The organism is Mesorhizobium sp. M0106 (assembly GCF_040322715.1).
Classification (GTDB): Bacteria; Pseudomonadota; Alphaproteobacteria; order Rhizobiales; family Rhizobiaceae; genus Mesorhizobium.
In genome coordinates, this window is sequence record NZ_JAMYUA010000008.1 from 1 (window position 1) to 56,416 (window position 56,416).

Annotated in this window: 55 protein-coding genes and 1 pseudogene; 21 read left to right on the forward strand and 35 right to left on the reverse strand. The window is 62.8% G+C overall.

Annotation, left to right across the window (positions count from 1 at the left end; genetic code table 11):
* Positions 1–116, forward strand: a pseudogene (locus NKJ55_RS10195) (IS630 family transposase); the annotation flags it as partial.
* Here the strand turns inward: NKJ55_RS10195 and NKJ55_RS10200 are convergent.
* Entirely contained in the window at positions 95–481 is a 387-nt protein-coding gene (locus NKJ55_RS10200) for a DoxX family protein (RefSeq protein ID WP_352449790.1), read from the reverse strand. The pseudogene NKJ55_RS10195 and the gene NKJ55_RS10200 sit on opposite strands and share 22 nt — an antisense overlap.
* Complete coding sequence (locus NKJ55_RS10205; RefSeq protein WP_352449949.1) at positions 478–843, reverse strand: VOC family protein; 366 nt, start codon at positions 841–843, stop codon at positions 478–480. The genes NKJ55_RS10200 and NKJ55_RS10205 overlap by 4 nt, the downstream gene beginning before the upstream one ends.
* A gap of 383 nt (positions 844–1,226) precedes the next feature.
* On the opposite strand from NKJ55_RS10205, the gene NKJ55_RS10210 reads away from it, so the two are divergent.
* Together NKJ55_RS10210 and NKJ55_RS10215 are read left to right on the forward strand one after the other, a co-directional pair.
* On the forward strand, positions 1,227–1,898 hold the full coding sequence (locus NKJ55_RS10210; protein ID WP_352449791.1) for an AraC family transcriptional regulator: 672 nt from the start codon (positions 1,227–1,229) through the stop codon (positions 1,896–1,898).
* A 92-nt stretch (positions 1,899–1,990) separates the two neighbouring features.
* On the forward strand, positions 1,991–2,422 hold the full coding sequence (locus NKJ55_RS10215; protein ID WP_352449792.1) for a VOC family protein: 432 nt from the start codon (positions 1,991–1,993) through the stop codon (positions 2,420–2,422).
* 144 nt (positions 2,423–2,566) lie between these two features.
* Here NKJ55_RS10215 and NKJ55_RS10220 read toward each other — a convergent pair whose 3' ends face one another.
* The 5 genes from NKJ55_RS10220 to ehuB are packed head-to-tail and all read right to left on the reverse strand — an operon-like array spanning position 2,567 to position 6,379.
* Positions 2,567–3,298, reverse strand: coding sequence for a GntR family transcriptional regulator (locus NKJ55_RS10220; protein WP_023674261.1), 732 nt, complete (start codon positions 3,296–3,298; stop codon positions 2,567–2,569).
* Positions 3,295–4,074: an ectoine/hydroxyectoine ABC transporter ATP-binding protein EhuA gene (ehuA, locus tag NKJ55_RS10225; RefSeq protein ID WP_023717024.1), complete on the reverse strand. Its 780-nt coding sequence runs from the start codon at positions 4,072–4,074 to the stop codon at positions 3,295–3,297. The genes NKJ55_RS10220 and ehuA overlap by 4 nt, the downstream gene beginning before the upstream one ends.
* The gene (gene ehuD / locus NKJ55_RS10230; RefSeq protein WP_352449793.1) at positions 4,071–4,730 is read right to left on the reverse strand and encodes an ectoine/hydroxyectoine ABC transporter permease subunit EhuD; all 660 of its coding nucleotides are present in this window, start codon (positions 4,728–4,730) and stop codon (positions 4,071–4,073) included. The genes ehuA and ehuD overlap by 4 nt, the downstream gene beginning before the upstream one ends.
* The gene (gene ehuC, locus NKJ55_RS10235; protein ID WP_352449794.1) at positions 4,727–5,455 is read right to left on the reverse strand and encodes an ectoine/hydroxyectoine ABC transporter permease subunit EhuC; all 729 of its coding nucleotides are present in this window, start codon (positions 5,453–5,455) and stop codon (positions 4,727–4,729) included. Before ehuC ends, ehuD begins: the two co-directional genes overlap by 4 nt.
* 54 nt (positions 5,456–5,509) lie before the next feature.
* Positions 5,510–6,379, reverse strand: coding sequence for an ectoine/hydroxyectoine ABC transporter substrate-binding protein EhuB (ehuB, locus tag NKJ55_RS10240; protein WP_352449795.1), 870 nt, complete (start codon positions 6,377–6,379; stop codon positions 5,510–5,512).
* Positions 6,380–6,616: 237 nt separating this feature from the next.
* Here ehuB and NKJ55_RS10245 point away from each other — a divergent pair, with 237 nt between their 5' ends.
* The 6 genes from NKJ55_RS10245 to NKJ55_RS10270 all read left to right on the forward strand — a co-directional run bounded on the left by NKJ55_RS10245 (position 6,617) and on the right by NKJ55_RS10270 (position 14,054).
* Entirely contained in the window at positions 6,617–7,807 is a 1,191-nt protein-coding gene (locus NKJ55_RS10245) for a M24 family metallopeptidase (RefSeq protein ID WP_352449796.1), read from the forward strand.
* Positions 7,808–7,881: 74 nt separating this feature from the next.
* Complete coding sequence (locus NKJ55_RS10250) at positions 7,882–9,030, forward strand: M24 family metallopeptidase (protein WP_352449797.1); 1,149 nt, start codon at positions 7,882–7,884, stop codon at positions 9,028–9,030.
* A gap of 10 nt (positions 9,031–9,040) precedes the next feature.
* A complete protein-coding gene (locus tag NKJ55_RS10255) occupies positions 9,041–10,297 on the forward strand; it encodes a sarcosine oxidase subunit beta family protein (protein ID WP_352449798.1) in 1,257 nt (418 codons plus the stop codon).
* A gap of 13 nt (positions 10,298–10,310) precedes the next feature.
* Positions 10,311–10,607: a sarcosine oxidase subunit delta gene (locus NKJ55_RS10260; RefSeq protein WP_352449799.1), complete on the forward strand. Its 297-nt coding sequence runs from the start codon at positions 10,311–10,313 to the stop codon at positions 10,605–10,607.
* Entirely contained in the window at positions 10,604–13,558 is a 2,955-nt protein-coding gene (locus tag NKJ55_RS10265) for a sarcosine oxidase subunit alpha family protein (RefSeq protein WP_352449800.1), read from the forward strand. Before NKJ55_RS10260 ends, NKJ55_RS10265 begins: the two co-directional genes overlap by 4 nt.
* A complete protein-coding gene (locus NKJ55_RS10270; protein WP_352449801.1) occupies positions 13,551–14,054 on the forward strand; it encodes a sarcosine oxidase subunit gamma family protein in 504 nt (167 codons plus the stop codon). Before NKJ55_RS10265 ends, NKJ55_RS10270 begins: the two co-directional genes overlap by 8 nt.
* A gap of 65 nt (positions 14,055–14,119) precedes the next feature.
* On the opposite strand, the gene NKJ55_RS10275 is transcribed toward NKJ55_RS10270, so the two are convergent.
* From NKJ55_RS10275 to NKJ55_RS10375, 21 genes are all read right to left on the reverse strand, one after another.
* On the reverse strand, positions 14,120–14,584 hold the full coding sequence (locus NKJ55_RS10275) for a cupin domain-containing protein (protein WP_352449802.1): 465 nt from the start codon (positions 14,582–14,584) through the stop codon (positions 14,120–14,122).
* Positions 14,585–14,787: 203 nt separating this feature from the next.
* Positions 14,788–15,663 carry an aldose 1-epimerase gene (locus NKJ55_RS10280; protein WP_352449803.1) on the reverse strand — a complete coding sequence of 292 codons (876 nt, stop codon included), beginning with the start codon at positions 15,661–15,663 and terminating at the stop codon, positions 14,788–14,790.
* A 5-nt stretch (positions 15,664–15,668) separates the two neighbouring features.
* Positions 15,669–16,469: a FadR/GntR family transcriptional regulator gene (locus NKJ55_RS10285; protein WP_245274602.1), complete on the reverse strand. Its 801-nt coding sequence runs from the start codon at positions 16,467–16,469 to the stop codon at positions 15,669–15,671.
* A gap of 2 nt (positions 16,470–16,471) precedes the next feature.
* Positions 16,472–17,473, reverse strand: a complete 1,002-nt coding sequence (locus NKJ55_RS10290) for an ABC transporter permease (RefSeq protein WP_352449804.1) — start codon at positions 17,471–17,473, stop codon at positions 16,472–16,474.
* A complete protein-coding gene (locus tag NKJ55_RS10295; RefSeq protein ID WP_352449805.1) occupies positions 17,470–18,990 on the reverse strand; it encodes a sugar ABC transporter ATP-binding protein in 1,521 nt (506 codons plus the stop codon). The genes NKJ55_RS10290 and NKJ55_RS10295 overlap by 4 nt, the downstream gene beginning before the upstream one ends.
* A 97-nt stretch (positions 18,991–19,087) precedes the next feature.
* On the reverse strand, positions 19,088–20,071 hold the full coding sequence (locus tag NKJ55_RS10300) for a substrate-binding domain-containing protein (protein ID WP_352449806.1): 984 nt from the start codon (positions 20,069–20,071) through the stop codon (positions 19,088–19,090).
* 30 nt (positions 20,072–20,101) lie between these two features.
* Positions 20,102–20,878 carry an SDR family oxidoreductase gene (locus NKJ55_RS10305; protein ID WP_352449807.1) on the reverse strand — a complete coding sequence of 259 codons (777 nt, stop codon included), beginning with the start codon at positions 20,876–20,878 and terminating at the stop codon, positions 20,102–20,104.
* 5 nt (positions 20,879–20,883) lie between these two features.
* Positions 20,884–22,056, reverse strand: coding sequence for a galactonate dehydratase (gene dgoD, locus NKJ55_RS10310; RefSeq protein WP_352449808.1), 1,173 nt, complete (start codon positions 22,054–22,056; stop codon positions 20,884–20,886).
* A 208-nt stretch (positions 22,057–22,264) separates the two neighbouring features.
* On the reverse strand, positions 22,265–23,770 hold the full coding sequence (locus NKJ55_RS10315; RefSeq protein WP_352449809.1) for an aldehyde dehydrogenase family protein: 1,506 nt from the start codon (positions 23,768–23,770) through the stop codon (positions 22,265–22,267).
* Positions 23,767–24,255, reverse strand: a complete 489-nt coding sequence (locus NKJ55_RS10320; RefSeq protein ID WP_352449810.1) for a (2Fe-2S)-binding protein — start codon at positions 24,253–24,255, stop codon at positions 23,767–23,769. Before NKJ55_RS10320 ends, NKJ55_RS10315 begins: the two co-directional genes overlap by 4 nt.
* Positions 24,252–27,401: a molybdopterin cofactor-binding domain-containing protein gene (locus tag NKJ55_RS10325; protein WP_352449811.1), complete on the reverse strand. Its 3,150-nt coding sequence runs from the start codon at positions 27,399–27,401 to the stop codon at positions 24,252–24,254. The genes NKJ55_RS10320 and NKJ55_RS10325 overlap by 4 nt, the downstream gene beginning before the upstream one ends.
* On the reverse strand, positions 27,398–28,264 hold the full coding sequence (locus NKJ55_RS10330) for an aromatic ring-hydroxylating dioxygenase subunit alpha (RefSeq protein WP_352449812.1): 867 nt from the start codon (positions 28,262–28,264) through the stop codon (positions 27,398–27,400). Before NKJ55_RS10330 ends, NKJ55_RS10325 begins: the two co-directional genes overlap by 4 nt.
* A gap of 14 nt (positions 28,265–28,278) precedes the next feature.
* The gene (locus NKJ55_RS10335; protein ID WP_352449813.1) at positions 28,279–29,652 is read right to left on the reverse strand and encodes an amidohydrolase family protein; all 1,374 of its coding nucleotides are present in this window, start codon (positions 29,650–29,652) and stop codon (positions 28,279–28,281) included.
* A gap of 39 nt (positions 29,653–29,691) precedes the next feature.
* The gene (locus NKJ55_RS10340) at positions 29,692–31,257 is read right to left on the reverse strand and encodes a GMC family oxidoreductase (RefSeq protein WP_352449814.1); all 1,566 of its coding nucleotides are present in this window, start codon (positions 31,255–31,257) and stop codon (positions 29,692–29,694) included.
* A 7-nt stretch (positions 31,258–31,264) separates the two neighbouring features.
* Entirely contained in the window at positions 31,265–31,873 is a 609-nt protein-coding gene (locus tag NKJ55_RS10345) for a thiamine pyrophosphate-dependent enzyme (RefSeq protein WP_352449815.1), read from the reverse strand.
* A complete protein-coding gene (locus NKJ55_RS10350) occupies positions 31,870–32,370 on the reverse strand; it encodes a thiamine pyrophosphate-binding protein (protein WP_023674235.1) in 501 nt (166 codons plus the stop codon). The genes NKJ55_RS10345 and NKJ55_RS10350 overlap by 4 nt, the downstream gene beginning before the upstream one ends.
* Before the next feature lie 90 nt (positions 32,371–32,460).
* The gene (locus NKJ55_RS10355) at positions 32,461–33,381 is read right to left on the reverse strand and encodes a LysR family transcriptional regulator (RefSeq protein ID WP_352449816.1); all 921 of its coding nucleotides are present in this window, start codon (positions 33,379–33,381) and stop codon (positions 32,461–32,463) included.
* Entirely contained in the window at positions 33,382–35,184 is a 1,803-nt protein-coding gene (locus NKJ55_RS10360; RefSeq protein ID WP_352449817.1) for an adenine deaminase, read from the reverse strand.
* A 32-nt stretch (positions 35,185–35,216) separates the two neighbouring features.
* On the reverse strand, positions 35,217–35,852 hold the full coding sequence (locus tag NKJ55_RS10365; protein ID WP_352449818.1) for a glutathione S-transferase family protein: 636 nt from the start codon (positions 35,850–35,852) through the stop codon (positions 35,217–35,219).
* Positions 35,849–36,571: a Rieske 2Fe-2S domain-containing protein gene (locus tag NKJ55_RS10370; RefSeq protein ID WP_352449819.1), complete on the reverse strand. Its 723-nt coding sequence runs from the start codon at positions 36,569–36,571 to the stop codon at positions 35,849–35,851. The genes NKJ55_RS10365 and NKJ55_RS10370 overlap by 4 nt, the downstream gene beginning before the upstream one ends.
* A complete protein-coding gene (locus NKJ55_RS10375; RefSeq protein WP_352449820.1) occupies positions 36,568–36,870 on the reverse strand; it encodes a hypothetical protein in 303 nt (100 codons plus the stop codon). The genes NKJ55_RS10370 and NKJ55_RS10375 overlap by 4 nt, the downstream gene beginning before the upstream one ends.
* Positions 36,871–37,093: 223 nt before the next feature.
* On the opposite strand from NKJ55_RS10375, the gene add reads away from it, so the two are divergent.
* The 8 genes from add to guaD all read left to right on the forward strand — a co-directional run bounded on the left by add (position 37,094) and on the right by guaD (position 46,767).
* Positions 37,094–38,134: an adenosine deaminase gene (gene add / locus NKJ55_RS10380; protein WP_352449821.1), complete on the forward strand. Its 1,041-nt coding sequence runs from the start codon at positions 37,094–37,096 to the stop codon at positions 38,132–38,134.
* A gap of 27 nt (positions 38,135–38,161) precedes the next feature.
* The gene (locus tag NKJ55_RS10385; protein WP_352449822.1) at positions 38,162–39,283 is read left to right on the forward strand and encodes a BMP family ABC transporter substrate-binding protein; all 1,122 of its coding nucleotides are present in this window, start codon (positions 38,162–38,164) and stop codon (positions 39,281–39,283) included.
* A gap of 115 nt (positions 39,284–39,398) precedes the next feature.
* On the forward strand, positions 39,399–41,003 hold the full coding sequence (locus NKJ55_RS10390; RefSeq protein ID WP_352449950.1) for an ABC transporter ATP-binding protein: 1,605 nt from the start codon (positions 39,399–39,401) through the stop codon (positions 41,001–41,003).
* A gap of 2 nt (positions 41,004–41,005) precedes the next feature.
* Positions 41,006–42,058, forward strand: coding sequence for an ABC transporter permease (locus tag NKJ55_RS10395; protein ID WP_502904472.1), 1,053 nt, complete (start codon positions 41,006–41,008; stop codon positions 42,056–42,058).
* 10 nt (positions 42,059–42,068) lie between these two features.
* On the forward strand, positions 42,069–43,004 hold the full coding sequence (locus NKJ55_RS10400; protein WP_023674225.1) for an ABC transporter permease: 936 nt from the start codon (positions 42,069–42,071) through the stop codon (positions 43,002–43,004).
* 7 nt (positions 43,005–43,011) lie between these two features.
* Positions 43,012–44,412 (forward strand): 8-oxoguanine deaminase, encoded by a 1,401-nt coding sequence (locus tag NKJ55_RS10405; RefSeq protein ID WP_352449823.1) that lies wholly within the window; start codon positions 43,012–43,014, stop codon positions 44,410–44,412.
* A gap of 23 nt (positions 44,413–44,435) precedes the next feature.
* Positions 44,436–45,299, forward strand: a complete 864-nt coding sequence (locus NKJ55_RS10410; RefSeq protein ID WP_352449824.1) for an aromatic ring-hydroxylating dioxygenase subunit alpha — start codon at positions 44,436–44,438, stop codon at positions 45,297–45,299.
* Positions 45,300–45,399: 100 nt separating this feature from the next.
* Positions 45,400–46,767: a guanine deaminase gene (guaD, locus tag NKJ55_RS10415; protein ID WP_352449825.1), complete on the forward strand. Its 1,368-nt coding sequence runs from the start codon at positions 45,400–45,402 to the stop codon at positions 46,765–46,767.
* A gap of 78 nt (positions 46,768–46,845) precedes the next feature.
* On the opposite strand, the gene NKJ55_RS10420 is transcribed toward guaD, so the two are convergent.
* Both NKJ55_RS10420 and NKJ55_RS10425 read right to left on the reverse strand, forming a co-directional pair.
* Positions 46,846–47,901: an alpha/beta fold hydrolase gene (locus NKJ55_RS10420; RefSeq protein WP_352449826.1), complete on the reverse strand. Its 1,056-nt coding sequence runs from the start codon at positions 47,899–47,901 to the stop codon at positions 46,846–46,848.
* A gap of 345 nt (positions 47,902–48,246) precedes the next feature.
* Positions 48,247–48,831: a glutathione binding-like protein gene (locus NKJ55_RS10425; RefSeq protein WP_352449827.1), complete on the reverse strand. Its 585-nt coding sequence runs from the start codon at positions 48,829–48,831 to the stop codon at positions 48,247–48,249.
* Between the two features lie 359 nt (positions 48,832–49,190).
* On the opposite strand from NKJ55_RS10425, the gene petA reads away from it, so the two are divergent.
* The 4 genes from petA to NKJ55_RS10445 all read left to right on the forward strand — a co-directional run bounded on the left by petA (position 49,191) and on the right by NKJ55_RS10445 (position 53,564).
* Complete coding sequence (gene petA, locus NKJ55_RS10430) at positions 49,191–49,772, forward strand: ubiquinol-cytochrome c reductase iron-sulfur subunit (RefSeq protein ID WP_502895671.1); 582 nt, start codon at positions 49,191–49,193, stop codon at positions 49,770–49,772.
* Positions 49,773–49,788: 16 nt separating this feature from the next.
* Complete coding sequence (locus NKJ55_RS10435; protein ID WP_352449828.1) at positions 49,789–51,111, forward strand: cytochrome b; 1,323 nt, start codon at positions 49,789–49,791, stop codon at positions 51,109–51,111.
* Positions 51,108–52,625, forward strand: a complete 1,518-nt coding sequence (locus NKJ55_RS10440; RefSeq protein WP_352449829.1) for a mechanosensitive ion channel family protein — start codon at positions 51,108–51,110, stop codon at positions 52,623–52,625. Before NKJ55_RS10435 ends, NKJ55_RS10440 begins: the two co-directional genes overlap by 4 nt.
* Before the next feature lie 141 nt (positions 52,626–52,766).
* Positions 52,767–53,564: a pirin family protein gene (locus NKJ55_RS10445; RefSeq protein ID WP_352449830.1), complete on the forward strand. Its 798-nt coding sequence runs from the start codon at positions 52,767–52,769 to the stop codon at positions 53,562–53,564.
* 67 nt (positions 53,565–53,631) lie between these two features.
* Here NKJ55_RS10445 and NKJ55_RS10450 read toward each other — a convergent pair whose 3' ends face one another.
* The 5 genes from NKJ55_RS10450 to NKJ55_RS10470 form a co-directional block, all read right to left on the reverse strand.
* On the reverse strand, positions 53,632–54,063 hold the full coding sequence (locus NKJ55_RS10450) for a DUF1810 domain-containing protein (RefSeq protein WP_352449831.1): 432 nt from the start codon (positions 54,061–54,063) through the stop codon (positions 53,632–53,634).
* A 42-nt stretch (positions 54,064–54,105) separates the two neighbouring features.
* Positions 54,106–54,387 (reverse strand): GNAT family N-acetyltransferase, encoded by a 282-nt coding sequence (locus NKJ55_RS10455; protein ID WP_352449832.1) that lies wholly within the window; start codon positions 54,385–54,387, stop codon positions 54,106–54,108.
* Between the two features lie 54 nt (positions 54,388–54,441).
* Positions 54,442–55,176 (reverse strand): sensor histidine kinase, encoded by a 735-nt coding sequence (locus NKJ55_RS10460; RefSeq protein ID WP_352449833.1) that lies wholly within the window; start codon positions 55,174–55,176, stop codon positions 54,442–54,444.
* Positions 55,177–55,303: 127 nt separating this feature from the next.
* Entirely contained in the window at positions 55,304–55,699 is a 396-nt protein-coding gene (locus NKJ55_RS10465) for a CBS domain-containing protein (RefSeq protein WP_352449834.1), read from the reverse strand.
* Between the two features lie 179 nt (positions 55,700–55,878).
* Complete coding sequence (locus tag NKJ55_RS10470) at positions 55,879–56,400, reverse strand: carboxymuconolactone decarboxylase family protein (RefSeq protein WP_352449835.1); 522 nt, start codon at positions 56,398–56,400, stop codon at positions 55,879–55,881.
* Positions 56,401–56,416 lie beyond the last annotated feature (16 nt).

A 56,416-nucleotide genomic window follows, 5' to 3' on the forward strand; every position in this document is an offset into this window, starting at 1 on the left:
AGAAACGTACCGTCGAGGACACTTGGCGCCACATCGGCCACCTCGTTGAAACGATCGAGGCAACCGAATGCAACAACTACTTCGCAAACGCCGGCTACGCTTCCATCAAAACGTGAAAGGCTCTAGTGGTCGCGGCGACAATCAACCCGCCCAAGACGGCGACATTGATGGTGAAGCCGGTACGAAGCGCTTCGCGTTCATCGCCGCTGTAGCGCCAGAAGTTGAGCGCCATGAACGACGCCGCAATGGTGAATACGGCCAAGGTCGCGGCGGGAAAGGGTCCACCAAGGCCCGCTGCTAGGCAAAAGCCGCCTGCGATCTCCAGCACCGATCCGGCCGCGAGAAGAGGCCTGGGAGCAGGAAAGCCCCGCTCGGCCAGGGACGCTGTAACTGCCCGGAACCTGAGGAAATGCTCGGCGCCCGCCCAGATAAAGACGCCGCCGAGCAAAACCAATCCAAGGTGGTGGAGGAACGCGATCATTCCTTGCTGCCGTCCTCGGTGTAAACCGCTAGCTCGTAACCATCCGGATCCGCGAAATGAAAGCGCCGGCCGCCGGGGAACCCATAAATCGGCCTGACGATCGTGCCTCCCGCTTCCTCGACCCGCTTGACCGTTGCCGGCAAATCATCGGCATAGAGAATGACGAACGGGCCTCCTCCGGACCTCGCTGGCCCAGCGGCGAAGCCACCTGACAAGCGCCCGTCGTTGAACTCGCAATATTGCGGGCCGTAGTCAGTGAAGGTCCAGCCGAAGGCCTTTCCGTAGAAGTCGCGTGACCGCTGAATGTCTTTCACGTTGAATTCGACGTAGTCGATCCGTTGATCGTTGTTGTTGCTCATGATGCATACCTCTCGTGTGATGTACGACGGCGAAAGATAAGCACGCATCTCGCCTGCCGGATTGAACAAAACGGCCATCGACCTATGGCTTCACACGGCGCTGCCGAGGCGATGCATCTGACATGATTGTTCACCTGCCCTCTTCCTTCCTGCCGGAAGAAACAACCGATTCTTGCAACCGTTCTCGATTGGCAGACGTTGTCGGTCGTGCAGATTGTTGTCTCGAGCGACGGCGGGCGCAGCCACTGCGTCGTAGGTTCACCGCCGGTAATCCGAAGAGGAGCGAGATGAGCGATCCCGTCCCAGCGCAGGCAACGGGTTCATTTCAGCAACGTCCAGCGTCGGCGCGGCTTCACGGGAGCTTTGCTTCGGTGTGGGCGCATCGAATGGACCCGGCGGGCGCACCGCCAATCGTCGTCATGCCCGATGCAACGATCGACCTGCAATGGATCGGAGGCAGCTTCCGAATTGCCGGCCCCGACAAGGAGCCGCAGACCGAGGTCCTGGAGGCAGACGAGATCGTGATCGGCTTGCGCTTTCATCCTGCCACGGCGGCGGCATGGCTCGGCGTGCCACAAATCGAGCTTGTCGGCCAGAGGCTGTTGCTCGACGATTTATGGGGAGCGCGAGCCCGGCGCCTCGCCAGCCGCGTGCGCGCTGGCGACAATTTCGAAGATCTGGCCTGTTCGCTCGAACAGGTCGTCGCCGAGGAGGCGGCCTCCCGCGCGCCAGACGCTCCCATGCAGGCGGCATATCGATTGATCGAGCGCGGGCCGCCACCCGACGCGCCGCTCGTCCCTTGGTTGATGCGCGCACTCGAGATGAGCGAAAGGACGTTGCGCCGGCGCTTCGACGAGAGCTTCGGCTATGGCCCCAAAACGCTTGACCGTATCCTCCGCTACCAGCGCTTTCTGCGGCTTTGGAGCCAATCGAACAGCGCTACGGCCATCCTGGCAGCCGAGGCGGGCTATTCCGACCAGGCGCATCTTGTCCGCGAGAGCCGACGCCTGACAGGAAGCACCCCGCGACAGATTCATCACCTGCTGCAGAACGGATGAAACGACGTCGCGCTCTTCATTGGCCGTTTTGTTCAAGTCTTCACTATCGCCCGACTTTATCCTGGTATCTCCGACAACCAGAGGAGACTGCCATGAAACCGCGCATTTCGGTTTTTACCATCGCTGTCGCCGACCTTGAGAGTTCTCTCGCGTTCTACCGCGATGGTCTCGGCTTGCCGACGGAAGGGATCATCGGCCGCGAGTTCGAGCATGGCGCCGTCGCGTTCTTCACGCTGTCCGGCGGGTTGAAGCTCGCGATCTGGGCGCAGGACGACCTCGCCTACGACACCGGCCTGCCCAAGGCGCCGATCAGCTCGACCTCGTTCACAGTCGGACACAATGTTGTGCGCCGCGAAGAAGTCGATCAAGTGATGGATGAGGCCGCCCGCGCCGGAGCCGAGATCATCAAGCCTGCCCGGGACACATTCTTTGGCGGGTACGCCGGATATTTCCGCGACCCGAACGGACACCTGTGGGAGGTCGTCTGGAATCCCGCCAACATACCGAGTGAGAATCCTCTTTAAGGGCGGCGCGGGCCTGTAGTATCGGGCCGTTCTAGTCATTCCCGGTCCTGGCAAATTCTGTCGGGATCGGGGCGGGCGGCCTGCTTTCCCTGGCAAACGAAGCCAGTTCGACGGCAGTCCACCAGCACAATCTTAGGGGGCTGATTATGTAGCTCTATCCAGATTCGCCTCGCCTGCATGGCGCATCATGCGGCGGAAGCTCATTGAGATATGCGCCCGCCTTATGTGCCCGATGGACTCCCAGTCGCCGATTTCGGCGGCGGCAAGGACCTCTTCCATTTCGCGGCGGAATGCGGTGAATTCCTCGACGAGGCCCAATTGCGGCATCAGCTTCAGGACGACGCGCGCGACCTGAAAATACAGGCGCTCGCTGATCTCGCGCAGTGGCTGGTTGCCGGTCATCGCCGTGAGCTCGTAGAAAAAATCCATGTTGAGGCGCAGGAAAGCGCGCTGGTCGGGATTGAGTATGTCGGAGTCGCAGCGCGCGATGAGCGCCCGTATCCGGTCAAGATCGTCCGCCGTGCGCGGAATCGGCGAAAGCTTGCCGACGAGGAGCGCCAGCTCGAGGCGCAGATGATAGACCTGCTGCAATTCCTCGATGTCGACGTCGGTGACGATCGTGCCGACGCCGTGGACGGATTGAACCAGACCCTCGGATTCAAGGCGCGCCAGCACGCGCCGGACCGGCGTGCGGCTGATCTCGAATTCCTGGGCAAGTTCTTCCTCGGAAAGGTGGCTTCCCGGCGCATAATCGAGCAGGCAGATGCGGTCGCGCAATATCCGGTAGATGCGCTCGAACCGCTCCCGCGCGGAGAGCGGGCGCGGCGGCGCGGCGGTCACCGTCGTGGGCGGCTTGGCCTCTGTCTCGATCGTCACCCAGCCTCCAGGACAGCGTGCAGGAATTGCCGTGTCCGCTCGTTCTTGGGAGCACCAAACAGTTCGCTTGGCGGCCCCTGCTCGCAGATCTTGCCTTGATAGAAGAAACAAACGCGGTCGGAAAACTCCTTGGCGAAGCCCATCTGATGGGTGACCATCAGCATGGTGAGATCATGCTCGCGCCCGATCTGCCTTATCACCTGTAGCACTTCGCCGACAAGCTCCGGGTCGAGCGCCGACGTTACCTCGTCGAACAGCATGATCTTGGGCCGCATTGCCAGCGCCCTGGCGATGGCGACGCGCTGCTGTTGGCCACCAGAAAGCTGTGACGGATAGTGGTCCTTCTTCTGGGCCAGACCGACCAGCTCCAGCAGCTCGGCCGCTCGTGCCTCGGCGTCCGCCCGCTTCATTCCGAGCACCGTTATCGGCGCCTCGATGCAGTTCTGCATCGCCGTCATATGCGGAAACAGGTTGAACGACTGGAACACCATGCCGATCTTGGCGCGGATCTTGCGGATGTGGGCGAGATCGGCGGGAACAAGCTTGCCGTTCCTCTCCATATGGGTCAGCGGCTCGCCTTCGACCCAGATGACGCCGTCATTGATCGTCTCCAGCGTCATCAGCATGCGCAGCACCGTCGTCTTGCCCGAACCCGACGGACCGATGACCGAGACTTTTTCGCCGCGCGCTATTTCGAGATTGAGCCCGTCGAGAACGGTTAACGTGCCGTAGCGTTTCGATACATTGTCGAAGCGGACCATCGGTTGTTCCGTCATCGGGTGGTCCTCCGGTTGAGCAGCCCTTCGAGGGAGCGGATGAGCGCCGCCGAAACCAGGCTCATGGCAAGGAAAAACAGGCCGACCAGCGTGATCGGCTCGGTGTAGCGGAACGTTTCGGAGCCGATGATCTTGGCGGTCTGCATCAGTTCCATCACGGCGATTGCGGAAAGCAACGGCGTTTCCTTGAACAAGGCCACCAGATAATTGCCGAGCGCCGGAACGATCGGCGGGATCGCCTGCGGAATGATGATGTCGCGGAACGTCGTCCAGGACGAGAGATTGAGCGCGATCGAAGCTTCCCACTGGCCGCGATGGATGTTGTCGAAACCGGCGCGATAGACCTCGGAGCAATAGGCGGCGTAGTGGATGCCGATGGCCAGCACCCCGGCGGTGAAAGCGTCGAGCACGACACCGAATTTCGGAAAGACGAAATAGAGAAAGAATATCTGGATGAGCAGCGGGGTCGAGCGGATCAGCTCGACCAGCACCGAAATCGTCCAGCTGGTCCATGGCACGGCGATGCGGACGACCGCCAGCACCAGGCCGAGCGAGGCGGCAAGCACAAAGCCGATCAGCGTCGCTTCGATGGAAACGATGGCGGCGCGGGCGAGCACCGGCAGGATTTCCAGGGCAAATGCCCAATCCCAGATCATGCCGCCTTCCCCCGCGCCAGTCCGAGCGAAGCTCGCCTTTCGAGAAGCCGCATGCCGATGGTCACAACCAGCGACATTGCCAGGTACATCAAAAGGACGAGGGTGAAGATCGGAATGGTCTTGAACGTGTTCTGGTTCATTTGCTGCGCCTTGAAGGCGAGGTCCGAGAGCGTGATCAGCGAGACAAGCGCTGTCGATTTCAGAAGCTCGATGAACAGATTGCCCCAGGGCGGGATCATGGCAACAAAGGCCTGCGGCAGAATGATCCGGCGCAGCATCTGCGGGCGGCTCATGTTCAATGCCGTGCACGCTTCCCACTGGCCGCGGGCGACGGACTGGATCGCGCCGCGCACGCACTCCGATCCGTAGGCGCCGACATTCAGGCCGAGCGCGAGCACCGCCACAACGAATGCGTTGATCGTGACGCCGAATTGCGGGAGCACGAAAAACAGCCAGAACAATTGCACCAGTGCCGACGTTCCGCGGAAGATCTCGACGTAAACCGTGGCCAGCCATCTGAGCGGCGTCGGGCCATACATCCTTGCAAGTGCTGCAAGCACGCCCATGACAATTGCCAGCAGGCTGCCGAGGACGGCGATCTCGATTGTCAGGACCGCGCCTTGCAGCAGCCCCGGCATAAACACTTGATATGATTCCTGTGTTGCCAAGGCACCGATCACGACAAGCGCGATGATCAGCATGGCAACGAGCGTACGGATACCCATGCGATTCCCCCAAGGAAAAAGGGCGGCGCTTTCGCGCCGCCAGCAGTTGGGAACCTATTTGCCCGCGCAGAGCTCTGCGGTGGTCTTGTTGGGGAGATAGTCCTTGCCGAAGCCGAGTGGCTCGACCAGCGCGATATGCTCCGGCGAACCGAGGAACTTCTTCAGTTCGGCGTTGAACGCCTCCTGCAGGTCGGTGTCTTCCTTGCGGAAGCCGAAGCCGCCATGGCCTTTCACCGACTTGCCGGCAACCTCGCCGAAGGGCTTGGTCGATTCGACACCGTCGGCTTTCTTGGCCATGTCGGCGATCGAAAGAGCGGTCAGCGCGGCAGCGTCGGCGCGGCCCGACTGGACGGCGGCGACCAGGCTGGACTGGTCAGGCAAGGAGACGATCTGCCCATCGGCAACGCCCGCTTCCTTGGCGAAGCCGCCTTCAACGGCGCCGGCCATCACGGCAAGCTTGAGATCCGGATTGTCCTTGATGCTGGAAAAATCCTTGATGCCTTTCGGATTGCCTTTTGCCACCAGCATCGCCTCGCCGATGCCGTAGGACGGCTCGGAGTAGTTGATCTCGGCGCAGCGCTTCGGAGTGATGAACATGCCGGCGGCGATGATGTCGAAGCGGCCGGCCTTGAGACCCGGAATGAGCGAGCCGAATTCGGTCAAAACACCGTCGACCTGCGGTATGCCCATCTTGGCGAGCACCGCCTTAGCGACTTCAGGGGCCTCGCCGGTCAGCTTGCCGTCTGGCGTGGCGTAACCGAACGGCGCCTCGTTGGCGAAACCGACGCGGATGTAGCCGTCCTTCTTGGCCCGTTCGAGGGTGGTTTCCGCGTGAGCGGACAACGACGTCAATGACGTCGCGGCGAGCGCGATGCAGGCAGCCGCCTTCACGACCATACGGCGCGATATCGATGATTTGAGCATGCTTTTCTCCCATTGGACAACTGTGGACGGTTCCCAGGGCGCGGCCTTCTTCGAGGTCGACGCCTGCTTGATCAGACGTATACAACTGCCCTAGACATTTCGCAAGCAGAGATATAGAAACCATGAAAATTCGGCGATAATTCGCAGTTAGCCGGCAAATTGACGTCGAGTTGTGCACAATTTGGCCTAGTTGCCACTTACAAAAGGCAAACGGCGTACCTGGAAGGCAGGATTTCGGTGGCGACCGCGAACGGCTTCGGGACATTCACGCAAGCGGAGTATGGGCAGCGCCTCGCCGGCGTGAAGACACGCATGCAAAAAGCCGGCTTCGATCTCATCGTTTGTCAGGATCCCGCCAACATGTGCTGGCTGACCGGCTATGATGGATGGTCGTTCTACGTTCCGCAGTGCGTGCTCGTCCATCTGGAGGAAGACCGGCCGATCTGGTTCGGCAGGGCACAGGATGCCAAGAGCGCACGCCTGACCACCGGCCTGCCGGAGACAAACATCGTGCCGTTCTCGGAACGGCTGGTGCAGCAGCCCGTCGAACACCCCTATGACGAACTCGCCCGACTGATCCGGTCGCGCGGCTGGGGAAAAGCCCGCATCGGCGTCGAGATGGACGCGCATTATTACACTGCGCGCTGCCACGCCCACCTTGTCGAGGGGCTGCCCGACGCGCACTTCGCCAACAACCACGATCTCGTCAACTGGGCGCGGCTGGTCAAATCCGAAGCCGAGCTGGTGCTGATCCGCGAGGCGGGTGCGATCTGCACGCATGCCATGAACCGTGCCATCGAGAAAATGCGGCCCGGTGTGCCTCAGAACCATGTCATTGCGGAAATCTATCACGCGCAGATCATGGGCGTGCCCGGAGCGGGCGGCGACTATGCCGCGATCTGTCCGCTGATGCCCGTTGGCGAGGGCACCAGCACGCCGCATCTGACGTGGTCCGACGCGCCGCTGCCGGACAGCGGCCTCGCCATTCTGGAGATCGCCGGCGTGCGGCGCCGCTATCATGCGGCGCTGACCCGGACGGTACATTTCGGCAAGCCGCCACAAGCCATCCTCGACATGGCCAAGGCGATCGTCGAGGGCGTCGACGCTGGCCTCGAGAAGGCGCGCCCCGGCAACACCGCCGAACAGGTGGAAGCCGCCTGGCAGGCAGTGTTGAGGAAGAACGGGCTGAAGAAGGAAAGCCGCGTCGGCTATCCGGTCGGGCTCGCCTATCCGCCCGATTGGGGTGAACGCACCGCAAGCCTTCGTCCCGGCGACACCACCGAGATGCAGCCCGGGATGTGCTTCCATTTCATGGCCGGCGTCTGGCTCGACGATTTCGGCATCGCCATCTCGGAATCGTTCGTCGTCACGGATCGCGGCGGCGAACGCCTCTGCGACGTGGCGCGCGAACTCGTCGTCATCGACTGACATGGCGGCCGGGAAACCGGCTGCCGAAAAGACCATGCCCGCCAGCAAGCCGGCAACAAGCACGAGGACGCCCGATGGACCGCAATCCGTTTTCCGAAGCCGAAATTGCCGGCCGCCTTGCCAAGGTCCGTGCTGCACTGGCCGAGCGCGACCTCGACGCGGCGGTCTTCGCCTCGCCGGAGAACGTCTTCTATCTCACCGGGCTCGATCATTGGGGGTATTTTGCCCCTCACCTGCTGATCGTCCCGCTCCAGGGACAACCTGTCCTGGTCACCCGCTCGATGGAAATGGTGACGATCGAGAAGCAGGTAAAGGCAGCGGAATTCCGTGGTCACTCCGACAGCGAAACGGCGGCCGACCTTGCCGCGCGGGTGCTTGCGGAGCTCGGCCTGTCGGGCAAGCGGATCGGCCTCGAATACTGGACGGCTGGCCTCAGCCATGGGCTTGCCGTTGCGCTCCAGACGCAGGCGGACGCCAAATGGAGCGATGTCTCCGGTCTGGTCGACAAGATGCGGCGGGTGAAGAGCGCCGAGGAACAGGCGCTGATGCGTCGAGCCGCCAAGGTGACGGACGCCGCCGCCGGTGCCGCGATCGCCGCGATCTCGGATGGCGCTTCCGAACAGGAGGTCGCCGCCCAATGTGTTGCGGCAATGATCCGCGCCGGCGGTCATGCGCCGGGCTTCGGACCGTTCATCCGCCCGGCCGCGCGCTTGGGTGAAGAGCACACGACCTGGGGCGACGGGATCTACCGCAAGGGCGAGCCGGTCTTTGTCGAACTGTCCGGGTGCATCTCGCGCTACCACGCCCCGCTCGGCCGGCTCGTTCGCATCGGCCACATCAGCGACGAAGACGCCGCAATGGCGGAATTGACCGCCAAGGCGTTCAACGCGGTCATCGAGGCGTTGCGGCCGGGCGCCAAGGCGCGCGATGTCTACGCCGCCTGGCAGGCTGTCGCCGACGAGGCCGGTCTTTCCCACTATCGCCGCCATCACTGCGGTTATCTTGTCGGCGCCGGCCAGCCGCCGTCATGGACCGGCGGCAATTCGGTGACCGGCTTGAGGCACGATTCCGACCTCGAGATCGAGACCGGGATGAGCTTCCACATCCTGTCATGGCTGATGGGCACCGGTCGCGGCGATGACTTCGTCTCCAACACGGTGCTTTTGACCGATGCGGGCGCTGAAGTGCTCACCCGCACCCCGGCCGGCCCGATCGTTCGATAGGCCCGCACGCATGGCGCGCTACTCGGCACTCTCGATTTTCCGCAACGCGCTGTCCGGCCAGAAGAATTGGCAGCGCGCCTGGCGTGCGGCGGAGCCAAAACCGTCCTATGATGTGATCGTCATCGGCGGCGGTGGACACGGCCTCGCTACCGCCTTCTACCTTGCCGAGAACCACGGCATCCGCAACGTCGCGGTGCTCGAAAAGGGCTATGTCGGCGGCGGCAATGTCGGCCGCAACACTACCGTCATCCGCTCCAACTACCTGCTCGATGGCAACACCCAGTTCTACGAATTCTCGATGAAGCTTTGGGAGGGCATGTCGCGGGCGCTGAATTTCAACGTCATGTTCTCGCAGCGCGGCCAGCTCGTCACGGCGCATTCGGCCGATCAGCTCGACGGCTTCAGCCACCGCGCCAATGTCATGCGGCTGAACGGCATCGATGCCGATATCCTCGACCGGGAAGACGTGCGCCGGCTGGTGCCTTATCTCGACTTTTCCGACACCGCCCGCTTCCCGATCCATGGCGCTATCTTCCAGGGCCGGGCGGGCACGGCGCGCCACGATGCCGTCGCTTGGGGGTATGCGCGCGCTGCCGACGGCCATGGCGTCGACATCATCCAGAACTGCGAAGTGACAGGCTTTGTCCGCGACGGCGACAGTATCGTCGGCGTCGAAACGACGAAAGGCCGCATCGGCGCCGGCAAGGTCGGCCTCGCGGTCGCTGGCCACACGTCCGTGCTCGGCGCCAAGGCCGGCCTTGAACTGCCGATCGAAAGCCATGTGCTGCAAGCTTTCGTCACCGAGCCGCTGAAGCCGTTGGTAGATCACGTCGTCGCTTACGGTGCCGACCATTTCTACGTCAGCCAGTCCGACAAGGGCGGACTGGTCTTCGGCGGCAATCTCGACGGCTACAATTCATACGCCCAGCGCGGCAATCTCGGCGTCGTGCGCGAGGTGGCGGAGGCGGCGATTGCATTGATGCCGTGCATTTCGCGCGTCCGGCTGCTGCGCCACTGGGGCGGCGTCATGGACATGACTCCCGATGCCAGCCCGATCATCTGCCCGACGCCGATCGACGGCCTCTATCTCAACGGCGGCTGGTGCTATGGCGGCTTCAAGGCGACGCCGGCGTCCGGCTGGTGCTTCGCCCACACGATCGCCACCGGCAAGCCGCATCCCTTGATCGCGGCCTACGAGCTCGATCGTTTCCGCACCGGCCACACGCTCGATGAGGCCGGTGTCGGCCCTTCCGCCTGGCTGCAATAGGAGGCGGGACAAAATGCTGCGCATCGAATGCCCCTGCTGCGGCCCGCGCGACCATGACGAGTTCCGCTATGGCGGCGATGCCTCGGTCACGCGTCCGGCCCATGACGATCCCGATCCGGAGGCCTGGTACCGCTACGTCTATATCAGGACAAACCCGGCCGGCCCGCACCGTGAATTCTGGCAGCACGTGACCGGTTGCCGGCAATGGCTGGTGGTCGAACGCGACACCCGCAACCATGCCGTCGCATCCGTCGACTTCGCCAGAAAATTGCGGGCCAGGAAATCAACTCTAAGGAAATCCCCGGCATGAGTTCGAACCGCAAACGGCTGTCGTTAGGTAGCCGCATCGACCGCGAGCAGCCGGTCGAGTTTACCTTCGACGCCCGCAAGCTGGCTGGATATCGCGGTGACACGCTTGCCTCTGCGCTGCTCGCCAATGGCGTCACGCTGGTCGGTCGCAGCTTCAAATATCATCGCCCGCGCGGCATTTTTTCCGCCGGGCCCGAAGAGCCGAATGCGCTGGTTACGCTCGGGAGCGCCGGCAGGCGCGAGCCGAACCTGCCGGCGACGACACTGGAACTCGCCGACGGCATGGTCGTGGAGAGTCAAAACCGCTGGCCATCGCTTGCCTTCGACGTACAAAGCGTCAATGGGCTGTTGGCGCCGTTTCTGTCCGCCGGCTTCTACTACAAGACCTTCATGGGCCCGACGCGCCGCGCCTGGATGTTCTACGAACATTTCATCCGCAAGGCGGCCGGCCTGGGTAGAGCCGGCACCGGCCCGGATCCCGACCGCTATGAGGTTCGTCATGCCTTTGCCGATGTCGCCATTGTCGGCGGCGGCCCGGCGGGATTGTCGGCGGCGCGGGCAGCGGCCGCGGCCGGGGCGCGGGTTGCGCTGATCGAGCAGGATTTCCTGCTTGGCGGCCAGCTTTTGGCGGAACCGTCCGACAGCGCAGCCGCCGCATGGCTGAGGCAGGCCGAGGCCGAGTTGGAGGACTTCGAAACCGTCGCGCTGATGAAGCGGACGACCGCTTTCGGCAGCTATGACGGCAATGTCCTTGGACTGGTCGAACAGCGCGATCCAACCGATCCGCAGCCGAATGGCGAGACACGCCAAACGGTCACCATGCTGCGCACCCGTTCGATCGTTTTCGCCACCGGCGCCATCGAGCGGCCGATGGTGTTCTCGAACAATGACCGGCCCGGCGTCATGCTTGCCTCGGCCGCCCGGACCTACCTCAACCGTTTCGCCGTCCTGCCGGGCAAGAAAATCATCGTCGCCACCACCAATGACGGCGCCTGGCGCGCCGCCTTCGACCTTGCCGATGCCGGCGCGGAGGTAACGGTTGCCGATGTTCGCGCAGCGCCGCCCACAGCACTTGCCGCGGAAGCCGCACGGCTCGGCGTGGTGGTGCGGGCCGCAACGCGCATCGTCGACCTGCACGACGGCCATGCCGTCAGGCGCGTAACGCTCAATGGGCCGGAGGGCCAGTCCTCGGCCGCCTGTGACCTGGTCTGCATCTCCGGCGGCTGGTCGCCAACCGTGCATCTCACCTCACACCTCGGTGTCAGACCTGTGTATCGCGACGACATTGACGGTTTCGTGCCGGGCGTCTTTTCAGCCAGCCAGTTCGGCGCCGGCGCAATGATGGGAGCCTATGCGACCGCCGCCGCCGTCGAGGACGGCCATCGCGCCGGCATCAAAGCGGCAGCCTCCTGCGGCAAGTCGGCGCCGGTGCCCGCTCTGTCGAAACTCGATCTCGGCGAGACCGCTACGACGCTACTTCCCCAAGCCCCTTCGGTCGGACGTGGAAAAGCCTTCGTCGATTTCCAGATGGACGTGACGACCGGGGATATCGAGCTCGCCCATCGTGAGGGCTATGAATCGGTCGAGCACCTGAAGCGCTACACCACGCTCGGCATGGGCACCGATCAGGGCAAGACCAGCAATTTTCCCGCACTTGCCGCCATGGCAGCGCTGCGCAACGCAACGATTCCCGAGACCGGCACCACGACCTTCCGCCCGCCCTATACGCCGGTAGCGATCGGCGCGCTTGCCGGACGCGCCGTCGGCCATCATTTCAAGCCGATCCGCCGCACGCCGATGCACGACGGGCACATGGCGAACGGCGCCGAGATGCTCGAGGTCGGGCTCTGGATGCGGCCCTATTTCTACCGGCAGTCGGGCCGCGACGTGAACGAGGCCTATGTTGCCGAAATGCGTACCGTGCGTCAGGCCGCGGGGCTGATGGACATCTCCACGCTCGGCAAGATCGATGTCCAGGGCCCGGATGCGGCAATCTTCCTCGACCGCGTCTATGCCAACGGCTTTACCAAACTGGCGATAGGCCGCGCCCGCTACGGCGTCATGCTGCGCGACGACGGCATCGTCTTCGACGACGGCACCACGACGCGGCTAGCGGAAAACCGGTTCTTCATGACCACTTCGACCGCCAAGGCCGCCGATGTGCTGTCGCGTCTCGAATTCCTGCTCGACACGGCCTGGCCGGATTTGCGCGTGGCCGTTACCTCGGTCAGCGACGAGTGGGCGGCGATGTCGGTTGCCGGGCCTAACAGCCGCGCTATCCTGAATGCAGCGTTTCCCGCTCTCGACGTTTCCGAGGAGGCGCTTTCGCATATGGGACTACTCGAAAGCGAATGGGAGGGCCGTGCGCTCCGCATCCTGCGTCTCAGTTATTCCGGCGAGCGCGCTTACGAAGTCTATGTCGGCGCCACTGCCGGTGAACAGCTCTGGAGCCGCTTGCTCGAAGCCGGCAGACCCTTCGACCTGAAGCCTTACGGTGTCGAGGCGCTTGGCGCGCTGCGGGTCGAAAAGGGCCATGTCGCCGGACCGGAGATCGATGGGCGCACGACGCTCGACGATCTCGGCCTCGGCCGCATGGCCGGCAAGCGCAGCGGCTTCGTCGGCGACGTCCTGCGACGGCGCCCTGCCCTCCGGGCGCCCAACCGGCAGCGTCTGGTCGGGCTGGAATGCATCGAAGAGGGAAAACGCCTGCGCGGCGGTGCCATCCTGTTCCTGCCGGATGAGAAACCCCATGGCCATGGGCGCGGTCGTGTCACCTCCGTCACTTTCAGCCCCGAACGCGGCCATTATGTCGGGTTGGCCCTGCTTGCCGGTGATGTCGCGGCAGAAGGAAGCGAGGTCGTGGCGGTCTATCCGATGAAGGCCGAAACGGTTCGCGCCCGCGTTGTCTCGCCGGTATTCATCGATCCGCAGGGAGAACGGCTGCATGGCTAGCTTGACCGCTTCTCGGGATTTCAGCCTGTCCGTGGCGGATTGTCCGCTTATCCAGATCGAGGGCTGGGACGCGACACTGAGACAATTCGAAAAGAGCGTCTCGGCGTCGCTCAACACGAAACTTCCCGCTTCGGTCGGAGAGACGGTTCGCCACAAGGGCCTTTTAACCATCCGCGTTGCACCTCGCCGCCTTTGGCTGGCTCTCGACGAAGGCACAGAAGCGCCAGCCCTTGTCGTCGACCCCGATCTCGGCTGTTCCGTGCCCCTCGGGGAAGGTCGTGTTCGTTTGAAAATGGCCGGCCCTGGTATCGCAAGGCTTCTGTCCGGCTGCATTGCCGTCGACTGGCACGCGCCGACCGCCGCTCCGGGCCGCGCCGTGCAAACATCCTTCCATCACGTGCCCGTGCTCTTCCTGCGCACCGGCGAGACCGCGTGCGAACTCATCGTGCCGCGAAGTTTTGCCCGCAGCCTCTCGGATTGGATTGCCGGCGGCTAGCCAATACCGGTTCCTCGGGCAAGGGCTGGCTTTAGCGGCGATTCAAGCCGCCATCACGAAGCCATCTACTCTCTTGCCGGCCAGTCCTGCAGAAGCGTAATCCCAAACTTCGGCGCGGCTGCTTTGAGCCGCTCGATATCGGCAGGCGTCGGCGACCCGACCACCTCTCCCTTGCTGCGTTCATGGCCACCTTCGGCGAGAAACTGCTCGAACACACTTGGCGTGTCTATCAGGATATAACGAACGACCTGATTGCCGGGATTCATAAGCTGGTGCGGGATGCCCCGCTTCAAAAACATGCTCTCGCCGGGCGAGAGCGTTCGGACCACACCGTCTACAATTGCGGTCAAGTGCCCTTCGATGACGTAGACCGTCTCGTCGTCATTCGCATGAACATGGATTGGCGTTTTCGTGTGCCCGTCGCTTCTGTTTTCGAAGAGACTCAACAAGCCTCCCGTCTGTTCGCCGGAGACCAGTCGCTTCATGACGATGCCTGCGAGCACGAATTCTTTTGGTTCAACATCCGTCATTGATCCAATCCTGCCAGGCATATTTGGTGGGCCGTCAAGCAGACGAGCTGCGCAGCGACATCCGGCAAACGTCGAACTGGCTCACGGGTTCCCGGTCGCCGGAGTTCCCTCTTCCCAAGCTCCGTTTGGACGAAAAGCCGGCTTCGTTCTCACCGGACATGCTGGCCGACATTCGCCAATTCGAGGGCGCCGCAGAGGTCCGCCTAACTGACGGCAAAGCTGCAACGGGCTGCCAGGCTCTCGCCGGGCCCAAGCACCGACAGTCCATTCCATTTGTCGATCGAACCACGATTGTGAGCATCGACAGGATGACTGACCGGTTCAAAACAGAAGAAGTCGCTCTCGTCCGATGGCGAATGGACCAGGTAGAAGTTCAAGGACGATGAAGCTTCAATCCGCAGGCTGCAACTGTGCTCCGGCCACGATATGGTAGCGACGGCGTCCCAACCGGCAAACAGATTGTTTATCCATCCGTTCGGCAATACGGCCGGGGCGCCGAAATCCCAATCGGGACGAGTTTTGATATCGACAAACCGTTCAGGGAGATGGCTGGGCAGTTCGAGACAAACCTGCGAGGCCGGCGCATGAAGCGTGGTCCGTGCCGTTCTTGGGAACCACGGATGGATGCCAAGCCCAAACGGGAGCCTGACCGGCGCCTGATTGACGATGCGAAGCTTCAGGTCGAGCCCCTGCCCGGCCAGGGCGTAGCTCACCTCGGCGCGATATCGGTATGGGCCGGGCCCGTTGCTGATGAGCGACAGCTTTGCGTTGTCCTGCGTTACGCTGTCGACGTCCCACTCGCTCGAAAATCCATTGCCGTGAATGGGAAATGGCTCGCCTGCAACATTGGCAGGCAGTTCGTGGAATTTGGAGTCGAATGTGAACCCGCCGCCCGAGATGCGATTTGACCATGGCAAAAGCAGGTTGCAGGCAAGGTCGAACGGTTTGCTGCTCCCGCCGTTTGGCCAAGGCCTGAAGAGTGGCACGCGCCCATAATCGAACCTCGCAAGACCTGCCCCAAGCGACGGGACGATTTCAGCAGACAGGTCTCCGCTTCTGATCTTGATCGTCCCGACCATCAGCTTCAGACGGTATCGGCCTTGGCAGCGGCGATCGGCTGTTGATGGCGGCCTTTGCGAGCGACTGCAAGAAGGTCGTTCGACGCGATCCCGATGAGCGCCTTCATCTGATCGTGTGCATCGTCGGCCCTCCGCATCCTGATTGCCTCCAGCACGTCGCCATGCGCGCTCAGCGTCTGCTGGTAATTAGCGGTGGCCGATGTGGTCAAGCGGAAGGAGAAGCTGAGGGCGGCCGCAAGCATATTGCCGAGATTGGCGAATACCGGGTTGCGGCTGGCACGCAGGATGGCCGTATGAAACCTGACGTCGGCATCGAGACACGCAGCGAGATCGTCCTGCGGAGCAATGCGCATGGCTTCATAGGCCGCTTCGATGACTGCGAGATCGCCTGACGTCGCCATCTTGGCCGCAAGTTGGGCGGCAGCGGGTTCAATGACCAGCCGCGCCTCGATCAGTCCGCGGACGAAATCGAGATCGGGCTCGATATCGCGCATCCATTCCAGAACCTGTGCATCCAGCCTGTTCCATTCGCTCGACACGCGCACACGCGTCCCGGCCCGCTTGCGCGCCTCGATCAATCCTTTCGCCGAAAGCGTCAGAAGAGCATCGCGAAGCGCGGTGCGGCTCGCCCCGTAGATGACGCAAAGCTCGGCTTCCGTCGGCAGGACGGAGTGCTGGGCGTAGGAGCCGGCGAGGATGCGCTGTCCGAGATCGCGTGCGATGCGATCCTTGAGCGATGACGTGGTGCCATCTGCGGCAGGAATGTCCTGCTTGCCTTGGCCAGTCGAAGCGATCGCCGCGTCCATCGTCATGTCCTGTTCAAGTGGTACTCGGCAATTACCACAGCAAGTATCAGCAGCGAGCCCTTGGCAAGCAACTGATAGAAGGTTGGCACGGACGTCAGTATCATTCCGTTGTTGAGGACGCCAATGATGGCGACGCCCAGCAGTGCGCCGACGATCGTGCCCTTGCCGCCCTGCAAGGCGCAGCCACCAAGAACGGCCGCTGTGATGGCCTCGAGTTCCAGGCCTTGGGATCCGGATACGGGCTGCCCGGAGCCGGTACGGGCAGCCAACAGAATCCCGGCCAATCCGGCCGCCACTCCACTCATGATGTAGATGCCGACGCGGTAGCGGTTGATGTCGATGCCGGAGAAGCGTGCGACAACGGGATTGCCGCCCAGGGCATAGATGTTGCGGCCAACGATCGAGCGGGCAAGGAAGAGATGGAACACGATCGCGGTCAGCAAGAGAATCCAGATCAGCAGAGGCAGGCCGAGGATTCGTCCGATCCCGATGAAGCGGAAAGTCTCGCTGAAAATCGCGATCGATTGCCCGTCGGACATGATGAACGCGATGCCGCGGAAGATCGCCATCGTACCGAGAGTCGCGATGACAGCGTTGACCCGCCCATAGGTGATGATGATGCCGTTCACGAGGCCGGCAAGACCGCCCAGGACCAGGCCGGCAAGAATGCCCGCGGCGGGTGATCCGGTGGCCTGGATGGCCATTGCCGTCGATACTGTGGTCAGACCGACAATTGCGCCGACGGCAATATCGAGCCCTCCGGCGACAATAACCACGGTCTGGCTCATCGCCAGAACGCCCAGGATGGTAATGCCTAGACCGATGTTCAGCAGGTTTCGGCTGGAGAAGAACACGTCGCCTCTCAGGGTGCCGAAAATGAGCACGAGGATGGCGAGAGCAACCAGAAGGCTTATGTTGTGGATGCCGACGCGCTCTGCGATGCGCAAGGAAGCGCGCCTGTTGTCGGTTTGTGTTGTTGCTGTCCTGAGCTCAAGGCTGTTCACTGAATTTGTCCTCCAAGCGATGCTGCAGATTGAGGCATGGCATGTCTGAGGATCGTGGCCTCGTCGATGTCAGGGCGGGAAAGTTCGGCCGTGATCCGGCCTCCAGCCATAACAAGCACCCTGTCGGCCAGCCCGATCAGTTCCGGCATTTCCGAGGAAATCAGGATTATGCCGATGCCGCTGGCGGCGAGTTCGTCGATCAGGCGATAGATTTCCGCCTTGGCGCCGATGTCTATGCCGCGGGTCGGCTCGTCGAGGATGAGAAGCATCGGCTGCCGCGCAAGCCAGCGCGCGAGAACGACCTTCTGTTGGTTGCCACCCGATAATTTCGAAACCTGTTCGTCGAGGTTGGGCGCCTTGATCGACATCTTTGCTGCAAGCGGTGAGACGATCTCCAGTGCCTTGCGCCGGTTAAAGAAGCCGAAGGTCGACGTTCTGTCGGGCACGCAAAGCGAGGCGTTATCAAGAATGCTTCGGAACAACAGCAGCGCCTCGTGCTTGCGGTCTTCCGGGGCAAAGCCGATGCCCGCCACGATCGCTGCATGCGGACTGTTGGGGCCAACGGGCACACCATTCATCGTTATGGTTCCGTCGAGGCGCCGATCATAGCCGACAATCGCCTTTGCCAGTTCGGATCGACCCGCACCCATAAGGCCGGCAATGCCGAGCACCTCGCCGCGGCGGACCTTGAGGCTCACATCGGTGACGTGGTCGGTGATCAGGCCCGTCACCTCCAGCAACGGTTGCCCCGATTGCCACGTCTCGCGCGTAAACAGATCGGCTATGTCGCGGCCGACCATGAGCTTGGCTATGGTCTGCTCGCTGGCACCGGCAGCGGGGGAATCATCGACCAGCCGGCCGTCCCGCAAGACAACAATGCGATCCGCAAGGTCGATGACCTCGTTCAGCCTGTGAGAGATGTAGACGATCGAAGTGCCCTCGCCGCGCAGCCGGCGAATTACTGAAAAAAGACGGCGCGCTTCGTCGTCGGTCAGTGACGAGGTCGGCTCATCGAATGCGATCAGCCGGCCGCCGGCACGTATGGCGCGCATGATTTCGATCATCTGGCGCTGTGCCGGACCGAGTGTGCTGCAGAGTTGACGCGGCAGCATATCCTGCTGCATGCCGAAGGTCGCAAGCACCTTATCGGTCTGGTCCTCGAGCCTGTGCCAGTCGAGCAGGACGCCTGCCAGCCGCGGCAGTTCGCCGACGAAAATGTTCTCGGCCACGGTCAGGTTCGGAACGATCTCCGGCTCCTGATGGATGACGCGTATTCCGGCTCTGTGGCTGTCGCGCGGTTCGCTGAAAACGATCGGCGTGGAGCCATGCAGCACGGTGCCGGTGTCCGGTGCGAACACGCCCTCGAGAATTCGCATCATTGTCGACTTGCCGGCGCCATTCTCGCCAACCAGGGCAAGCACCTCTCCTGGCCGAAAGGCAATCGAGACATTGTCGAGCGCCTGCACGACGCCGAAGCGCTTCGATATCCTGTCGAGCAAGAAGAAATCCGATTGCATCAAAAGCTCACTCCCGAGGACCGATCCGTGTGCCCGTCGACGAACTGCCGGCCCAAAGAGCGTCATGCGCACTGCGGCGCATGACGCATTATCTGGTTCAGTGGCAGAGCTTGGCTTTGTAGTCCGACGCAAAATTGTCGGCGGTGATGTATTCCGGGTCAGTGAAGGATTGAACAGGAAGCTTGGTTCCGTCCTTGATGGAGGCCAAGAGAATCTTCACCGCCAGCGCGCCATGATTTTCCGAATTGAGCCACATCGTACCACGGAACGCCGAGGGCTTTCCGGATCCGAAGGCATCGCAGGCGCGGCTCCCGTCGATGCCGATCCCCATGCCCTGGTCTGCGGAATAGCCAGCATTCTCCAGTGCTCGCGCCCCACCCAGCACGCCGTCATCGTTGCATGAATAGAATATCCAGTTCGTGACGCTGGGATTGGCCGTCAGTGTGGTGGTCATCACGTCGATGGCGTTGACCATCGTGTTGTCGTAGGGGACGCGAACGATGTTGCCCGGCTTGAAATCGGGCACCGCCTTCAGGAACGCTTCTTCCGCGCCCTTGTTGCGCTGCATGCAGGTATCGGCCTTGCGGTCCTCGATCGAGGCGATGCGCACCTCTTTGCCCGCCCAGCCTTCAGCCTTGTAGAGCTTGGCAAGCTCTTCGCCCACCCGCGCACCGATGTTGTAAGCATTCATGCCGACATAGGGGACCTGGGTGCCATCCTGGTAGTAGATATCGTCGTCCACCGCCACCAAGGGAATTTTTGCGGCCTTTGCTTTCTCCGCGATGACCGGTCCCAGCGCCTTGTCGGGGACAACGATGGCGATGCCTTTCACGCCATCGCCGACCATCGTATCGAAGGTCGTGATCGTCAAATTGGCGTCGAACTGAACATCCTGCGACACGAACGCGGCCCCTGCCGCCTCAGCCGCTTTCTTGGCGCCGCCGACTTCGGCGACGAACCATGGGTGGTCTCCCATCTTGTTGATGTAGCCGATCTTGATGTCGTCTGCGCTTGCTGCGCCACTCATCAGTCCGGCAGCCAGTATCGCAAATGTCGCCAAAGCCTTTGTTGTGGTTTTCATGAAGATCCTCCCTGAGCTCAATGGTGGTTGCTAGTCGTGGTAGAGAACCGAGCGCCCACCATCGATGGTGATCGTCTCGGCATTTATGAACGGCGCTTCGTCCGAAGCGAGGAAAACCGCCGTCATTGCAACCTCGTCCGGCCGGCCAATTCGCTTGGGCGGATGGAGGTCGTAGGCTCGCCGCTTCTCCTCGGCGCGGTTCGGGAATGTGTTCCAGTAGGCTTCCGCGATCGGCGTCTCGATGTAGCCGGGGGCGATCGCGTTCACCCGGATACCGCGTGCGGCATATTCGATGGCCAGCGAACGGGTCAGGCCCAAAAGTGCATGCTTGGCGACCGGATACGGGAACGTATGGGGAATGATCTGGAAGGCGTGACAACTCGCTATGTTGACGATGGACCCCGAGCCCTTCGCCAGCATCGTCGGCAAAACCGCCTTGGCGCAGAACCACGCGGCCTGGAGGTCGAGCTTGAGGCAGCGCTCCCATTCCTCATCCGGCATCAGCAATGGTTCGTAGAAGACATTGGCACCGGCATTGTTGACCAGAATGTCGACGCTGCCATGGGCCGTGATCGTGCGGGCGACCATGTACGCGACCGCGGATGCGTCGGTGACGTCCGTCTCGATGAACAGGGCGTCCGCGCCCTGGGCACGCAATTCGTCGGCGACCGCTTTGCCGCTTGCCGCAATCAGTTCGGCAATGACGGTCTTTGCACCATGCATCGCAAAAGCCCGGGCGGTGGCGGCACCTATGCCCTGGCCGGCGCCCGTGATGATTGCGATCTTTCCTTGCAGCCGGCCTGCCATTGCATTCACCAGTCGACCACGGTGCCGTCCGGCATGACGGCATTGCGGGCATGCAGCACTTCCTGCTTGAAGGGGTGGCGCGCGATGACGTCCTCATTGACGGTGACGCCAAGGCCCGGCAGTTCGGGCAGGTCCCAGCGGCCTGGTTTACGCCGAATTGGCCAGGTAACGACGTCGTCGTACCAGGCGACGGCACCGGACATCTCCTCCTGAATGACGACGTTTGGCGTCGATATGCCGAAGTGAAGAGCAGCGACGCCAGCGATCGGACCGAGCGGGTTGTGCGGCGCAAGGCCGATGCCTGCCGTTTCCGCCATAGCCGCGATCTTTTTTGTCTCGAGCAGACCGCCCGTGTGGCAAATATCAGGCTGGGCAATGTTGAAGGCGCGGGCTGCGATCGAGTGCGTAAATTCGCGGCGCCCGATCAGCCGTTCGCCGGACGCGATCGGCACGGCCGATCGCGCCGCAATATGCGCCAATCCGGTAACATCTTCGGGTGGAACGGGCTCTTCCGCGAACATGATGCGGGCCGGCTCGATTGCTCTGAGGTAATCCATCGCCGCGTTAACGGATGCCGGGCGTCCATGGAAATCGACCATGATGTCGATATCCGGACCTATGGCCTCGCGAAGTGAGCCAACCATGTTGGCGACAGAATCAACGGCTTTCGCAGGCGATAGGTAGTGGGTGTAGGGAATGCAGACGACCTTGACAGCGTCGTAGCCTGCCTGCGTCACGATGCGTCCGCGTTCCACGATCGCGTCCGCGGATCCGGTCTCATAGACCGCCTTCATGTCTCCGAGGCCGAGATGCGTATAGGTGCGCAGATAGTCGCGAACCTGTCCGCCCAGAAGGCGCCAGACGGGGACGCCCAATGACTTGCCCAGGATGTCCCAGAGCGCGATCTCGATGCCGCTGACGGCAGACATTCCCTCGACGCCAAGACGCCAAAATCCGTGGCGCGTAAGTATCTGGTAGCACTGCTCCACGTTGCGCGGATCCTGCCCGATGAGCAGGGCCTCAAGGTCCTGAAGCGCCCCAACGACGGCTCGGGTCTTCCATTCCAGCGTTGCCTCACCCCAGCCAAACAGCCCGGGCTCGTCGGTTTCGACCCGGACGAAGACCCAGTTGCGCATTTCCGCATTGCAGACGCGCGCCTTGATGGCCGTGATTTTCATTGGTCCTCCCAGACCTGCCGCCTTTTTTCGAGGGCGATATGTATGATTTATTATGGATAATATGGACGAGTCAAGCGCAACGTCGATGTGGACCAAGGCCGTCAAGGAACTGGTCCTCAGGAGGATCCGAGCAATTGTCGAACAATCCTTGTCCGCCGATGGAAGGGCTGTCAGCCTCCGATCCGCGAACATCGCGGAAAAGGCGCGGCTAAATCACCGCGCAGACTGTTTTCGTCTCGAGATAGTTCTCCAGGCCCGGTGCGCCGTTCTCATAGCCCCAACCGGATTGCTTGTGGCCGCCCTTCGGCAATTCCGGCGAGAAGTAGGAATGGCAATTGATCCAGACGGTGCCCGACCGGATACGTGCGGCAAGGCGATGCGCAGTGGAAAGGTCGCGGGTCCAGACGCTTGCGGCGAGGCCGTAGGGCGAGTCGTTCGCATGGCTTAACGCCTCCGCGACATCGTCGAACGGTGTCACGGCAACGACCGGGCCGAAGATTTCCTCGCGCATCATGCGCATGTCCGGGCGAACGCCGGTAACCACGGTCGGCTCGAAGAAGTTGTCGAAGCGCCGGCCGCCGGCGATGATCTCGGCGCCGCTGGAAGCACCATCGCCGACGTAGAAGGCGACGCGCGCAGCCTGGGTTCCGTTGACCAGCGGACCAAGGTCGGCATCCGGGTCAAGCCCGTGTCCGAGACGCAGCTTTCGCGCCTCTTCCGCCAGCCCCTCCACCAGACGGTCGTAGATCGAGCGATGCGCATAGACACGCGAGCCGGCGACGCAGACCTGGCCGGCATTGGCGAAGATCCCCCGAGCCACTCCGGGGATTGCGAGCCCCATGTCCACATCGGGCATGATGATGGCCGGCGACTTGCCACCCAGCTCGAGCGTCAGCTTCTTCAGATTGCCGCGCGCTGCGGAGACGATCATCTTTCCGACTTCCGTCGAGCCGGTGAAGGCGACCTTATCGACATCGGGATCTGCAGCCAATGCTGCGCCCACGGTTTCACCGAGACCGGTCACGATATTGACGACGCCGTCCGGCAAGCCGGCTTCGATCATCAGTTCGCCGAGCCTGAGCGCGGTGAGCGACGTTTCCTCAGCTGGCTTGAGCACGATCGTACAGCCGGCGGCAAGCGCCGGGGCGAGCTTCATCGAGGCCATGAGCAGCGGCGAATTCCATGGCGTTATGGCTGCCACGACACCGATCGGCTCTCGCACCGTGTAGGCGAAAATCTTGCTGCGCGCCGGTTGGTAGCTGATGGAGGTGGGGATGGTCGTGCCGAGGATTTTCGTGGCAAAACCGGCGAAATAGTGGAACTGCTCGGCCGAGGCGGGAATCTCGGCGAAGCGTGAGGTCTTCAGCGACTTTCCTTGGTCAAGCGTCTCGAGTTCTGCAAGCTCATCGGCATGGCGTTCAATCAGGTTGGCGATGCGCCATAGCAGCTTACCGCGTGCCGACGGTGTCATGTCGCGCCAGCTCTCGCCTTCGAAAGCAGCACGCGCCGCAGCAATGGCGCGGCCGGCGTCATCGGCTGTGCCTTGCGCCAGCAGTGCGAGCGTGTCGCCATTCGCAGGATCGGTCGCGGGCAAGGTTGCGCCATCGCTGGCGTCGCACCAGCCGCCGCCGATCAGGTGCCGCATTCTGGGTTTGGCCAGGAACGCCTTGACGCCTGCATGCCTGGCTGCACCGTTTCGAATGATGACCGTCATGTCCGTACCCCGCAAGCGAGCGCCTCGACCGCGGCGAGAGCACCGCGGATGATGGAATGATAGCCTGTGCAACGGCAGATATTGCCTTCGAGCGCAGTGCGGATCTGAGACTCGTCTGGAGCCGGATTCTCCAGCAGCAGAGCGGTCAGCGCAACAGTGATGCCGGGTGCGCAGTAGCCGCACTGGAAGGCGTTTTCGGCCGCCAGAGCCTGGCGCAGGACAATAGCTTCGGGAAGGTCGTCGAAACCCTCCGGCGTGATGATGGTGGCCCGGTCGAGTTGCCACGACATGAGCAGACAGCCATTGACCGCGCGATCGTCCATCAGCACGGAACAAGCGCCGCAGCGGCCGATGCCGCAAGCCGTCTTGGCGGCAGTCATGCCGAAATGATCGCGCAGCAAATCGATCAGGCGCAACTCGGCGGGCACGGCCAGCGCCTGGCGGCAGCCGTTGAGGTTAAAGGCGATCTCGATGTCGGCACTCACGCCGCACTCCTCCGCAAGGCGTCGAGCACCCATTCTGGATCGACCGGGATGCGCTCGGGCCAATCCCCTATGGCGTCCGCAATCGCGTTGACGATGGCTGGCGTCACGGCGCCAATGCCAAGCTCACCGGCTCCGCGCGGGCCGAACGGGTCGTCCTCGTCCAAATCCTCCAATGCGAAGGTCGCGAGGCTTTCCGGCGTATCGGCAATGCCTGGCAGCATATAGAAGTCGAGGTTGCCGGCAAGATACCGGCCATCCCGCATCGCCGCGTCCTCGGTGAGGGTGAAGCCCAGCCCCTGGACGCCGCCGCCTTCGATCTGGCCGAGATAGGCGGCGGGATCGAGCATCGGTCCGGCCGCGGTGTGCTGATGGAGGTCGAGCACACGTACCTGTCCGGTGATGCGGCTGACGGCAACGCGCGCCAGTGTCGCGCCGAAGGCGAAGATCAGGCGTGCATTGCCTTCCAGATAGTCCGATTTCGGAAACTCGAAGCTGACGGCAGCAGCTGGCAGCCGGTCGGGAGGCAACGCCTCGGCAAGCTCGGCGAAACTCATGAGCAGTGAGCCGCTGTTGGAATGTCGCTCGACGATACCGCCGGGTGCCAGCGCCAGCGTCCCGGCTTCGCGGCAAAGCAGCTGGCCCGCTGCGGCCAGCAGGTCACGCGCAAAAGCTGGTGCGGCGACTGCCGCGACCCGCCAGACCACGTGAGTGCCGCGCGAGGCGGTAGAGGAACCGGATTCGGGCGTCGCCGCCGTATCGCCGGTGACCGGCCGGACATCGTCGCGACCGCAGCCGAGCGCTCCGGCTACGGCGGCCTTGACCGAGGTGAGCAGGCCCTGTCCCAGCTCATCCAGGCCGTAGAGAGCTTCGATCATGCCATCCGCAGCCAAGCGCAACGCGCCTCCGGCCGGGTCCGGCGGCAGCGTGCCTAATCCGTTGCCTTGATAGTTCATCGCCATGCCGACGCCGATCGTCTCATAGCCGTCGCACGACGGACCACGCGGCTTGGCCCAGATCGGGTCAGCAGCGGCGGCTTGCAGCATCTCGGCCAAACGTTCGGACGGCGCGACCTGCTGGCCGAGATGGCCTCGCGTGCCAGGCTCGCGCAAATTGCGGCGCCGTATCTCGATAATGTCGATGCCGGCGGCTTCGGCCAGCCGGTCCAGCTGGCACTCTACCGCGAAGGCCATCTGGTTGGCACCGAAGCCACGAAACGCACCGCAGACGCCGTTATTGGTGTAGGCGAGCCTGCCCGAGCTGAGGACGTTTGGAACGACATATGGCCCGCAGGCGTGTTCGAGCGCCGTCTCAAGCACGCCCGGACCGAGCGACGCGTAGGCGCCGGCATCCGCGATCACGTCCACCTGCTGGGCGACCAGCCGGCCCTCGGCGTCGCTGGCGGTGCGCATGTGGATGCGCATGGCATTGCGCTTGGTGCCCGCGATGACGGATTCCGCTCGGTCGAGATGCAGCCGCACGGCGCGTCTGGTCTTCAGCGCCAGCAGCGCCAGGGCCGGCTGCACGGTCAGCTCATCCTTGCCGCCGAAAGCGCCGCCAGTCGGGCTGGTGACCACCCGTATCTGCTCTTGCGGCATACCGAGGATGCGCGAGAGCTGCATGCGGTCGCGGCGGCCATGCTGCCCACCGGCAAAGACGTTCAGGGTACCATCCGTACCGACGAAAGCGTAGCCGCCCTCCGTCTCCATAAAGCCGTGCATCTGGCTCGGCGTTTCGTAGACAGCCTCGACGATATGAGCTGCCTTGGCAAAAGCCGCGGAGGCATCGCCACGCGTGAACTCGAAGCTGCACTGCAGATTGCCGGAGGCGTGGACCGGCTCCGCTCCAGCAACGAGTGCCTGTTGGGGATCGCTCACAACTGGCAGCGGCTCGTATTCGACCCTGATAAGAGCAAGCGCCCGTTCGGCCGTCTTCGTGTCAACAGCGGCAACGGCAGCAACGGCGTCGCCGACATAGCGGACCTTGTCGAAGCACAGTGCAGGCTGATCCTGCACGACAATGCCGAAGGCATTGCTGCCGGCGATGTCGCGGTGCGTGACAACTGCCGCGACGCCGGGCAGCGCCTCGGCAGCGCTCGTATCGATGCAAACGATCCTTGCATGGGGAATGCCGGCGCGCCGAATACGCGCGACCAGCATGGCGGGCTCGCGATGGTCGGTCAGGTATTCGAGCCTGCCTGCGATTTTCGGCGCAACGTCCGGCCGCTGGTGCCAGCGTGCGCCGATCTCCGATCGGGACACGAGAATTTCGGCAGGTGGATTTCCGGACGGCACGGTCCGCCGGCGCGGCGAATGTGCTCCTTGGGACAACTTTCCGCCGAGCCCGAAGACCAGCGCATTCGCCACGACACTGCGCCGATAGCGGTCGGACCGCCATGCATCATCGATCGCCGGCGCCTCTTCGAGAATTTCGGCATGCAGCTCGGCCCAATCGATCTCTTGGAGGCGGCGGCCGACAAGCAGTGCTTCAGCGCGGCCAAGACGGGCTGCTTCGCCGCCGCCGCTGGCCGCGAGCCGCGCGATCGTGACAAGATCGTCCGCCGTTTCGATCAGTCCGGCAACACCAGCCACGCTTGGGGTGAAGGCGGCGCGCAGGCCGACTTTGCGATGGGTCCAGCGAGCGGCAGTTGGCTGCGGTGGAACGATGATCGTCTCAATGAGGGCCGCTGACGGTGCGTCGGCCAACCATTGCGCGAGCGGCACGACGGCGCGCCCAGCCGGTGAGACGATCTCCAGCTTCGCGTCGATCGCGAGCAGGGCCGGCAGAAGGCAACCCGTGCGCCCGGCGACGTTGCCGCCCAGCGTTGCGAGATTGCGGACGGCGGGTCCCGCCGTGGCGCGGACGGCGGCTGCGAGCAGAGGCAAATTCTCGCCTATCGCCCGGTCACGCTCCAAGGCACCCAGGGTCGTCAGTGCGCCGATGCGAAAGCCGTCATCGGCCGGTTGGATGCCCTTCAGGCAGGCGATTCGGCCGATGTCGATGAGGCGCCGCGGCTTTGGCAGGCCTTTCGCCCAGCCGAGCTGCAGCGCCGTGCCTCCGGCGACCAGTTGCGATGCGCCCTCGCCTGCCAACGACAGCGCCTCGGCAACGGAGGCCGGGCGAAGCACCTGGAGATCCGGTCCGGTCATGTGGCTACCGCGGTCGTGCCGAAACGAATGCCTTTTTCCTTCAGCCAGCGGCGGTAAGCGATGGAGGAACCGTCGGCGCGTGTCGGGATTTCCATCCGCGGCTCGAGCGGAAGGCGCAGCGGCCGCTGGTTCTCCACGATGATCCGATCTTGCAGAAAGATGACCTGTTCGAAGTTGAGCAACGCCGTCTGCGTCGAAGCGGAGTCGACGAGATACATGACCGGCTGGGCGCGGCAGAGATCTTCCTCGAGAGGCTGGATGAACAGCGCGATCACATCGAGCCGACCGCGCGCTCCGGGGCATACACGGTAAAGCATGACAATGAATGGGCTCGGCACACGATAGGTCAGATGCACAAACGCGCCGGAGCTTTCCGTGGCGGCGATGCGCGGCTGGAAGAACGTGCAGTTGGTCGCCCAGACCTCGTCCACGTCGCGACGTATCTCGCTCAGATAGGCCGGCACCTCCGTATGCGGCTCCGAGCCGAGAATGTCGGTATGCACGAAGGGGAAATGTGCCATGTCGAGGAAGTTCTCTACGACACGCAAACCCGAAGCCCGCATCGTCACCCAGCCGCAGGGCACGTAGCGCCGGTCGGGCTCCGACGCCTCGGCGATCTCGAAGATTTCCTTCCCCGGCTCGCCCAGCGTCGTCCAGACGCAGCCGTAGCGCTGCCGGACGGGCAGCGCGAGGCCGCGGCCGTCGTCGTCCAGGACCTCCCTAACGATGATTGCGCCCGTGATGTCACGGACCAGTTCGATGTCCTGGCCGAGCAGCCGTGTGCGGCTCGGCGCGCCACCCAGGTCGGCCACCGTCGCCACCGCATACCAATCGTCCAGTGCCGCCCTGTCCGTCGTCTTCATTACCGGGGCTCGCCTTATTGGGTCCACTGCAGGCTGCCGCCGGAATTCTCGGCGAGGAAGGCGGCGCGCCGGGCGAACAGGCCAGGCGCGACGCGATGGATTTCGGCAATGATCTCGCGCAGGTCGCCGGTGCGCAGCACGCCGTGCTCGACGAGGATCTCGCCATCGACCATCGTCAGGGACACGTCGCTGCCGCGCACGGCGTGGACGAGATTGTGGTGGAGATTGAAATAGGGTCCGTCGCGGAAGACCGGCGTCATGCGCGGCGTATCGGTGCGGACCGCGATGATGTCGGCACGCTTGCCGACCTCGATCGAGCCGATCTCATGATCGAGGCCGATCGCCTTGGCGCCGACGATGGTGGCCATGCGCAGCACTTGCCAGCTATCCATGGCAGCGGCGTCGAGGTCCTTCAGCTTGCCCAGCAGCGAAGTCACCTTCATCTCTTCGAACATGTCGAAATTGTTGTTCTCCTTCTCGCCGTCGGTGCCGATCCCGACAGGCACGCCGGCCTTCAGCATCTCGGCCACCAGCGCGATGCCGCTTGCCAGCTTCATGTTGGAAACAGGATTGTGGGCCACCGAAACGCGGCGCTTGGAAATAAGCTCGATCTCCTCCCGGTCGAGCCAGACGGCGTGGGCGATCATGGCGCGCGGCGTTTCGAAGAAGCCGAGGTCGTCGAGCGCGAACATCGGCCGTTTGCCGTAACGCCGCTCAAATTCCGCGATCTCGATCTCGGCCTCGCTGCAATGTGTGTGGAAGCCGGTCTCGTATTTCCTTGCGAGTTCGATCGCCCGGCGCTGGCCGGCTTCGTCGGCATAAAACAGATGCTCCAGCCCGACCCAGACGTTGATGCGGCCGCCCGCCTTGCGATGCCAGCCCTCGATCATCGCCTCGTTCATGTCGAGCGTGTCGAAATAGTTGTAGTCGGGATGCTCGCCGACGTAAGGCACGGCGACCAGGCGGTTGCCGATCGCCTCGGCCGCCCTGGCGCTGCCTTCCATGAACCGCCACATGTCGACGACGGTGGTCGTGCCGCCGAGCACGGATTCCGCGTAGCAGAGCCACGACGCCGCCTCGGCCTCGTGTGGCTGCAGCACGCGATGCATCGGATTGATATGGAGTGTCAGCCAGTCCCAGACCGGCAGGTGCTCCGCCGTGCCGCGCAGGAAACCGGAATGCGCATGCGCGTTGACCAGCCCGGGCAAAAGCACCGCATTGTCGAGCTTCTTCACGGCTACGGCCGGATGCGCGGCACGCAGTGCAGCGAGCGCACTGACCGCGGCGATACGGCCATCCTCGACCAGCACGGCGCCGTCAGGCAACACATGGTTATTTTCATCCATAGTGAGCAGCGTGTCGGCCGCAAGGATGAGGCTTCGTGTCATCGCCAGTGCTCCGTGTGCGTTCTGTCGTTCATGACATCCTCAAGCTGCCGCGAGCAGGAAATCGGCGGCGCGCTCGCCGATCATAGTGGCGGGCGCGTGGGTGTTGCAGGTCGGGATCGTCGGGATCACCGAAGCGTCGGCAACATGCAGCCCATCAAGGCCGTGCACGGCGAGGCGGCTGTCGACGACGGCCATCGCGTCCTCGCCCATCTTGGCTGTTCCGCAGGTGTGGAAGAACGTCGAGCACGCCTCGCGGATGAAGGCGATTGTCTCGGTGCGGGTCAGTCGGCGGTCGGGTGCGGCAAAGCTGCCGAAGAGACCGGCATTCGCCTTTGCAGCCGCCATCTCCATCACCAGCTCGACCGCAGTGACCATGGCGTCGAGATCTTCCGGTTCCGCCAGAAAGTTCGGTTGGATTTCGAGCGGCCCGCCGGGCTTGCCGTCGAGTAGCTTCAGCTGCCCGACACTCTTCGAGCGCATCAGGCCCGCACCGAAGGAAAAGACATCGCCGGATAGATCGTAGCGCGCGCGGATCGCAGGTTCGGCGCTGTTGCCCTGGACCGGAAAGGCGTGCAGGTCGGGCTGCGGCAGGTCCGGCCGCGACTTCCAGTTGACCATCGAGCCACCGCCATTGCCCACTATCGGTCCGATCGGGCGCTTCGCGCGGAAAACGCAGGCCTGCGCCAGCGGATGATCCTGAAGATTCCGGCCGACGCCCGGCAGGGCGCAAACGACCGCAATGCCAAGGCGCTTCAGGTCGAGCGGATCGCCGATGCCCGACAGCATCAGCAGGCGCGGCGTGTCGATGGCCCCGGCCGCTAGCACGATGCTCTCTTGCGCGCGCGTTTCGCAGATTTCGCCGCCGACGAGGTGCTTGACCGCGACGCATCGGCTGCCTTCGACCGTCAGGCCGATGGCCGCGGATCCGGTCAGCACCGTCAGCATCGGGTGATCCAGGATCGGCACGAGATAGCCCGTCGCCGAACTCCAGCGCTTGCCGTCGAAGATGTTGAAATTCGCGGCGGTCGCCCCCTCGTTGCTGGGGCCGTTCGGATCGTCGATCACCGGGATACCGATCTCGGCCGCGCCATCGATCAGCGCCTGCGCGACCGGGTGCAGTGCCGTCGGCCGCTCGATACGGAGCGGACCGCCCGCTCCGCGAAACTCGCTTGCACCGTCGCGCCAGTCCTCGCAGCGCCGGAAAAAGGGCAGCACGTCGGCGAAGCTCCAGCCCTTGGCGCCGCCAGCCTCCCAGGCATCGTAATCATGTGGGTGGCCGCGATACCACATCATCGCGTTGATGGCGCTTGAGCCGCCCAGCAGGCGGCCACGCGGGATGCCGATGGTACGGCCGTTCACGCGCGGTGTCGGAGCATAGTCGTAGCCCCAGTCATAGGTGCCGCGGCCAAGCGGCACCCATTGGCCGGGGTCGTCGGCCTCCACGATCCCAAGACTCGTCGGGCCTGCTTCGATCAGGAGGACGTCGGCACCGGCATCGACCAGCCGCCGCGTCACCGCACAGCCACCGGAACCCGAGCCGACCACGACGTAGTCGTAGCTGGGTTTCAGCGCGCGTCGAGGGACGACAGGTCCGAGGGTGCCCATGATCTCGTCAGTTGTGCTCGCTCGGGCCCATGATGACGATGCGTTCGCTCGCCTCGACGTGGCGGACGAAGATATACTTGTCCTCGCGGCCGTCGCTGTGTTTGCGCTTGATGTCCGGCTGAACCGTTCCCGAGACCTTGGCGACCACTATATAGGGTGCCTCCATCGCGAGCGCCCTTGCGCAATGCACGTCGAACTCCTCCACGGTGCGCGCCGTATGGGCGTTCTCGACGCCGGCGCCGCGCGCGATCGCGGCAAGGTCGACGCGGCCCAGCGCCGTATGCGTCGGCGGGCCGCCGATCGACTGGTAGCACTCATTGTCCCAGACCACGATGAAGAGGTTTTTCGGTTGTTCGTTTCCGAGCGTGGCCAGGATGCCCAGATTGAAGAGCAGGCCGCCATCCGTATCAAGCGAAACGACGCGGCGGTGCGGCAGGCCGGCGGCGAGCCCGAAGGCCTGCGGCGTGACGCAGCCGAGTTGCTGCTGGAACAGGCTCGCCTCGCGCATATGCGGCGCGGCGTTGTACCACTCGTCGACGCTGCCGCCGAGCGAAAGGATCACCAACTCATCCTTCAACCGCGCGGCAAGCGCCTTCATGCAGTCGAAGCGTTTCATCGCACCACCTCGCCGCCGAGCGCCACGGCCGAATGGTAGTAGGACGCATAGGACCAGGAATAGGCGTCGACGATGGCGCGCTCGATCTTCGCCTCCTCGGTGACGATCCGGTACGGAACGCGCAGTGCGTTCAGCACCGGCTCCATGGTGATGCCATGCGGGATTGCCCACCAGTTGTTCTCGCCAAGCTCGCCGCGATAGCTCATCAGCATCACGACCGGGATGCCGGCTCCGAGGCCCATGCGGGCCAACGGCTCGACCGAGGCGCGCAAGCCGGAATTTTCCATGACCAGCGCCGCGCGCTTGCCCGACAGGAAGACCCCGCCGCAGATCGCCGCGCCCTCACCCTCGTTGGTGACGCGGATCGTGCGGATATCCGGATCGGCATCAAGCGCCGGGTAGAGCTCCTTGAACAGCGAATCGGGCAGGTAGCAGACGATGCTCACTCCCGCCCGCTTAAGCCCCCGAATGACCGCGTCGACCGCACTCTGCTTCATGACATCCCCTTCGGCCGGGAAGTCTCGCAAAGCTCAGTTGTTCGAGATAGGGACAAATTACTCTCTTTATCGATGCGCAAAATGCAACAACTAACCATGCAACGCCTCGACCATGCGGGCCAGCAGCGCCGCGAATGCGGAGGCCGCATCCGACATTTCGCGTTCCAGTCGGGCGAGCAGCATCAGTCGGTGCGGGTTCATGCGAGAATCGCGCAACGGCACGAACACGATCGATCCGTCAGCCACTTCCGGTTCGATGCCGAGCTTGGTGCGAAGCACCACGCCGAGGTTGAGGCGCACCATCTCGGTCATCAGTCCGATCGAGTTGGTCCGCGACCGTCGCGTGATGTCGATCATGGAGCGCCCGATCGCATCGTCGATCGAAATGCCCAAAGCAAGGCTGTTGTCCGAGACGATGACCTGTTCGCCGGCAAGATCGAACAGCTTCACTTCCTTGCGGCCGGCAAGGCGACTGTCCGGATGAGCGACGACGCCCAGCGGCAGAGGCGTGCTCGCGATCTTGCGCACGTTGCGCGGCACGCGCACGTCGAAAGCAAGCGCCAGATCGCATTCGCCGTCGGCAACCGCATCGCAGGCGCGCTGCGACCCGGCGACATGCACATCGACCGATATCCGCGGATAGCGCTTCCAGAATTCCTTCAGTGCGTTCGGCACCAGCCCGCGCGCCGCGCTCTCCACGACTGCCACGGACAACGAGCCGCGGTTGAGGCCACTGAGATCGTTGATCTCGGACGAGGCGCGGGCCAACTCGGTGATGCTCTGACGCGCGTGGTAGAGCAGAAGCTCGCCTGCGCTGGTCAGTTTCAGTCGCTGGCGCACGCGTTCGAAGAGCGGTGTGCCCAGTTCGTCCTCCAGGCTCTTGATGACGCGGCTGATAGAGGATGGCGCCACGTTGAGCGCCTGCGCGGTCTGGCGCACCGAGCCCAGCCGCGCGACCATTTGGAAATAATGGATGCGCGGTGAGACCAGGCCAAGCCGGAAGGGATCCACTCAGGCGGCCTCGAAGGCCGGGACGATCTCCATTTCCGGCACCAGCACGAGACCTTTGTCGGTGATGCGGATTTCGGGGATGACCGAGAGCGGGATGAGGTTGAAGCCCATATAGGGGATGCAGCAGCCGGCCGCCTCCCATTCCCGCTTGAGGATCTTCACCTCATCCGCGACCTCGGTGACGCGCTTGTCGGACAAAAGGCCGGCGATCGGCAGTTCGACCATGGCGGTTACTTTGCCGTCGACGACGACACAGACGCCGCCTTGCGTTTCCTCGATCGCCCGCAGCGCCACCTGCATGTCGGCCTCGTTGACCCCGGCGATGATGATGTTGTGGCTGTCGTGGCCGACAGACGACGCGACGGCGCCGCGCTTCAGCGTGAAATTGCTGAGCAGCCCGTAGGCGACGTTGCCGTCCGACTTGCCATGGCGCTCGACCACAGTGACGAAGCACAGGCCGTGGCGGTCGAAATGGTTCTGCCAGTCATTGGCCGGATCGAGCGTGATCTTCTGGTGGCCGAGCGTGATCCCCGGCAATTCGGTGCGGATGGTATGCGCCACCACCTTGGCGGTTGGCAGGTCCGGCGTCAGCTTGATCTGCTTCGGCAGCTTCACTGTGTGGTAGGCCGCGTCCGGATAGCGGTAGCGGGTCGAGAGGGCTTGGTCGAGCAGCGGCGTGATCTTGCCGTCATCGACGACGAGTTCGCCGCCATACCACGTGCTGACGGGATCGAAGCCGTCGTCGAGCAGCACCAGGTCGGCACGGCGGCCGCCACCGAGGCCTCCGATTTCGCCTTCCATGCCGAAGCGCGTCGCGCCATGCAGTGAGCCCATAGACCAGGCCTGCTCCGGCGTCATGCCGGCCTTCATCGCCTCGCGCGTCACCCAGTCAAGGCCGAAGAGCATCAGGTCGTCAGCATCGCGGTCGTCGGTGCAGACCGCGATGCGCTTGTGCGAGGCTCCGAGTTCCGTGATCGTCTTGATCGCTGCGGGCAGGCTGTGCCACGGCGTCGTCGGCGGGCCGCCGCGCAGGAACAGCCAGATGCCGGCTTCGAGCATGTCGTCGGCGATCTCGCGGTCGATCGCCTCATGGGTATCGGTGACGCCGGAGGCCGCATAGGCCGACACGAATTCGCGTCCATAGACGTGTCCCGACACCGGGCGGCCGCGTTTCAGCGCCGCAGCGAGGATGGCATGGCTGCGTTCATCGCCCATAGCCACTGGCACGAAATCCATCTTCTCGCCAAGCGCCACGGCTTCCGGCCATTTGTCGAACAATGCGCCGATCTTCTCGGCTGTCAGGTCGCCACCGGCCGTTTCCAGCAACGGCGAAGTTGCCGGGACGGTGCTCGGAACCGTCAGGAAAATGGACAACGGCGCCAGGCGCGCGTCCTCCAGCATCGCCTCGATGCCAGCAACGTCCATGACGTTGCCGATCTCGTGGCTGTCGCAGAAGAGGGTCGTGGTGCCGTTGAGCAGCGCCGCCTCGGCATAGGCGCAGGCCGTCACCATCGAGGATTCGATGTGGATGTGCGGATCGACCAGGCCGGGGGCCACGATGCCGCCCCTGGCGTCATATATCCTGGCGCTGCCGCCCTTGTAGGTGCCGGCCGGTTTCACAGCGGCGATCCGTCCTCCCGACAGCCAGATCTCGCGGCCTGGAAGAATGCGCTCCGAATAGGTCGACAACGCGCGTGCGCCGGCAATGACCAGATCGGGATCGGCTCGCCCGGAAGCGACACCGGCCAGTCGCCGGGTCATGGACGAGAGCGGCTGGACGGAAAAGCGCGTGAGAGAGGTCATTCTGTTGCTAGCCTCGTTCTCGAATGTTGGCGTCAATGGTAATCGGGGATGCCCGGCATGGTCATGAAGCCGGGAAGCGCGCGGAAGCGACGCGCCCAGCGGCGCAGCGCCGGATACTCGTCATGGTCGACGCCGAAATCGCGGCTCAGCGCAAAAGCCGGAAAAAGCGCGATGTCGGCGATGGTCGGGCGGTCCGCAGCGAACCATTCTTTTTTCTCGAAACCCCGCGCGGTCATATGGTCGTCCATGGCGCGGAGTGCGTGCGCGGCACCGGCCCTCAGCGCAGCCTCGTCGCCGCCGGCGCCGAACATGGCATGGCGGCGTGCGGCGCCGGCAACGCCGAGATCGCCGGTCGCGAAGAAAAGCCACTGCATCACCTTGGCGAAATCCGCCCCATCCGCCGGCAGCCATGCACCCATTGAATCGTGGCTGCGCGCCAGATGGACGATAATGGCCTCGGCGCCGAACATCGTCACCTCGTCGTCGCGGAGAATGGGCAGGCTGCCCGCCGGGTTCATGGCTAGGAATGGCGGCGTCTTCTGCTCCGCCCCCGGAAATGCATCGACTGCAACGGTCTGCCATTCCAGGCCGAGCATGGAAAGCGCCAGCCGCACCTTATAGCAGTTTTCGTCCAGCTCGTAGTTGTAGAGCGTGATCCTCGCCATCATGCGGCCCACGTCGTCGAGGTCGCGCCGGTACGCCCGGTCTCGAGATGATGACGCAGCTCGCTCGTCCAAGCGAAGAAATGCTCCTGCCCCTTGCCGGCATACTTGGCTGCCGGCCCGTCAATCACGACGTGCAGGGCCGATCGTTTGTCGGTCAGTTCCTGCAGGCCAAGAAGCAGCGTGTGTTCGCCGACCGTCAGGCTGAACAGCATCCCGCTCAGCGCCTTCAGATCAGCGAGCCCGGATCCGCGGGAGAAGGGCCTGGGCGGCATGGCCCTCACGACATCGATCACCATTGCGGCGGGACTGTCGAGATACAGGCTGCGGACCGGCACCACCTCCTCTGGCAAGGCAGGCAGTTCGGGCAATGCTGCTGCCGGATCCAGTGCCGTCCAGACCATTCCAGCCGCCTCGGCCGTGCTGTAGACGGACACGGCAATGGACGCCGGCACCCTGAGATCGGGGTGGGCCGGAATGTATCGGCACTGGCCGGCCGCATCGTACTGCCAGCCGTGATAAAGACAGGCAATATGATCGCCGCGGACAAAACCGAAGCTCAGCTTCATGCCGCGATGCGGGCAGCGATCCTCCCAGACATGCGCTGCGCCGCTGTTGTCGCGCCACACCACCAGTTCGTTTCCGCCAAGGCGGATCCCGGCCGAACTGCCCGGCTCGATCGATCCCGACAGCGCCACTGGGTGCCATCCAGCCTGTATCGTCATCCTGCGTCTTCCTCTCTGGAATATCCCCGAATTTCGGCCCGTTCGCAGTCCATCACCAGACAGTCGATTGGTCCCAGGCTACATGCCATCTCGAAGGCATCGATGAGATCGGGCTGGCCCGAAACCTGGACGACAAAAAAATCGTCCGCGGCTTCGTGCACCAGCAGATCGAGATTGAGCCGAGCGGCACGCCTGTCGGCGAACTCGCTAAAGCTCGACGACACCAGTTGGCCGACGAAGCGCAGGCGCGTTGTTTGAGGCGGAGGCGCAAGGTTCTGCGCTTCCAGTAAGTGCTTCATGCCTATATTTCTCCCGGCCTGCACATTATTTAAGCAATTTTAGAATGTGTCTAGTTAGGCATCATTTTTTGGCTTGTGCAAGCCCCGTTTCCCTGACATCTGTTGCGTATCAGGTGATTGGACACTTGGAAAAAGCCGCGATTATCGAACAACTCGGCAGCCGTCCGTCGCCCAAGAAAACCAGGTGCGGCTTGGGATTGCCGGTCCGGGCGGGTGAGCGTCGATGTCGTTGTCAAGTTTCATTCAGCTTATACCCAAGGTCGAGTTGCACTTGCACCTCGAGGGTGCCGTCTCCACAGAGACATTCGCCGAGCTGGCGGCGCTGAACGCGGTGTCGCTGCCGGACGGCAGACCGACATCGGAGCTCTACAGCTACGGCAACCTGCTGGATTTCCTGAAGATTTACGATCTGGTTTGCGCCTCGATCAGGACTGCGGACGATTTCTCTCGCATCACCTTCGAGGCACTGGAGCGCTGCGCGAAGGCCAGTGCGCGCTACGTCGAACTGTTCTTCAGCCCGCATGCGCATCTGGCTCATGGCGTGGCCTATTCGACTATGCTCGAAGGCATCCTCGACGGCTTTCACCGCGCAAAGGAGCGCTATGGGCTTATAGCAAAGCTGATACCGGCCCATGCGAAGCCGCTCGGCGCGGCCGGTGGGGAGCGCTTCCTGGACATGGTTCTGGCCGAGCGCCCGGCAGAGGTGATCGGCATCGGCTTCGATTACGACGAACGCCCGAACCCACCGCCGATGTTTGCGCGCATCGTCGAGCGAGCGCGGGCGGCCGGGCTCAATGTCACCAACCATGCGGGCGAGGACGGCCCGGCGGGCTACGTCCGCGATACCGTCGACGTCCTCGGCCTGAGACGGATCGACCACGGCTACCACGTGGTCGACGACCCCGCGCTGATGGAACAGTGCAGGGAAACGGGTATCGTCTTCACCTGCTGTCCGAGCACGACGCTGGCCACCACTGTCTGGCGCGACCTTTCCGCGCCCGACCACGCGATCCGCCGCATGATCGAGGCCGGGCTTACCGTGACGATCCACTCCGACGATCCGCCCATGTTCGCCACGACGCTCGACCGCGAATACGCGCTGATCGCGGAGAATTTCGCGCTCGGGCCGCCGGCACTGAAGCGGATCGCGCTGGCTGGCCTGTCCGCCGCATGGCTCGACGACGACATCAAGCAGGCATGGCTGGCCGACTGGTCGGCAGAAATCGACCGCCTCATGGAAACCGAACTGTCTCTCCCGAACTGAACACAACACGGAACAAAGGACCGACGCATGATCGACCTGCGCAATCTCTCCCGCCGAGGCTTCCTCAACATGGGCGCCGCAGCCGGCGCCTCGCTGCTCCTGCCGAAATCCGGCCTTATCACGCCCGCCCATGCACAGACGCCGCTCGCCGCCGTCGCCGAGGAAAACGCTGTCATCGCCTTCGGCCACACCGGTCCGGTGACCGATGAAGGCTGGACCTGGAGCCACGACCAGGGCATGAAGGCCGTGCAGGAAGCGTTCCCGAAGCTGAAGACGCTGTTCGTCGAAAGCATCCCCTATTCGGCCGACGCGACCCGCACCTTCCGCCAGTTCGTCTCGGAAGGTGCCAACATGGTGTTTGCCACCTCCAACTATGGCGACTTCCTCTACGACGTGGCCAAGCGTTCGCCGGACGTCGCCTTCTATGAATGCGATGGCCGCAACCCGCTCGAAAATCTCTCGACCTATTACCTCGCCCATTGGTACCCGACCTACGTCACCGGTGTCGCCGCGGGCCTGATGAGCAAGAGCGGCAAGCTCGGCTACGTCGCCTCCTTCCCTGTTCCGTCGGTCTTTTCCGGCACCAACGCCTTCCTGATGGGCGCCCGTTCGGTCAATCCCAACGCCACGGTGCAGACCATCGTCATCAACTCGTGGTTCGATCCGCAGGCTGCCACCCAGGCCGGCACCGCACTCATCGATAACGGCGCCGACCTTCTGTTCGGCATCATGGACGAAGCAGGCTATCTGCAGGTGGCCGAGCAGCGCGGCGCGAAGGCCGTCATGTGGAATACCGACATCCGCCGCTACGGGCCGAAGGCCTACGTCTCCTCGATCGCCATCGACTTCAAGAAATTCTATGTCGACCAGGTGCGCCTGCGCCTCGAAGGCAAGTGGACGCCCTCGCAGACCATCCTGCCGATGGGCGGCGGTATCGACCGCGATGCCTGGGGCGAGACGGTGCCCACCGAGGTCGCAAAGCAGGCCGATGCCGTGCGCGACAAGATTCTCGGCGGCTGGAGCCCGTTCGAGGGCGAGATCAAGGACACCAAGGGCAACGTCAAGGTGGCTGCCGGCCATCGCATGACCGAAGAGGAACTCTACAACTGGGATTGGTCGATCGAAGGCGTCAGCGGCCTCCAAGCGTGATCCCGAAAGATTGCAGAGTTTTCGGATAGACTATGCGGCAGAAGGCAAAGAGCTGAGCGGGATGAATGATTTTGTTCCAGTTCATCATGCTTCGAGCGAGCACCGCTACGGCGGCATGGAGGTGCCGTCCACCTCCCCGGGGCGTTACGAGCCTGGCTCCGGCGCGCCGCCGCTCGTGCTGCTCAAGGGCATCAGCAAATATTTCCCCGGCGTCGTTGCCAACCAGGATGTCGACCTGGACGTGATGCCGGGGGAGATCCACGCCTTGCTTGGCGAGAATGGCGCCGGCAAATCGACCTTGATGAACATCCTCACCGGCATCTATCAGCCGGATGCCGGTGAGATCGTCGTCGACGGCTATGCCAAACGTTTCGCATCTCCAGTCGATGCGATCTCCGCCGGTATTGGCATGGTCCACCAGCATTTCAAGCTGGTGACCGCCTTCACGGTTGCCGAGAATATTCATCTCGGCTGGTCCGAAACGCCCAAGCGTATTGGCTCGTCGGTGCTCGAGGCGCGGACTGCCGCACTGGCCGAGAAGCTGAACCTCGCGGTACGGCCATCCGCGCGCGTCGCCGATCTTTCGACCGGCGAGCAGCAGCGCGTGGAAATCCTACGCGTGCTCGCGCGCAACGCTCGCGTTCTGATCCTCGACGAGCCGACTGCAGTGCTTACTCCGGCGGAAGCGCGCGAGCTCTTCAAGGCGCTCAAGCAGTTCGTGTCCCGGGGCAATGCGGTGGTCTTCATCAGCCACAAGCTCGACGAGGTCCTGGAGATATCCGACCGCATCACCGTGCTGCGCGGCGGCCGCAAGGTGGCCACCGAAAAGACTGCGGACTGCGGCGAGAAGATGCTGGCGCGCCTGATGGTTGGCCGTGAGATCGTGCTTAGCAATCTGCGTGCCAGGCAGCCAGGCGCGGCCGGCATCTCCGCCGAGCCGGTGCTCAGCCTCAAATCCGTCGTCGCGCGTGACGACGTGGGCGGCATCCTTCTCGACCAGGTTTCGCTCGACATCCATGCCGGCGAGATTCTCGGCATCGCCGGTGTGGCCGGCAACGGCCAGAAGGAGCTGACCCAGGTCGTCACCGGCTTACGGCCGATCCACTCCGGCCAGATACTGCTCGGCGGAAAGGACGTCACGACCGCCGGCGCGGTCGATTACGCGAAGTTCGGCGTCGGCCACATTCCCGAAGACCGGCTGCACAGCGGCCTGGCGCCGGCGCTTTCAATCACCGATAACGCCATAATCCGCGAATATGCGTCGCCGCCTGTTTCAAAGGGCTTTGCGTTCCGACCGCGCCTTGCGGCAGCTCTCGCGCGCACGATCGCCGAAGCGGCATCCGTTGCTGTGCCCGATTTCGGCATGCCCATGCGCAACCTTTCCGGCGGCAACCAGCAGCGCCTCGTCGCACGCCGCGAGATGCGCATCGCAAGCAAGGTTCTGATCGCCGCCTATCCGAGCCGCGGCCTCGATGTCGGAGCGATCAACACGATGATGCACTACCTCATCGAATTGCGCGATGCCGGCGTCGGTGTGCTCTTCATTTCCGAGGAGCTGGAAGAGCTGTTCAACCTGTCGGATCGCATCGCCGTGATGTTCCATGGCAGGATCATGGGCGCGGTGGAGACTGCCTCCACCGACATCGAGGAAATCGGCCTGATGATGGGCGGGCAGATGCGGTCCAGTGCTGGCGCCCAGGCCGCTGCCGGGAAGCACTGACCTTGGCGATCAAGCTCCAGCGCGTTCCATCCGCGCAGCCCTCCGTTGCCTTTGCGGCACGTGCCCTGGCGATCGTGCTGGCGCTGGGGGTCGCCGGCCTGGTTCTGGCCGCTCGCGGCAATGCTCCCGTCGAACTCGCCTGGGAGGTGCTCAGCTCGACTTTTGGCTCGAGCTTCGGGCTGGAAGACGTCGGACTTCTGGTCACTCCCCTGATCCTGACCGGCCTGTCGGTCTGGGTAGCGCTGAGAATCGGCGCCTGGAACATCGGCGCGGAGGGCCAATTCTATGCCGGCGCCTTCAGCGCCACGGCGGTCGCGCTGTTCATTCCCGGCCCGACCTGGCTGATCCTGCCTGTTATGTTCACCGCTGGCGCGCTCGGCGGGCTGCTCTGGATACTGGTGCCGACGCTGGCGCGCGCCTACGCCGATGTCAGCGAACTCATCACCACCCTGCTTCTGAATTTCGTGGCGACGCTGATGGTTTATTACGTCGCCACCGGCCCATGGCTCGACCCGAGCGGCCATGCGCTCGCGACCACCGCACGTCTGCCGCATGATGTGCCTGAATTCTGGGGTATCGTACACTACGGTTTCCCGCTGGCGATCCTGCTCACCTTTGTCATCGCAGGACTGCTCAACTACACGCGCTGGGGCTACGAGGTAAGGATCGCTGGGTCGAATCCAAGCGCGGCGCTTTATGCGGGCATGCCGTTCCGCCGCCGCCTGATCGTCGTCCTGCTGATGTCGGGAGCGATCGCCGGCATCGCCGGTATGCTGGAAGTAGCTGGCACGGTGCATCGCCTGCAGGGCGGCATCTCCAACAATTTCGGCTATCTCGGCATCATGGTCGCGGTGCTGGCGCGCGGTTCCTCACTTGGCGTGCTCGCAGGCGCGGCTTTGATGGGCGTCATCCTGAATTCGGGCATCATCCTGCAAACGCAAGGCATCACCGTATCGGCCGTGCTCGCCATCACCGGACTGACCCTGTTCTTCACGGCGATCGGCAACGAACTCGCTCACTACCGCATCACGCGGACCGAACCGGTCGCGAGCTGAGGAAACACCCATGGACATGATCGCTGGACTGATACAGACCTCCATTCTCGCCGGCGGCGTGCTGGCGCTGGCGGCGCTGGGCGAGACGCTCTCCGAGCGCGCCGGCGTCGTCAATCTCGGGGTCGAAGGGCTTATGGCGCTCGGTGCAATCACTGGCATCGCGGTCGTCGTCGCCACGCCGCACCCTATGCTCGGCTTCGTCCTTGCGCTTGCCGTCGGTTTCCTCGTTGGCTGCGTCTTCGCTCTTGGCACCGTCGTCGTTAAAGCGAACCAGGTGTTGTGCGGCCTGGCGCTGACGCTGATGGGCACCGGCATGGCCGCAACGATCGGTCGCGCCTATTCCGGCATGCCGGCGCCGGCGACCTTCGCGCCGATCGCTATTCCCTATCTTAGCGACATCCCGCTGCTCGGTCGCGCGATCTTCACGCAGAACATCCTTGTCTACCTGATCTACATCGTCCTGCCGGTTGTGCTGCACTACATCATGTTCCGCACGCGCCACGGGCTGAACATGCGCGCGGTGGGCGAAAACCCCGCGGCAGCCGACGCCGCCGGTATTTCGGTGCAAAGCATCCGCTTCTGGTATGTCGCCGCGGGCTCGGCGCTGGCGGCCGGCGCCGGCGCTTACCTCACGCTTGCCTTCGTTCCCTCCTGGTCGGAAGGCGTCGTGGCCGGCCGCGGCTGGATTGCCGTCTCTCTCGTCATCTTCGCAGGCTACCGGCCCCTCAACGCCGTGCTGGCCGCTCTGCTGTTCGGTCTCATCACCTCGCTCGGCTTCGTCGGCCAAGCACGCAACTGGCCGATCGCGGCGCCGATCCTGTCGATGCTGCCCTATCTCGGCACGATCGCCCTGATCATCGTGCCGGTGCTTGCCTGGCAGCGCATGCGCCGGGTAATGGCCGCGCCGGCTGCTCTCGGCGAACCCTATTTCCGCGACATGCGTTGAGACCGTCATGCCCCGCCTGCTTGTCAAGAACATCGATCTGCTCGCCACCTTCGATGGTACGCGCCGCGAGATTTCCGACGGCGCCTTGTTGATCGACGACAACGTCATCGAAGCGGTCGGCACCACCGCGGAACTCAGTGCCTCCAGTGCCGACGAGGTGCTCGACCTATCGGGCCATGTCGTCATGCCGGGCATGGTGAACACGCATCATCATATGTACCAGAACCTCACCCGCGTGATGGCTCAGAACGACGAGCTGCTTGTCTGGCTGAAGACGCTCTATCCGATCTGGGCCGAGCTCGACGACGATGCGATAGGTGTCTCGGCGCGCGTAGCGATGGCCGAGCTTATCCATTCGGGCTGCACGACCAGCTCCGATCACCTCTACATCTTGCCCAACAACTGCACGCTCGACGCGACGATCGGTGCGGCCCGCGATATCGGTCTGCGTTTCCACGCTGCGCGTGGAGCCATGTCGCGCGGCGAAAGCCAGGGCGGCTTGCCGCCGGATCGCTGCGTCGAAAAGGAAGAGGATATCCTGAAGGATGCCGAACGGCTGATCGGCGGCTATCACGACGCGTCGCGGCATTCAATGAGCCGAATCATCCTGGCTCCTTGCTCGCCGTTCTCGGTGACTCCGGAGTTGATGCGCGATGCGGCATCACTGGCGCGCAGCCACAAGGGCGTGAACCTGCATTCGCACCTTGCCGAAGAGCTTTTCGAGGAGAAGTACTGCCTCGAAATCTATGGCAAACGGCCGGTCGAGTTCGCCGAATCCGTCGGCTGGCTCGGTGACGACGTCTGGTTCGCCCACTCGATTTTCATGACCAGCGACGAGATCGACCGCTTCGCCGAAACCGGCACCGGGGTCGCCCATTGCCCGTCGGCTAACATGCGCTGCGGCCAGGGCATCGCGAAGATCCGAGAGATGCTCGACAAGGGCGTGAAGGTCGGCCTTGGCGTCGACGGCTCGGCCTCGAACGACACGTCGAACCTGTTCATGGAAGCGCGGCTGGCGCTGATGCTTCAGCGTGTCGCGCCGCACCACTACCTCTCCGAAAAGCCCGGCGGCCGCGGCGGTTTCGGCGGCACGCCGACGGCGCTGTCCGCGCGCGAGGCCCTCGAAATGGCGACGCGCGGCGGCGCTGCCCTGCTCGGCCGCAATGACATCGGCCATCTCGCGCCCGGCATGTGCGCCGACTTCATCGCGGTCAAACGCAGCCAACTCGGCCTTTCCGGCACCGAGCGCGACCCGCTCGCCGCGCTGGTGCTTTGCGGACCCTTCAAGGTCGACTATTCCTACATCAACGGCCGGCAGATTGTCGCGAGAGGCGACTTCGCCTCTTTCGATGTCGAGGCGGCGATGGCCGACCACCGGGCCGTGATGGACCGCATCTATCGGCAGTGAGATAGCACAGGAAGGACGCAACAATGACCATTAGGCGAGCTGCGGAGCAGGCGGCCCTCGACCAATGGTATTGCATTGACGCGCTGAACGAGATTCCGGTCGGCACGATGCCGAACCGGCTTCTGGGCATCGATCTGTTGGTAGCCCGCGATACGGCAGGCGCGGTCAATGTGTCGCGTGCCGGCGACGGCAGCCAAGTCCCGGCCAAGGAACGCTACGGCTATCTATGGATCACGCTCGGCATGCCGGCCGGCGATGTGCTGTCGATCCCGGAGGCCTATGAGGACGACCGCCGGCCTGTCGTTTGCGGAGCGATCGCGGTAAAGGCGTCCGGCCTGCGCATCGTCGAGAATTTCCTCGACATGGCGCATTTCCCCTTCGTCCATACCGGCATATTGGGCGCCGAGCCGCACACGGAAGTGCGGCATTACACAACCGAAATCCGCCGCGACGTGGATGAGGTGTGGGCGACCAACTGCGAATTCTTCCAGCCGCAGGCAGCACTCTCGGCGACCGGTGGCATCATGACCCAATACATGTACCGGGTCGCCAATCCTTTCGCGGTGATGCTCTACAAGACCTGCCCCAACTCGGCTACCCGGTGGGACGTGATCTGTCTGTTCGTGCAGCCCCTCGATCCGGACCGCTGCCGCGCGCACCCCGTCATGTTCCTGATCGACGACGTATCGACTACGACCGAACTTGTGCAGTTCCAGCAGCTCATCTTGCTGCAGGACCGCATCATCCTGGAGAACCAGCGGCCACTTCTGTTGCCGCTCGAGCCGCGCGCGGAAATCCCGACGCGGGCCGACGGCTCGTCGATCGCCTATCGCCGCTGGCTGAAGGAGAAGGGCATCACCTACGGCACGACGGCGCAAGCCGCATGAGCGGCAGCCCTTCCGATATTGTCATCGGCATCGACGGACGGGCAATCGCGCTCTGGCGCTTCGCGACGGCAGTGCGTAGCGGTTCTTCGGCGGAGGACAGGTGAGCGACCTGAGCGGCAAGATGCTTCTGGCCAGCGGCTTTCACGCGCCGGAGCGCGGGCTCGTGGAAGAGTTGCGCCATGCCCTGATCGCAGTCGATCAATCAGGCATCATCGCCTCGGTGCTGCATCCGCATGATGCCGGCTATGACGAGGCGCTGGAGGCCGCGCGCCGGACCGGTTCGCTGGCGACCTTGCCGGCGCAGAGTTATCTGCTGCCCGGCTTCGTCGATCTTCACGTGCACGCGCCGCAATATCCGCAGCTCGGCCGGGCGCTGGACGTGCCGCTCGAGGCCTGGCTCCACAAACACACGTTTCCCCTGGAGGCGCGCTACGCCGATCTCGCCTTCGCGCGGCGCAGCTACGGCCTGCTGGTCGACGACCTGATCGCTAACGGCACGACCACAGCGCTCTATTTCGCAACCATCCACCAGGACGCGACAAGGCTGCTCGTCGACATTTGCCTCGAACGTGGGCAACGTGCGCTGGTCGGTAAAGTGGCGATGGACAATCCCGACGAGTGCCCGGCCTATTATCGCGATACCTCGGCGGACGCGGCCATTGATGGCACGCGCGCTCTGATCGACTACGTGCATCGGCATCCAGACAATGCCACGGGACGGGTAAAGCCGGTCATTACGCCGCGCTTCATCCCCTCCTGTACCGACGCCGCCCTCGAAGGGCTCGGCACGCTTGCGCAGGAATGCGGCTGCCATGTGCAGACGCATTGCTCGGAGAGCGACTGGGCGCATGGCTACGTGCTGCAGCGCCACGGGATCAGCGACACGTCTAGCCTTGATCGCTTTGGCCTGCTGCGCGCCGGCAGCGTGCTCGCGCACGCCAATTTCATTACGCTTGCCGACATGGAGACGATCCGCGTGCGCAAGGCGGCCGTGGCGCACTGCGCCGTCTCCAACGCCTACTTCGCAGGCGCCGTGTTCCCGTTGAGGGCGGCCCTCGAGAAGGGTGTCAAGGTCGGGCTCGGCACCGACATTTCCGGGGGACCGAGCGCCTCGATGTTCGATGCGATGCGCGCGACGGTCATGTCGTCGCGCATGCTGGAAACCGGCACCGACCCGGCGCTAGCGGCCGAGACGCGCGGCACGGCCGGAACAGCACGCGTCGACTTTCGCGAGTCCTTCCACCTGGCGACGGCAGGCGGTGGCGCGGCACTCGGCTTGCCTGTGGGGCGATTCTCGCCTGGCTACCATTTCGATGCGATCCTGGTCGACACCGCCGCGCCCAGAGGCACAATTCACCTGTGGGACGAACTCGACGACGGCGACGGCATCCTTCAGAAGATCGTCTACTCCGCTTCCAGGGCCAACATCGCGTCGGTCTGGGTCGGCGGGAGAGCTGTTCTCGCCTAAGCGGACCGGAGGCTGTGCCGAGAACCAGGACTCTTCCCGTTTTATTCCTTACGGTCGGGGGCACGTCATGGATTTTGATCAGTATTCGCCGACGTCGATGACAGCCTGGGCAAAGGCTTGCGGGGCTTCTTGAGGCAAGTTGTGGCCGATACCGCCGGTGATGATCCGGTGCGTGTATCTGCCCGAGAATTTCTTGGCGTAGGAACTGCTGTCGGGATGGGGTGCGCCATTGGCATCGCCCTCAAGGGTAATGGTCGGCACTGTGATCACGGGAGCTTCGGCCAGCCGGTTTTCCAGAACGTCATATTCCGGCTCGCCCTGTGCCAGGCCGAGCCTCCAGCGGTAATTGTGAATGACGATGCTGACGTGATCCGGGTTGTCCAGTGCTGCGGCGCTGCGCTGGAAGATGTCATCGTCGAAATTCCACTGCGGCGAAGCGAGTTGCCAGATGAGTTTGGCGAAATCGCGCGTGTATTTCTCGTAGCCGGCGCGGCCGCGATCCGTGGCGAAGTAATACTGATACCACCATTGAAGCTCCGCCTCCGGTGCCAGCGGCACCATGCCGACCTGCTGATTTCCGATGAGATAGCCGCTCACCGAGACGATCGCCTTGCAACGCTCAGGCCAGAGCGCGGCAACGACATTGGCCGTTCGAGCGCCCCAGTCGCAGCCGGCGATCGTGGCCTTTTCGATCCCCAGCGCATCCATCAGGGCGATCGTATCCGCGGCGAGCGCCGACTGCTGGCCGTTGCGCATCGTCTCGTCCGACAGGAAGCGCGTAGTGCCGTAGCCGCGCAGGTAGGGCACAATCACGCGGTACCCCTTTGCGGCAAGCAGGGGAGCGACATCGGCGTAGGTGTGAATGTCATAAGGCCAGCCATGAAGCAGGATCACTGGGGCACCTTCGGCGGGCCCCAGCTCCGCATATCCGACGCTCAGATTTCCGGCATTGACCTGCCCGAGCGAGCCGAATGATTTCTGCGTGGCTTGCGTAGCAGATGCCCTCGCCTCGACCGTCCAAGTGGCCGCCGGCTCGCTCAAGCCGAGTTCGGTGGCGGCGAACGTCATTGCTGCAGCACCAACAATGCGCCGGCGGCGATGATCGACCGTGTCGGGAGCCTTACTCGCATTCATGATGAAGCCTCTGTAATGACCAACAAGCAGGAACGACCGGACCGCCCGCCTCATCGGCCGACAGGAAATGTTGCCTATTTCGATGGTGACTGCGGGCGGCGGACCAACCACTGTAACACTCGGCCAGGAGGCAGTGCGGCGAACTCTGATTGAATGCCGGTCAGGTCAAGCGTTTCCTCGATTTCCCTCCTCAGAAATTCGAGACCTAGGCCGTCCCCGCGCTTGGAAGCGGCTGGATGTAGATGTAGCATCCGCAGGAACGGCAGCATGAGAATGACTCCTGATCTTCTGTTTGGGCGAGAGGACATGTTGCATCTGGTCTTATGCTCGAAGTCGCCCTCAGCTTCAGACGAGGCCCTCACGATCCATTGCGATGCGCACGGCCGGTCGGGCAGCCATTCGGACGCGAAGGGCTTGCAAAGGCGCGGGAACAGGGACTTGGAAGCGGGCCGCCCAAAGCAGCATCACGAAAAGATAAAAATCCGCGACGCTGGGTTTGTCGCCGAACAGATAGTCGGTCTCGAGCCCGTCAGCGAAGAACTCGAGTTGGCTCGTAATCGTCGCGCTCGCCCTGGCCTTTTCGGCATCGCTGCTTTGGTGCCACATCGGCTTGAAGCTTCGGTGTATTTCAGTTGAGACGTAGGTCAGCGCTTCGAGAAGGCGGGTACGGCCCAACGGCCCCGCCACTGCCAGTGGCGGGTATTGCGACGCAATCCAGTCGAGGACGGCGATATTTTCCGTCAGCGTTTCGCCGCTATCCAGCACGAGGGCTGGAACATAGCCCTTGCGCGTGACGGTAGTGAAATCATCCCCGGAGCCTGTCCGTTTGGTCTTGAGGTTCACACTTTCGCGCTCGAAGGAAACACCGGCCTCTTCCAGAGCGATGTGGTCCGCCAGGCTGCAGGCGAGAGGGCTGTAGTAGAGTTTCACCGCTTTTCCCTTTTCTGAACCCGATTGAATCCCGCAATTGGTCGTCGCCGAGCGGAAAACCTGCCCCGCGCCACGCGAGACAACCGCTCCAGAAACTCGCACTTGGCGGAGACGACGACTACGACACCGACAGCTAGACGTGCCTATGCCGAGGTATGGTCGGGTGAAGTTCGGGATCGCCGTGCGCAATGCCGGGACGTATGCCAGCTCAGCGGCCAACGGTTATCTGGAGGAATCCAGAACCTTCCATGATGGCATCATCGCCGGCCCGGCCAGTCCTTCGCTCAGGAAATCCTAAACGAAAGTATTGGACGCACGTGCCCTTGGCACGATGGCTCACACCCGGCCACGGCCGGCATATTCCGCGCGGCACGAGCAGACTGGAAACGCGAAAGCCGTGGTCTGACTTTTGCTCGATTGCCACCAACGCGATGACGCAGCTTCCGACAATAGGAGTCGCCATCATGGCCGACCTTTCCGAAACCTCCACAGCCGAGCACACATTGCGCGTCGAGGCGCCCGCCGCGATCGAGGTCGACGTCTCCTCGCTGACGCCGGGAACGTCGCTGATCGTCGACTGGCACGGCAAGCCGGTTGTCGTGCGCAACCGCACCGAAAAAGAGAGGAAGGACGGCCAGGCAGTCAGTCTCGCCGAGCTCAAAGATCCAATTGCCCGCAACGCCAACCTGCCGGCCGATGCGCCGGCAACCGACGCCAATCGAACTATGCCGGGAAAGGAAGCCTGGGTGGTGATGATCCAGGTCTGCACCCATCTTGGCTGCATCCCGCATGGTCAGGAAGGCGATTTCGACGGCTGGTTCTGCCCCTGCCATGGTTCGCAATACGACACTGCCGGCCGCGTCCGGAAGGGGCCGGCACCCGAGAACATGGCGGTACCGGTGTTCCAATTCGTTTCCGACACCAAGATCCGTATCGGCTGAGGCAGGGGGCATTTCGATGAGCGGCGGCAAACACTCGACCTATACGCCCAAAACCAGAATCGAACGTTGGTTCGACGCCCGCCTGCCGCTGCCGCGGCTGGTCTATGACAGCTTCATCGTCTATCCCGTCCCGCGCAACCTGAACTATGCCTATACGTTCGGCGGCATTCTCACGATCATGCTGGTTTCACAGATCCTGACCGGCATCGTGCTGGCGATGCATTACGCCCCTGATACGGGGCTGGCCTTCAACTCGGTCGAGCAGATCATGCGCGACGTGAATTCGGGCTGGCTGCTGCGCTATCTCCATTCCAACGGCGCGTCGTTCTTCTTCATTGCCGTCTACCTCCACATCTGCCGCGGGCTCTACTATGGTTCGTACAAGGCGCCGCGTGAGCTGCTGTGGGTGCTCGGTTGCACCAACCTCCTGCTGATGATGGCGACGGCCTTCATGGGCTACGTGCTGCCTTGGGGACAGATGTCGTTCTGGGGCGCTACTGTCATCACCAGCTTTTTCACCGCCATCCCACTGATCGGCGACTGGCTCCAGCAGCTTTTGCTCGGCGGCTTCGCGGTCGATAATCCGACGCTGAACCGCTTCTTTGCGCTGCATTATCTGCTGCCATTTGTGCTTGTGGGCGTGGTGACCTTGCATATCTGGGCGCTTCACGTCGTCGGCCAGAACAATCCGACCGGCATCGAGGTCAAATCGAAAACCGATGTCGTGGACTTCACGCCCTATGCCACCGTCAAAGATGCCTTCGGCATCCTCGTGTTCCTGTTCTTCTTCGCCTATTTCGTCTTCTACCTGCCGAACTACCTCGGCCATCCCGACAACAACAGCATCGCCAATCCGCTGAAGACGCCGGCCCACATCGTGCCGGAATGGTACTTCCTGCCGTTTTACGCGATCCTGCGGGCCATCACCTTCAATATCGGGCCGATCGATTCCAAGCTCGGCGGCGTGCTCGCGATGTTCGGCTCGATCGCCGTGCTGTTCCTGGTGCCGTGGCTCGACACCTCGAAGGTGCGCTCGGCGGTCTATCGGCCCTGGTACAGGGTGCTCTTCTGGCTGTTCGTTGCCAATGCCCTCTTTCTCGGCTGGCTCGGCTCCCGGCCGGCGGAAGGCGCATACGTCGTCATGTCCCAACTGGCGACGCTTTACTATTTTGCGTTCTTCATCATCGCCATGCCGGTGCTCGGGCTGATCGAAAAGCCGCGACGGCTGCCGAATTCGATCACCGAAGCAGTTCTCGAAAAAGACAAGGCCAGCGCCAGAGGCCCGATCGCCGGGCCGGAGACCAAACGTTGGACCGGGCATCGCGGTGATCGTTCATGAACTGGTGGAACTCTCCTCTGGTCTACATCGTATTGCTCGGCCTCGCCGGGATCGTCGTTTGGTCTCTCATCCCCAGACGCTTCGCTAATGCGAAGCTGGTCGTCCAACTCGCCTTTTTCGTCGCGATGTCGGCCATGGTTCTCCACCTGCGCGTCGTGCCGTACGAAGCCGCACGGGACAACGAGACAACCGGAGGAGCGATCCTCATCGGCTCGGTCAAGCTGCTCTGGTGGGTTCACCTTGCCTGGGCGCTGATCGGATTTGTCCGTATCTATCTCGTCTTCGAGCGACAGCCGCGCGAGGCACGTCTCCTGCAGGACGTCGTGGTCGGTGTCGTCTACGCTGGAATGTTCCTGTCGATCCTGGCGTTTGTCTTTGCAGTGCCGGTCGGAACGCTCATTGCCACGTCGGGCGTGTTTGCCGTCATCCTGGGACTGGCGCTCCAGAATACGCTTGGTGACGTATTTTCGGCGATCGCGCTTAACCTCGGCCGCCCTTACGCGCTTGGAGACTGGATCATTCTGGGCGACGGAACCGAAGGCCGCGTTGTCGAGACCAATTGGCGGTCGACCCAACTTCTGACCCCGACACACAATGTCGTGGCGCTGCCAAACAGCCTTCTCGCCAAGATCGGGGTAACAAACCTAAGCGGTCCGGACGAGAGCCATGGACTTGCCGTAACCGTCAAGGTGGCGTCAACGAAGACGCCGGCGATCATCGTAGACCTCATGCGCACTGTCTTGCTGAGCTGCAATTCGATCCTCCAGGACCCTTCGCCTTCGGTCACCATCAGAAGCCTGGATGCCGCAGCTATCGAGATCGAGTTGTTTTTTCGCGTCGCAAGTATCGACCAGCGAAGTGCCGCTCGGAACGAAATCTTCGATCTCATTTATCGCCATTCAAAGTCGACCGGCATGCTGCTGGCGGAGCCATTTTCAGGCTCGATTGCCATGACCAACCGGCCGGGCCACGAGACGGCGGCCTCCCAAGGCTTCACCCCGATCGAACTCATCAATTCCATACCGGTATTCTCGGCGCTAACGGACACCGAGCAGGGTTCGCTCGCCAAAGCGGCCTCGGTTCGCACCTACCATAAGGGCGAAATCATCGCACGACAGGGAGAGATGCTGCCGTCGCTCATGATCGTACGGACGGGCGTCATCGTCCGGCAAATTGGCGAGGACGATGATCAACTGCAGGAGATCTCCCGGCTTGCACCTGGCGATTTCTTCGGCGAGACCGGCTTGCTCGCCGGTATTGGCGAGATGTCGAGTTTGCGGGCAATGACCCCTGTCACGGTTTACGACATAGACCAGGAAAGCTTTGCGCCGCTGCTGCACGACAGGCCCGAAATGGCCGAAGATCTTGCCGCGATCCTGTCGATGAGGGTGTCGGCTTTTAATGAAAGCGGCATCGCCGGACAGCACCACGCGAGCTCCAAATTCGCGCTCCTCAAAGCCATTCAGACAGTCTTTCGAGCCGCTCCGTTCAAGCGCGTTCGAGCACCTGGCTGACAAGGCATGCAGAAGGACAGAGATCCATGACCGTCCGCCAAAGCGGTATCACAGGCATCGATACACTCCATCCAGCCAGCTATCCGTGATTTTGCGGACGGACTGAAGATAAGGCGCGTATTGCCGTCCTCGGATCGCCCGATGATCGGGCCCTTCATCCTGTTCGACCATTTCGGCCCCGCTATATTCGACGCAGGTCACGGTTTCGATATGGGACCGCATCCGCATATCGGCGTTGCGGCCGTGACCCACCTGATCGATAGCGAGATCGTCCATCGCGACAATTTGGGAAAAGTGCAGACCATCCGTCCTGGCGAGGTCAACTGGATGACGGCCGGGTCGGGCATCGTCCATTCCGAGCGCACGCCACCGGAAGTCCGGGCGTCGGCAAGCAATCTCTTCGGCGCTCAGGCTTGGATCGCCCTCCCCTCCCGCTATGAAGAAATTGCCGCCGACGTCGCACATTTTGGCGCTCCCGAAATACCGAGGATCTGTACCGACGGCGTCGAGTTTGCGTTGATCGCCGGCGCGTCCGACGGGTTGGTCTCGCCGGTAAGGACGTTCTCCGACATGGTCTATGCCGAAATTGTGCTCACGAGCGGCGCGCGCTACCAGGTGAAACCCGAACACCGTGAGCGTGCGATCTACATCGTCGCCGGTGAGGTTGGAATTGTCGGCCAGTTCGGTACGTTTCATGAGGCCGAATTAGTAGCTCTGGCGCCCGGCGCTGAGATTGTGCTCCAGGCGCCTGCCTTCCATGCGGCGAGACTGATGCTGATAGGAGGTGAGCCCCTGGCCGAGCCACGTCATACCTTTTGGAACTTCGTCTCCTCTTCAGCCGAACGGATCGAGCAGGCAAAGGCGGATTGGCGCGAACGCCGCTTCCCCGGCGTGCCGGGAGAGCACGAGCTCATGCCTCTGCCAGATGGCAGCGTGTGAGGGATAAGGCAGCGGATGGTGACCTCAGCGCCGCGACAGCTTTACGCCGGGTGGCGCAGGCAGACCACTACGATATCAAGTAGAGATCGTTCATCGTTTCCTCATCGAGCAAACCGTCGAACCAAACGTCGAAGATTGTCTCGAGCAGGAACTCGTCGTTGCTTGCTTCGGAAAACAGCGTGAGGGACGCGTGCAACTTCTTCGCATCAACGTCACCGAAGACAGCGCGAGCGCTTAGGCCGGAGAGCCGGTGCAGGGTGCCAACGCATTCCCGATAACGGCCTCCGAGGATCGGAAACGAGAGATAGGCGCTGGCTTCGTCGAGCGATGTGATTGCATATGGCTCAGGCGCTGCACCACTTCGCCTTGTGGCCAACCTTGGGAAGATGAACTCCATGTAGGGAGTGCACATCATCCCTCGACGTAGAATGGCCAGCGCGTCGTCGTAGACCGGATCCTGTGCGCTGACGAATCTCTGCAAATCATACTCGTCAGGCATTTGGATAGATCCTTGGGAAACCCTCGACATTCGTGCCCATGACTAGCCGCCGACGACATCTGCATAGTCCGGGTGCTTGGCGAAAAAGCGGCTCATGAAGGGACATTTCAAGATCGCTTTACGGCCGGTCTTGCGGAGCAGTTCGAAGGTTCCTTGGGCCAATTGCGACGCGATCCCTTGTCCGGAAAATTCCGACGGGACTTCGGTGTGTATCAGCGCAACCTTCCCGCCCTCGAGCCGATAATAGGCCGCCGCAAACATATCGCCGGCGATCGGCAGCTCGAAACGGTGCTGTTGGACGTTTTCGACGACTTGTGCATCCATCTTTATCTCTCGATTGTATGTCACGTTTGTCACCGGAGGCAGATTGGCGGGCCGCTATCGCATCGCAGGCAACCGCAGAGTGACGGTCGTGCCTGCCCCAAGTGTGCTCTGAATATCGATGCTTCCGCCTGATTGCTCGGCAAAGTGCTTCACCATCGGCAAACCGACGCCGCCGAGGCCTTCGCTTTTGGTGGTGAAGAACGGATCGAAGGCGCAGACCATCGTCTCGCTGGTCATCCCGATACCGTTGTCCGCGACGCGGATGTCTACCTGACCGGCGGCAGAGTTCTCAGAGGCCAAGCCGGCATCGATCGAGATGAAACCGCCGTCAGGCATTGCATCGCGCGCGTTGAACAGAAGATTCAGAACCGCATTTTGCAATCCAAAGCGATCGCATCTCACCAAAGGCAGGTCGGATCCAACCCGAAGCTCAAGACCGAAATTGGCATCCAAGGCGCTCCGTACGAGGGTTTCGATCTCAGCCAGGCAAGCACCTACGTTTGTGTATTCGATTTCCACGTGGCTCTCTCGGGCCAGGCTGATGGTTTGCCGGACAAGGCCACCAGCCCGCTCCAAAGCCGTTTTGGCGCCGGCTATTACAGGCTCGAGCGCCGGAGCCGCTTGGATGCTCGGATCGCGGGCCAGGTGGTTCAACGCCGACGAGGCGACCTGAATGAGATTGCCCAGGTCATGGACGATGCCGGCCGTCGACATTTGCACGGACATACCACTTCCAGGGCCATCGGGCGGGCCGTCGAAGACATCTTCTTTTATGTCCGGACGAAACATTTCGTTCCCCGCTGGCTAAGTCGGCACCTATTGGCTTCAACACGCTATAATTTATGGATTTTATTTTCCATTATATCTAAGCAGACGCCGATACATACTTCCGTATATTCAATCGCGAGACGATGCTCTATTGATAGCCGATCCCGCTGATGTAGTTGGCAAGCAGCCGTTCCTGCAGTTCCTCTTGTTTGAAGAGCGCCTTCATCGCATCACGGATATCGAGGACGCCTAGCGGTTTCGAGTCGGCCCCGAGCACCGGCACATTCTGAAGGCCTTGCGCGGCCATGGTCTGCCAGACTGAATGAAGGTCGTCATCGGGACCACAGGACACGATGGACCTGCTCATCAAAGCCGCAATCGGCGCTTCTGTTGGCCCTGAATTCGCCAGATGGCGGACAAGGTCGGACTTGCTCAGCACGCCTGCCGCCTCCCCACTGCCGTGGCACACCACGACCAGGCCTATTGCGGGCCTGGAAAGTGAGAGTGCCGCACTGCGGAGTGGAGCGTCGACATCGACCACCATGAGACGGGCCGATATTACTGGATGCAGACTGTCAATTCGCATGACGCCCTCCTGAGAGCGCCTCGCGGCCGCGGCCGCGGGGCTGGGATCGGCTCCAGTGTTGGTCGCCGAGCTCGGCGACTTCGTCCGGCCGGTCAGAATGGCGCGCAAACAAGCGCCATTCTGACCCATTCCAAAGATTAGCTCAGTGCTGCTTTGCTCAGGCCAAACTTCGCATCGCCCGAGCCCGGGACGGGTTTGAAGCCGATGTTCAGACGGTTCCAAGAGTTGACCGCCATGACAACGAAGGTCAGATCGGAGATTTCCTTCTCGGAAAGCTGCGACCTGACCCGATCGTAGATCTCGTCGGGGACACCCTGCTCGGGCAGCTTGGTCAAGACTTCCGTCCATGCCAGGGCTGCGCGCTCGCGAGGAACGAACAAGGTCGAATCCCGCCAGGCTGCCAGGTGGTAAAGGCGCAGTTCGCGCTCGCCATGGATCTTCGCCTGTTTGACGTGCATATCGAGGCAGAAGGTGCACCCGTTCAGCTGCGCGGCTCGGACTGCAACAAGGTCGCGGATTGGCTCTTCGATCGACCCCTCTCGCGTCGCACCAAGAAATTCAATAAATTTCTTCAGAAGTTCCGGCGACTGCTCCGCATAACTCGCGCGTTGGGCGACGGCTTTTCCTTTCGGAGCGACCGGTGGCGCTGCAATATTCATTACTTATCTCCTTGAG

What these genes read in the sequence shown, in the direction of transcription:
- NKJ55_RS10305 (WP_352449807.1), bottom strand. Translation starts at nt 20,878, where the DNA reads ATGGCAGGCCGGCTGCAAGGAAAGATCGCAATCATCACGGGCGCCGGC.
- ehuA (WP_023717024.1), bottom strand. Translation starts at nt 4,074, where the DNA reads ATGACGGAACAACCGATGGTCCGCTTCGACAATGTATCGAAACGCTAC.
- NKJ55_RS10405 (WP_352449823.1), top strand. Translation starts at nt 43,012, where the DNA reads ATGCCCCGCCTGCTTGTCAAGAACATCGATCTGCTCGCCACCTTCGAT.
- NKJ55_RS10340 (WP_352449814.1), bottom strand. Translation starts at nt 31,257, where the DNA reads ATGGGCACCCTCGGACCTGTCGTCCCTCGACGCGCGCTGAAACCCAGC.
- NKJ55_RS10470 (WP_352449835.1), bottom strand. Translation starts at nt 56,400, where the DNA reads ATGAATATTGCAGCGCCACCGGTCGCTCCGAAAGGAAAAGCCGTCGCC.
- NKJ55_RS10295 (WP_352449805.1), bottom strand. Translation starts at nt 18,990, where the DNA reads ATGCAATCGGATTTCTTCTTGCTCGACAGGATATCGAAGCGCTTCGGC.
- NKJ55_RS10465 (WP_352449834.1), bottom strand. Translation starts at nt 55,699, where the DNA reads ATGGTGGTCGATGTCGACGCTCCACTCCGCAGTGCGGCACTCTCACTT.
- NKJ55_RS10260 (WP_352449799.1), top strand. Translation starts at nt 10,311, where the DNA reads ATGCTGCGCATCGAATGCCCCTGCTGCGGCCCGCGCGACCATGACGAG.
- NKJ55_RS10275 (WP_352449802.1), bottom strand. Translation starts at nt 14,584, where the DNA reads ATGACGGATGTTGAACCAAAAGAATTCGTGCTCGCAGGCATCGTCATG.
- NKJ55_RS10280 (WP_352449803.1), bottom strand. Translation starts at nt 15,663, where the DNA reads ATGGTCGGGACGATCAAGATCAGAAGCGGAGACCTGTCTGCTGAAATC.
- NKJ55_RS10400 (WP_023674225.1), top strand. Translation starts at nt 42,069, where the DNA reads ATGGACATGATCGCTGGACTGATACAGACCTCCATTCTCGCCGGCGGC.
- NKJ55_RS10335 (WP_352449813.1), bottom strand. Translation starts at nt 29,652, where the DNA reads ATGACACGAAGCCTCATCCTTGCGGCCGACACGCTGCTCACTATGGAT.
- NKJ55_RS10315 (WP_352449809.1), bottom strand. Translation starts at nt 23,770, where the DNA reads ATGACGGTCATCATTCGAAACGGTGCAGCCAGGCATGCAGGCGTCAAG.
- NKJ55_RS10250 (WP_352449797.1), top strand. Translation starts at nt 7,882, where the DNA reads ATGGACCGCAATCCGTTTTCCGAAGCCGAAATTGCCGGCCGCCTTGCC.
- NKJ55_RS10345 (WP_352449815.1), bottom strand. Translation starts at nt 31,873, where the DNA reads ATGAAACGCTTCGACTGCATGAAGGCGCTTGCCGCGCGGTTGAAGGAT.
- NKJ55_RS10370 (WP_352449819.1), bottom strand. Translation starts at nt 36,571, where the DNA reads ATGACGATACAGGCTGGATGGCACCCAGTGGCGCTGTCGGGATCGATC.
- NKJ55_RS10330 (WP_352449812.1), bottom strand. Translation starts at nt 28,264, where the DNA reads ATGAAGACGACGGACAGGGCGGCACTGGACGATTGGTATGCGGTGGCG.
- NKJ55_RS10360 (WP_352449817.1), bottom strand. Translation starts at nt 35,184, where the DNA reads ATGACCTCTCTCACGCGCTTTTCCGTCCAGCCGCTCTCGTCCATGACC.
- add (WP_352449821.1), top strand. Translation starts at nt 37,094, where the DNA reads ATGTCGTTGTCAAGTTTCATTCAGCTTATACCCAAGGTCGAGTTGCAC.
- NKJ55_RS10460 (WP_352449833.1), bottom strand. Translation starts at nt 55,176, where the DNA reads ATGTTTCGTCCGGACATAAAAGAAGATGTCTTCGACGGCCCGCCCGAT.
- NKJ55_RS10420 (WP_352449826.1), bottom strand. Translation starts at nt 47,901, where the DNA reads ATGAATGCGAGTAAGGCTCCCGACACGGTCGATCATCGCCGCCGGCGC.
- NKJ55_RS10265 (WP_352449800.1), top strand. Translation starts at nt 10,604, where the DNA reads ATGAGTTCGAACCGCAAACGGCTGTCGTTAGGTAGCCGCATCGACCGC.
- ehuC (WP_352449794.1), bottom strand. Translation starts at nt 5,455, where the DNA reads ATGGGTATCCGTACGCTCGTTGCCATGCTGATCATCGCGCTTGTCGTG.
- NKJ55_RS10385 (WP_352449822.1), top strand. Translation starts at nt 38,162, where the DNA reads ATGATCGACCTGCGCAATCTCTCCCGCCGAGGCTTCCTCAACATGGGC.
- NKJ55_RS10390 (WP_352449950.1), top strand. Translation starts at nt 39,399, where the DNA reads ATGGAGGTGCCGTCCACCTCCCCGGGGCGTTACGAGCCTGGCTCCGGC.
- NKJ55_RS10350 (WP_023674235.1), bottom strand. Translation starts at nt 32,370, where the DNA reads ATGAAGCAGAGTGCGGTCGACGCGGTCATTCGGGGGCTTAAGCGGGCG.
- ehuB (WP_352449795.1), bottom strand. Translation starts at nt 6,379, where the DNA reads ATGCTCAAATCATCGATATCGCGCCGTATGGTCGTGAAGGCGGCTGCC.
- dgoD (WP_352449808.1), bottom strand. Translation starts at nt 22,056, where the DNA reads ATGAAAATCACGGCCATCAAGGCGCGCGTCTGCAATGCGGAAATGCGC.
- NKJ55_RS10285 (WP_245274602.1), bottom strand. Translation starts at nt 16,469, where the DNA reads ATGGACGCGGCGATCGCTTCGACTGGCCAAGGCAAGCAGGACATTCCT.
- NKJ55_RS10215 (WP_352449792.1), top strand. Translation starts at nt 1,991, where the DNA reads ATGAAACCGCGCATTTCGGTTTTTACCATCGCTGTCGCCGACCTTGAG.
- NKJ55_RS10445 (WP_352449830.1), top strand. Translation starts at nt 52,767, where the DNA reads ATGATCGGGCCCTTCATCCTGTTCGACCATTTCGGCCCCGCTATATTC.
- NKJ55_RS10300 (WP_352449806.1), bottom strand. Translation starts at nt 20,071, where the DNA reads ATGAAAACCACAACAAAGGCTTTGGCGACATTTGCGATACTGGCTGCC.
- NKJ55_RS10270 (WP_352449801.1), top strand. Translation starts at nt 13,551, where the DNA reads ATGGCTAGCTTGACCGCTTCTCGGGATTTCAGCCTGTCCGTGGCGGAT.
- NKJ55_RS10365 (WP_352449818.1), bottom strand. Translation starts at nt 35,852, where the DNA reads ATGATGGCGAGGATCACGCTCTACAACTACGAGCTGGACGAAAACTGC.
- NKJ55_RS10375 (WP_352449820.1), bottom strand. Translation starts at nt 36,870, where the DNA reads ATGAAGCACTTACTGGAAGCGCAGAACCTTGCGCCTCCGCCTCAAACA.
- NKJ55_RS10200 (WP_352449790.1), bottom strand. Translation starts at nt 481, where the DNA reads ATGATCGCGTTCCTCCACCACCTTGGATTGGTTTTGCTCGGCGGCGTC.
- NKJ55_RS10440 (WP_352449829.1), top strand. Translation starts at nt 51,108, where the DNA reads ATGAACTGGTGGAACTCTCCTCTGGTCTACATCGTATTGCTCGGCCTC.
- NKJ55_RS10450 (WP_352449831.1), bottom strand. Translation starts at nt 54,063, where the DNA reads ATGCCTGACGAGTATGATTTGCAGAGATTCGTCAGCGCACAGGATCCG.
- NKJ55_RS10455 (WP_352449832.1), bottom strand. Translation starts at nt 54,387, where the DNA reads ATGGATGCACAAGTCGTCGAAAACGTCCAACAGCACCGTTTCGAGCTG.
- ehuD (WP_352449793.1), bottom strand. Translation starts at nt 4,730, where the DNA reads ATGATCTGGGATTGGGCATTTGCCCTGGAAATCCTGCCGGTGCTCGCC.
- NKJ55_RS10255 (WP_352449798.1), top strand. Translation starts at nt 9,041, where the DNA reads ATGGCGCGCTACTCGGCACTCTCGATTTTCCGCAACGCGCTGTCCGGC.
- NKJ55_RS10410 (WP_352449824.1), top strand. Translation starts at nt 44,436, where the DNA reads ATGACCATTAGGCGAGCTGCGGAGCAGGCGGCCCTCGACCAATGGTAT.
- NKJ55_RS10210 (WP_352449791.1), top strand. Translation starts at nt 1,227, where the DNA reads ATGGACCCGGCGGGCGCACCGCCAATCGTCGTCATGCCCGATGCAACG.
- NKJ55_RS10435 (WP_352449828.1), top strand. Translation starts at nt 49,789, where the DNA reads ATGAGCGGCGGCAAACACTCGACCTATACGCCCAAAACCAGAATCGAA.
- NKJ55_RS10325 (WP_352449811.1), bottom strand. Translation starts at nt 27,401, where the DNA reads ATGACCGGACCGGATCTCCAGGTGCTTCGCCCGGCCTCCGTTGCCGAG.